Source organism: Amycolatopsis sp. CA-128772, assembly GCF_002904295.1.
Classification (GTDB): domain Bacteria; phylum Actinomycetota; class Actinomycetes; order Mycobacteriales; family Pseudonocardiaceae; genus Amycolatopsis.
On record NZ_PPHG01000027.1, the window covers coordinates 1 to 54,207 of the forward strand.

General features: G+C 67.7%; 66 protein-coding genes and 1 pseudogene (1 of these 67 only partly in view). 34 read left to right on the forward strand and 33 right to left on the reverse strand.

Going from position 1 to position 54,207, the window contains the following annotated elements:
* The first annotated feature begins 108 nt into the window (after positions 1-108).
* From C2L59_RS12245 to C2L59_RS12265, 5 genes are all read left to right on the forward strand, one after another.
* Positions 109-1,287, forward strand: a complete 1,179-nt coding sequence (locus C2L59_RS12245; protein ID WP_233223440.1) for a site-specific integrase — start codon at positions 109-111, stop codon at positions 1,285-1,287.
* Entirely contained in the window at positions 1,284-3,776 is a 2,493-nt protein-coding gene (locus C2L59_RS48040) for a site-specific integrase (RefSeq protein ID WP_199199038.1), read from the forward strand. The genes C2L59_RS12245 and C2L59_RS48040 overlap by 4 nt, the downstream gene beginning before the upstream one ends.
* Complete coding sequence (locus C2L59_RS12255) at positions 3,773-4,291, forward strand: DUF6262 family protein (protein WP_103349652.1); 519 nt, start codon at positions 3,773-3,775, stop codon at positions 4,289-4,291. Before C2L59_RS48040 ends, C2L59_RS12255 begins: the two co-directional genes overlap by 4 nt.
* A 1,553-nt stretch (positions 4,292-5,844) precedes the next feature.
* Positions 5,845-6,060, forward strand: a complete 216-nt coding sequence (locus C2L59_RS12260) for a hypothetical protein (RefSeq protein ID WP_146060324.1) — start codon at positions 5,845-5,847, stop codon at positions 6,058-6,060.
* 70 nt (positions 6,061-6,130) lie between these two features.
* Complete coding sequence (locus C2L59_RS12265) at positions 6,131-6,607, forward strand: helix-turn-helix domain-containing protein (RefSeq protein ID WP_103349654.1); 477 nt, start codon at positions 6,131-6,133, stop codon at positions 6,605-6,607.
* 57 nt (positions 6,608-6,664) lie between these two features.
* Here the strand turns inward: C2L59_RS12265 and C2L59_RS12270 are convergent, their stop codons facing one another.
* Both C2L59_RS12270 and C2L59_RS12275 read right to left on the reverse strand, forming a co-directional pair.
* Positions 6,665-7,549: a DNA-processing protein DprA gene (locus C2L59_RS12270; RefSeq protein WP_103349655.1), complete on the reverse strand. Its 885-nt coding sequence runs from the start codon at positions 7,547-7,549 to the stop codon at positions 6,665-6,667.
* 46 nt (positions 7,550-7,595) lie between these two features.
* The gene (locus C2L59_RS12275) at positions 7,596-7,991 is read right to left on the reverse strand and encodes a hypothetical protein (protein WP_146060325.1); all 396 of its coding nucleotides are present in this window, start codon (positions 7,989-7,991) and stop codon (positions 7,596-7,598) included.
* Between the two features lie 639 nt (positions 7,992-8,630).
* On the opposite strand from C2L59_RS12275, the gene C2L59_RS12280 reads away from it, so the two are divergent.
* Positions 8,631-8,885, forward strand: a complete 255-nt coding sequence (locus tag C2L59_RS12280) for a hypothetical protein (protein ID WP_103349657.1) — start codon at positions 8,631-8,633, stop codon at positions 8,883-8,885.
* Positions 8,886-8,933: 48 nt separating this feature from the next.
* Positions 8,934-9,134 (forward strand): hypothetical protein, encoded by a 201-nt coding sequence (locus C2L59_RS12285; protein WP_103349658.1) that lies wholly within the window; start codon positions 8,934-8,936, stop codon positions 9,132-9,134.
* Positions 9,135-9,288: 154 nt separating this feature from the next.
* Here the strand turns inward: C2L59_RS12285 and C2L59_RS50305 are convergent, their stop codons facing one another.
* From C2L59_RS50305 to C2L59_RS47000, 12 genes are all read right to left on the reverse strand, one after another.
* The gene (locus C2L59_RS50305) at positions 9,289-9,606 is read right to left on the reverse strand and encodes a helix-turn-helix domain-containing protein (RefSeq protein WP_370444732.1); all 318 of its coding nucleotides are present in this window, start codon (positions 9,604-9,606) and stop codon (positions 9,289-9,291) included.
* The gene (locus tag C2L59_RS12290) at positions 9,533-9,808 is read right to left on the reverse strand and encodes a hypothetical protein (RefSeq protein ID WP_146060326.1); all 276 of its coding nucleotides are present in this window, start codon (positions 9,806-9,808) and stop codon (positions 9,533-9,535) included. Before C2L59_RS12290 ends, C2L59_RS50305 begins: the two co-directional genes overlap by 74 nt.
* Before the next feature lie 460 nt (positions 9,809-10,268).
* The gene (locus tag C2L59_RS46995) at positions 10,269-10,700 is read right to left on the reverse strand and encodes a hypothetical protein (RefSeq protein WP_146060327.1); all 432 of its coding nucleotides are present in this window, start codon (positions 10,698-10,700) and stop codon (positions 10,269-10,271) included.
* On the reverse strand, positions 10,672-11,253 hold the full coding sequence (locus C2L59_RS12295; RefSeq protein ID WP_158263048.1) for a helix-turn-helix transcriptional regulator: 582 nt from the start codon (positions 11,251-11,253) through the stop codon (positions 10,672-10,674). Before C2L59_RS12295 ends, C2L59_RS46995 begins: the two co-directional genes overlap by 29 nt.
* 4 nt (positions 11,254-11,257) lie before the next feature.
* Positions 11,258-12,031, reverse strand: a complete 774-nt coding sequence (locus C2L59_RS12300) for a Scr1 family TA system antitoxin-like transcriptional regulator (RefSeq protein ID WP_103349661.1) — start codon at positions 12,029-12,031, stop codon at positions 11,258-11,260.
* Between the two features lie 53 nt (positions 12,032-12,084).
* Complete coding sequence (locus C2L59_RS12305) at positions 12,085-13,011, reverse strand: SAM-dependent methyltransferase (protein ID WP_103349662.1); 927 nt, start codon at positions 13,009-13,011, stop codon at positions 12,085-12,087.
* 118 nt (positions 13,012-13,129) lie between these two features.
* A complete protein-coding gene (locus C2L59_RS12310) occupies positions 13,130-14,131 on the reverse strand; it encodes a trypsin-like serine protease (protein ID WP_158263049.1) in 1,002 nt (333 codons plus the stop codon).
* Positions 14,132-14,420: 289 nt separating this feature from the next.
* On the reverse strand, positions 14,421-15,434 hold the full coding sequence (locus C2L59_RS12315) for an SAM-dependent methyltransferase (protein ID WP_103349664.1): 1,014 nt from the start codon (positions 15,432-15,434) through the stop codon (positions 14,421-14,423).
* Positions 15,431-15,895 (reverse strand): hypothetical protein, encoded by a 465-nt coding sequence (locus C2L59_RS12320; RefSeq protein WP_103349665.1) that lies wholly within the window; start codon positions 15,893-15,895, stop codon positions 15,431-15,433. Before C2L59_RS12320 ends, C2L59_RS12315 begins: the two co-directional genes overlap by 4 nt.
* A 631-nt stretch (positions 15,896-16,526) precedes the next feature.
* Positions 16,527-17,021 carry a hypothetical protein gene (locus tag C2L59_RS12325; protein WP_103349666.1) on the reverse strand — a complete coding sequence of 165 codons (495 nt, stop codon included), beginning with the start codon at positions 17,019-17,021 and terminating at the stop codon, positions 16,527-16,529.
* A 739-nt stretch (positions 17,022-17,760) separates the two neighbouring features.
* Positions 17,761-18,117 (reverse strand): hypothetical protein, encoded by a 357-nt coding sequence (locus C2L59_RS12330; protein WP_103349667.1) that lies wholly within the window; start codon positions 18,115-18,117, stop codon positions 17,761-17,763.
* Positions 18,114-18,302 (reverse strand): hypothetical protein, encoded by a 189-nt coding sequence (locus C2L59_RS47000; RefSeq protein WP_146060328.1) that lies wholly within the window; start codon positions 18,300-18,302, stop codon positions 18,114-18,116. The genes C2L59_RS12330 and C2L59_RS47000 overlap by 4 nt, the downstream gene beginning before the upstream one ends.
* 119 nt (positions 18,303-18,421) lie before the next feature.
* Between C2L59_RS47000 and C2L59_RS12335 the strand changes: the two genes are divergently transcribed.
* The 4 genes from C2L59_RS12335 to C2L59_RS12350 all read left to right on the forward strand — a co-directional run bounded on the left by C2L59_RS12335 (position 18,422) and on the right by C2L59_RS12350 (position 22,990).
* A complete protein-coding gene (locus C2L59_RS12335) occupies positions 18,422-18,904 on the forward strand; it encodes a hypothetical protein (RefSeq protein WP_103349668.1) in 483 nt (160 codons plus the stop codon).
* A gap of 27 nt (positions 18,905-18,931) precedes the next feature.
* On the forward strand, positions 18,932-20,221 hold the full coding sequence (locus C2L59_RS12340) for a hypothetical protein (protein ID WP_103349669.1): 1,290 nt from the start codon (positions 18,932-18,934) through the stop codon (positions 20,219-20,221).
* Positions 20,222-20,302: 81 nt separating this feature from the next.
* Positions 20,303-21,244, forward strand: a complete 942-nt coding sequence (locus C2L59_RS12345; RefSeq protein ID WP_199199039.1) for a transcriptional regulator — start codon at positions 20,303-20,305, stop codon at positions 21,242-21,244.
* Between the two features lie 276 nt (positions 21,245-21,520).
* Positions 21,521-22,990: a helix-turn-helix transcriptional regulator gene (locus C2L59_RS12350; RefSeq protein ID WP_233223441.1), complete on the forward strand. Its 1,470-nt coding sequence runs from the start codon at positions 21,521-21,523 to the stop codon at positions 22,988-22,990.
* Positions 22,991-22,994: 4 nt separating this feature from the next.
* On the opposite strand, the gene C2L59_RS12355 is transcribed toward C2L59_RS12350, so the two are convergent.
* Both C2L59_RS12355 and cutA read right to left on the reverse strand, forming a co-directional pair.
* Positions 22,995-23,552, reverse strand: a complete 558-nt coding sequence (locus tag C2L59_RS12355) for an NUDIX hydrolase (RefSeq protein WP_103349898.1) — start codon at positions 23,550-23,552, stop codon at positions 22,995-22,997.
* 90 nt (positions 23,553-23,642) lie between these two features.
* Positions 23,643-23,951: a divalent-cation tolerance protein CutA gene (gene cutA / locus C2L59_RS12360; protein WP_370444733.1), complete on the reverse strand. Its 309-nt coding sequence runs from the start codon at positions 23,949-23,951 to the stop codon at positions 23,643-23,645.
* 323 nt (positions 23,952-24,274) lie between these two features.
* Between cutA and C2L59_RS12365 the strand changes: the two genes are divergently transcribed.
* A complete protein-coding gene (locus C2L59_RS12365; RefSeq protein ID WP_233223442.1) occupies positions 24,275-25,426 on the forward strand; it encodes a glycosyltransferase in 1,152 nt (383 codons plus the stop codon).
* A 36-nt stretch (positions 25,427-25,462) separates the two neighbouring features.
* Here C2L59_RS12365 and C2L59_RS12370 read toward each other — a convergent pair whose 3' ends face one another.
* From C2L59_RS12370 to C2L59_RS12385, 4 genes are read right to left on the reverse strand one after another with little or no spacing between them, the layout of a single operon-like run.
* Positions 25,463-26,107, reverse strand: coding sequence for a formyltransferase family protein (locus C2L59_RS12370; protein WP_103349672.1), 645 nt, complete (start codon positions 26,105-26,107; stop codon positions 25,463-25,465).
* Positions 26,107-27,294: a DegT/DnrJ/EryC1/StrS aminotransferase family protein gene (locus C2L59_RS12375; protein ID WP_199199040.1), complete on the reverse strand. Its 1,188-nt coding sequence runs from the start codon at positions 27,292-27,294 to the stop codon at positions 26,107-26,109. Before C2L59_RS12375 ends, C2L59_RS12370 begins: the two co-directional genes overlap by 1 nt.
* On the reverse strand, positions 27,291-28,277 hold the full coding sequence (locus tag C2L59_RS12380; protein WP_103349673.1) for a dTDP-glucose 4,6-dehydratase: 987 nt from the start codon (positions 28,275-28,277) through the stop codon (positions 27,291-27,293). Before C2L59_RS12380 ends, C2L59_RS12375 begins: the two co-directional genes overlap by 4 nt.
* 44 nt (positions 28,278-28,321) lie before the next feature.
* Positions 28,322-28,915 (reverse strand): dTDP-4-dehydrorhamnose 3,5-epimerase family protein, encoded by a 594-nt coding sequence (locus C2L59_RS12385; protein ID WP_199199041.1) that lies wholly within the window; start codon positions 28,913-28,915, stop codon positions 28,322-28,324.
* A gap of 181 nt (positions 28,916-29,096) precedes the next feature.
* On the opposite strand from C2L59_RS12385, the gene C2L59_RS12390 reads away from it, so the two are divergent.
* The 4 genes and pseudogenes from C2L59_RS12390 to C2L59_RS12405 all read left to right on the forward strand — a co-directional run.
* Positions 29,097-30,440, forward strand: a complete 1,344-nt coding sequence (locus tag C2L59_RS12390) for a helix-turn-helix transcriptional regulator (RefSeq protein WP_103349674.1) — start codon at positions 29,097-29,099, stop codon at positions 30,438-30,440.
* A gap of 177 nt (positions 30,441-30,617) precedes the next feature.
* Positions 30,618-30,803 carry a hypothetical protein gene (locus C2L59_RS12395; protein WP_103349675.1) on the forward strand — a complete coding sequence of 62 codons (186 nt, stop codon included), beginning with the start codon at positions 30,618-30,620 and terminating at the stop codon, positions 30,801-30,803.
* Between the two features lie 5 nt (positions 30,804-30,808).
* The gene (locus C2L59_RS47005; protein ID WP_146060329.1) at positions 30,809-32,254 is read left to right on the forward strand and encodes a P-loop NTPase fold protein; all 1,446 of its coding nucleotides are present in this window, start codon (positions 30,809-30,811) and stop codon (positions 32,252-32,254) included.
* Between the two features lie 22 nt (positions 32,255-32,276).
* Positions 32,277-32,495, forward strand: a pseudogene (locus C2L59_RS12405) (transposase); the annotation flags it as partial.
* Between the two features lie 199 nt (positions 32,496-32,694).
* Here C2L59_RS12405 and C2L59_RS12410 read toward each other — a convergent pair.
* Together C2L59_RS12410 and C2L59_RS12415 are read right to left on the reverse strand one after the other, a co-directional pair.
* Positions 32,695-33,066, reverse strand: coding sequence for a DUF397 domain-containing protein (locus tag C2L59_RS12410; protein ID WP_103349678.1), 372 nt, complete (start codon positions 33,064-33,066; stop codon positions 32,695-32,697).
* Complete coding sequence (locus C2L59_RS12415; protein WP_103349679.1) at positions 33,063-33,929, reverse strand: helix-turn-helix transcriptional regulator; 867 nt, start codon at positions 33,927-33,929, stop codon at positions 33,063-33,065. The genes C2L59_RS12410 and C2L59_RS12415 overlap by 4 nt, the downstream gene beginning before the upstream one ends.
* 202 nt (positions 33,930-34,131) lie before the next feature.
* Between C2L59_RS12415 and C2L59_RS12420 the strand changes: the two genes are divergently transcribed.
* The 8 genes from C2L59_RS12420 (at position 34,132) to C2L59_RS12445 (ending at position 37,855) form a co-directional block, all read left to right on the forward strand.
* Positions 34,132-34,575: a hypothetical protein gene (locus C2L59_RS12420; protein WP_146060331.1), complete on the forward strand. Its 444-nt coding sequence runs from the start codon at positions 34,132-34,134 to the stop codon at positions 34,573-34,575.
* Positions 34,575-34,883, forward strand: a complete 309-nt coding sequence (locus tag C2L59_RS12425) for a hypothetical protein (RefSeq protein WP_103349681.1) — start codon at positions 34,575-34,577, stop codon at positions 34,881-34,883. Before C2L59_RS12420 ends, C2L59_RS12425 begins: the two co-directional genes overlap by 1 nt.
* A 67-nt stretch (positions 34,884-34,950) precedes the next feature.
* A complete protein-coding gene (locus C2L59_RS12430; protein ID WP_103349682.1) occupies positions 34,951-35,355 on the forward strand; it encodes a hypothetical protein in 405 nt (134 codons plus the stop codon).
* Positions 35,352-35,915 carry a DUF6624 domain-containing protein gene (locus C2L59_RS12435; protein ID WP_103349683.1) on the forward strand — a complete coding sequence of 188 codons (564 nt, stop codon included), beginning with the start codon at positions 35,352-35,354 and terminating at the stop codon, positions 35,913-35,915. The genes C2L59_RS12430 and C2L59_RS12435 overlap by 4 nt, the downstream gene beginning before the upstream one ends.
* Positions 35,912-36,208 carry a hypothetical protein gene (locus tag C2L59_RS47010; protein ID WP_146060332.1) on the forward strand — a complete coding sequence of 99 codons (297 nt, stop codon included), beginning with the start codon at positions 35,912-35,914 and terminating at the stop codon, positions 36,206-36,208. The genes C2L59_RS12435 and C2L59_RS47010 overlap by 4 nt, the downstream gene beginning before the upstream one ends.
* A complete protein-coding gene (locus C2L59_RS47015) occupies positions 36,201-36,530 on the forward strand; it encodes a hypothetical protein (protein ID WP_146060333.1) in 330 nt (109 codons plus the stop codon). The genes C2L59_RS47010 and C2L59_RS47015 overlap by 8 nt, the downstream gene beginning before the upstream one ends.
* 195 nt (positions 36,531-36,725) lie before the next feature.
* The gene (locus C2L59_RS12440) at positions 36,726-37,460 is read left to right on the forward strand and encodes a DddA-like double-stranded DNA deaminase toxin (protein WP_103349684.1); all 735 of its coding nucleotides are present in this window, start codon (positions 36,726-36,728) and stop codon (positions 37,458-37,460) included.
* Positions 37,448-37,855: an Imm1 family immunity protein gene (locus C2L59_RS12445; protein ID WP_103349685.1), complete on the forward strand. Its 408-nt coding sequence runs from the start codon at positions 37,448-37,450 to the stop codon at positions 37,853-37,855. Before C2L59_RS12440 ends, C2L59_RS12445 begins: the two co-directional genes overlap by 13 nt.
* 112 nt (positions 37,856-37,967) lie before the next feature.
* Here C2L59_RS12445 and C2L59_RS12450 read toward each other — a convergent pair whose 3' ends face one another.
* The 4 genes from C2L59_RS12450 to C2L59_RS12465 are packed head-to-tail and all read right to left on the reverse strand — an operon-like array spanning position 37,968 to position 40,892.
* A complete protein-coding gene (locus C2L59_RS12450) occupies positions 37,968-38,960 on the reverse strand; it encodes an ABC transporter substrate-binding protein (protein WP_103349686.1) in 993 nt (330 codons plus the stop codon).
* 44 nt (positions 38,961-39,004) lie between these two features.
* Positions 39,005-39,343: a hypothetical protein gene (locus C2L59_RS12455; RefSeq protein ID WP_103349687.1), complete on the reverse strand. Its 339-nt coding sequence runs from the start codon at positions 39,341-39,343 to the stop codon at positions 39,005-39,007.
* Complete coding sequence (locus C2L59_RS12460; RefSeq protein ID WP_103349688.1) at positions 39,343-40,527, reverse strand: MFS transporter; 1,185 nt, start codon at positions 40,525-40,527, stop codon at positions 39,343-39,345. The genes C2L59_RS12455 and C2L59_RS12460 overlap by 1 nt, the downstream gene beginning before the upstream one ends.
* A complete protein-coding gene (locus tag C2L59_RS12465; protein ID WP_146060334.1) occupies positions 40,524-40,892 on the reverse strand; it encodes a hypothetical protein in 369 nt (122 codons plus the stop codon). Before C2L59_RS12465 ends, C2L59_RS12460 begins: the two co-directional genes overlap by 4 nt.
* An 89-nt stretch (positions 40,893-40,981) precedes the next feature.
* Between C2L59_RS12465 and C2L59_RS12470 the strand changes: the two genes are divergently transcribed.
* From C2L59_RS12470 to C2L59_RS12490, 4 genes are all read left to right on the forward strand, one after another.
* Positions 40,982-41,242, forward strand: a complete 261-nt coding sequence (locus tag C2L59_RS12470; protein WP_103349690.1) for a helix-turn-helix domain-containing protein — start codon at positions 40,982-40,984, stop codon at positions 41,240-41,242.
* An 86-nt stretch (positions 41,243-41,328) separates the two neighbouring features.
* On the forward strand, positions 41,329-41,553 hold the full coding sequence (locus tag C2L59_RS12475) for a hypothetical protein (RefSeq protein WP_103349691.1): 225 nt from the start codon (positions 41,329-41,331) through the stop codon (positions 41,551-41,553).
* A 396-nt stretch (positions 41,554-41,949) separates the two neighbouring features.
* Positions 41,950-42,135 carry a hypothetical protein gene (locus C2L59_RS47410; protein WP_158263050.1) on the forward strand — a complete coding sequence of 62 codons (186 nt, stop codon included), beginning with the start codon at positions 41,950-41,952 and terminating at the stop codon, positions 42,133-42,135.
* 679 nt (positions 42,136-42,814) lie between these two features.
* Complete coding sequence (locus C2L59_RS12490) at positions 42,815-43,312, forward strand: Uma2 family endonuclease (RefSeq protein ID WP_233223443.1); 498 nt, start codon at positions 42,815-42,817, stop codon at positions 43,310-43,312.
* 107 nt (positions 43,313-43,419) lie between these two features.
* Here C2L59_RS12490 and C2L59_RS12495 read toward each other — a convergent pair whose 3' ends face one another.
* Entirely contained in the window at positions 43,420-44,658 is a 1,239-nt protein-coding gene (locus C2L59_RS12495) for a GGDEF domain-containing protein (RefSeq protein WP_233223444.1), read from the reverse strand.
* 208 nt (positions 44,659-44,866) lie between these two features.
* Between C2L59_RS12495 and C2L59_RS47415 the strand changes: the two genes are divergently transcribed.
* Positions 44,867-45,016 carry a hypothetical protein gene (locus C2L59_RS47415; RefSeq protein ID WP_158263051.1) on the forward strand — a complete coding sequence of 50 codons (150 nt, stop codon included), beginning with the start codon at positions 44,867-44,869 and terminating at the stop codon, positions 45,014-45,016.
* A 37-nt stretch (positions 45,017-45,053) separates the two neighbouring features.
* On the opposite strand, the gene C2L59_RS12500 is transcribed toward C2L59_RS47415, so the two are convergent.
* Positions 45,054-46,280 carry an MFS transporter gene (locus C2L59_RS12500; protein WP_103349694.1) on the reverse strand — a complete coding sequence of 409 codons (1,227 nt, stop codon included), beginning with the start codon at positions 46,278-46,280 and terminating at the stop codon, positions 45,054-45,056.
* 84 nt (positions 46,281-46,364) lie between these two features.
* A complete protein-coding gene (locus tag C2L59_RS12505; protein ID WP_146060335.1) occupies positions 46,365-47,258 on the reverse strand; it encodes an SAM-dependent methyltransferase in 894 nt (297 codons plus the stop codon).
* Between the two features lie 234 nt (positions 47,259-47,492).
* On the opposite strand from C2L59_RS12505, the gene C2L59_RS47420 reads away from it, so the two are divergent.
* From C2L59_RS47420 to C2L59_RS12515, 3 genes are all read left to right on the forward strand, one after another.
* Positions 47,493-47,771: a hypothetical protein gene (locus C2L59_RS47420; RefSeq protein ID WP_158263052.1), complete on the forward strand. Its 279-nt coding sequence runs from the start codon at positions 47,493-47,495 to the stop codon at positions 47,769-47,771.
* Between the two features lie 62 nt (positions 47,772-47,833).
* Complete coding sequence (locus tag C2L59_RS47425; protein ID WP_158263053.1) at positions 47,834-48,334, forward strand: RNA polymerase sigma factor; 501 nt, start codon at positions 47,834-47,836, stop codon at positions 48,332-48,334.
* Positions 48,334-50,652 (forward strand): EAL domain-containing protein, encoded by a 2,319-nt coding sequence (locus C2L59_RS12515; RefSeq protein WP_158263054.1) that lies wholly within the window; start codon positions 48,334-48,336, stop codon positions 50,650-50,652. The genes C2L59_RS47425 and C2L59_RS12515 overlap by 1 nt, the downstream gene beginning before the upstream one ends.
* Before the next feature lie 134 nt (positions 50,653-50,786).
* Here the strand turns inward: C2L59_RS12515 and C2L59_RS12520 are convergent, their stop codons facing one another.
* A complete protein-coding gene (locus C2L59_RS12520) occupies positions 50,787-51,032 on the reverse strand; it encodes a hypothetical protein (RefSeq protein WP_233223445.1) in 246 nt (81 codons plus the stop codon).
* A 356-nt stretch (positions 51,033-51,388) separates the two neighbouring features.
* On the opposite strand from C2L59_RS12520, the gene C2L59_RS12525 reads away from it, so the two are divergent.
* Together C2L59_RS12525 and C2L59_RS12530 are read left to right on the forward strand one after the other, a co-directional pair.
* A complete protein-coding gene (locus tag C2L59_RS12525; RefSeq protein ID WP_146060336.1) occupies positions 51,389-52,051 on the forward strand; it encodes a hypothetical protein in 663 nt (220 codons plus the stop codon).
* Positions 52,052-52,179: 128 nt separating this feature from the next.
* Positions 52,180-52,650: a hypothetical protein gene (locus tag C2L59_RS12530; RefSeq protein WP_103349700.1), complete on the forward strand. Its 471-nt coding sequence runs from the start codon at positions 52,180-52,182 to the stop codon at positions 52,648-52,650.
* 11 nt (positions 52,651-52,661) lie between these two features.
* Here the strand turns inward: C2L59_RS12530 and C2L59_RS12535 are convergent, their stop codons facing one another.
* The 3 genes from C2L59_RS12535 to C2L59_RS12545 all read right to left on the reverse strand — a co-directional run.
* Complete coding sequence (locus C2L59_RS12535; protein WP_103349701.1) at positions 52,662-53,384, reverse strand: SOS response-associated peptidase; 723 nt, start codon at positions 53,382-53,384, stop codon at positions 52,662-52,664.
* A 6-nt stretch (positions 53,385-53,390) separates the two neighbouring features.
* Complete coding sequence (locus C2L59_RS12540; protein WP_199199042.1) at positions 53,391-53,612, reverse strand: DUF2188 domain-containing protein; 222 nt, start codon at positions 53,610-53,612, stop codon at positions 53,391-53,393.
* Positions 53,613-53,744: 132 nt separating this feature from the next.
* Positions 53,745-54,207: the 3' portion of a hypothetical protein gene (locus C2L59_RS12545; RefSeq protein ID WP_103349702.1), read on the reverse strand. 29 nt of this gene lie beyond the right edge of the window; the window shows 463 of its 492 coding nt (coding positions 30-492); its start codon lies off the right edge, out of view — the gene reads right to left on this strand; its stop codon occupies positions 53,745-53,747.

A 54,207-nucleotide genomic window follows, 5' to 3' on the forward strand; every position in this document is an offset into this window, starting at 1 on the left:
GCGGCGTTCTCTCGGGGTATAGAAGGTGTGGTGTGTCGTTGCACTGGCCTGTATCTGGGTGGGTGCTGCGATGGTTCTCTGGGGGTGTAGCTCTGTGGCTTCTTGTTGTTGATCAAGAAGGAGCAGAGATACAACGTGCGAACATTCAAGGTGCAGTTGCCGTCGGGCGGTCGGTACTGGACGGTGCTGGACAGTGAGCTGGACGTGGTGCCGGCGGCCGATCGGTATCTGCGCGAGCTGCGGTTCGGCCGAGATCGAGCCGAGTCGACGGTGAAGTCCTACGCCGGCGGCGTGGTGTTGTTCCTGCGGTGGTGCCTACGCACCGGCCGGGACTGGACGACCGCGGCCACCGAGATGGGCCTGTTCATGACCTGGCTGAAATACACCCCGGCCGAGGACCAGGATGTCGTGTGTGGGCCGGGAGCGACGCCGGTGCGTGGGCCGAAGCGGATCAACAGGGTGCTGGTGGCGACGCGAGGGTTCCTGACATTCGCCGTCGCTCAGGGAGAGGCCCCGCAGTGGGTGCTCGGCGTGCTCTACGAGCTGGCCGATGACCGGGACCTGCCCGAGGTCGCACGGGGCGAGGACGCCCGGCTGGCTCACCGGCTGCGCGCCCGGCATCAGCTTCACGAGCCGGAGACTGCGGTGGACCGGGCCAGCGACGAGGAGGTCGTCGCACTGTTTATAGCGTGTCGCTCGGCTCGCGACCGGCTGATCGTGCTGCTGCTGGCCAGGGCAGGTCTGCGCCGGGGCGAGGTCACCGGACTGCGGCGCAGTGACCTGCACCTGCTCCCGGACAGCAGGTCCCTGGGCTGTGAGGTCCAGGGCGCTCACCTACATATCGTGCGGCGGGAGAACAGCAACGGCGCCTGGGCGAAGTCCCGTTACACGCGCTGGGTGCCGGTGGATTTCCTGGTCGTGCGATCGATCGATCAGTATCTGCTCGAACGGCAGGACTGCCCAGCCGCGGCAGAGAGTGACTTTCTGCTGGTCAACCTGTTCCAGCAGCCGTTGGGCAGTCCGGTGACGCCGGATGCGCTCAATGAGCTGTTCGAGATCCTCTGCGCTCGAGCCGGAATCACACGCAGTATCACGCCGCACAAGTGCCGCCACGCGTTCGCCAGTAATCTCGCGGACTCCGGCGCGGCGCTGGACGAAATCCAGAAGCTGTTAGGCCACGTCAGCCCATCCTCGTCCCAGATCTACTTACATCCGTCGAAGGACCGGCTACGCGCCGCAGTCGAGCGCGTCCCCACCCCGCGGACACTGATCGAGGGCGTCCGATGACGGCGACCCTGGCCCTTGCCGCGCCGGGCGCGGACCAGCCGGACGACATCACCGCCGGCCTCTGGGCGGCCACCACCACGGAGTTCCTGGACCTGCTGAGCTGGTCTAGCGACCGGCAGACGGTGACGTTCCCGCAGGCACATCCGCTGCTGGGCTGGAACGAGTGCGCGGTGCTCGGCTGTGATCAGCGGTCGAGCCGGGTCGACGGCTTCTGCTCAGCCTGCAACATCCGTTGGAAGCAGCACGGCCGTCCACCGCTCGAGCGGTTCACCGCGGTCGCTCGCGTCCGAACCCGGCACAACACGATCGAGCTCTGCGCAGTTCCCGAGTGCCAGCGCCCCTGGTCGACCCGCGGTTACGCGCTCTGCAGCACTCACCGCTACCAGCGGGTTTACGTGCTCGACCTGCCGCTGGAGCAGTTCGTCGTTCACCCGGACGTGGTCGGGCTGCCTTCGTTCGGGCCGTGCGACGTCGTTGCCTGCACCCGCGACCGGGTCGGCAAGGGCAACTACTGCCACACCCACTCATTGCGCTGGCGCACCTTCCGACGCCGCAAGGACCTGGCCGAGATCGACGAGCAGCACTGGCGCCGCACCCAGCCGGCCGCGGCGATCGGATGCGAGGTCAGCCTGCGCGGGCTGCCGCCCCGCGTCGTCGCCGAGGTCCTCTACGGCCTGCAGCAACGCACGGCGGAGGGAGTGAAGTCCGAGCACAGCGAGTTCCGGCCGCTCTGCGACCACATCCGCAGCAAGGAACTCAGCTCGGTGGACGAGGTCGATCCTGCTGACCTCTCGCCCGGTTCCCGCGCACTGGGCAACGCGTTCGTGGTCGCGAGCCGACGGCTGCGCCTGAACCCCGAGACCGAACGGCACAAGGACGTCTGGGATGCGACCGTGTTCGGCGCCCGGGGCACCCTACGCTTCACCGGCATCTCCCAGCCCTGGCTGCGGGAAGCCGCGAAAGCCTGGGCGCACGAAGATCTGCCACGCCGACGCGGCGGAGGCGCAGCGAACACCTGCCAGAACAGGATCAACTGCCTCGCTTTGCTGTCTGACAGCCTGCGCCTGCAGCGGGAGGACCGCGGTGAGATTCCCGCCGCGCTGGCACGGGTGGACATCACCAACTTCCTCAACCGGCTGGCCCACCTGCAGGCCGAGGACGACATCAGCGCCTACCAGCGGCTCAACGCCATCCGGAACCTCCGCAAGATGATCGGCGAGATGCGCGCATTGAGCCTGACCAGGCCCGGACGCCCGCTACACGGCCTGCCCGACGACTTCACCATCACCGCCGAGGACATTCCCGACGAGCCCGAGGACTCCGAAGCCGGCAAAGACCTTCCCGTCGAGGTCATGCGGCACCTGTGTTCGCACCTGCAGCGGCTGGAAACCGCGAGCTGCCCGGAGATCCGCATCGCGGTCGAGCTGCTGATCGACACCGGCCGCCGCCCGGACGAGATCTGCCAGCTCAAGCTGGAATGCCTCGAACGCGACGGCGACGGGAAACCGGTCCTGATCTACGACAACATCAAGGCCAACCGGAAGGACCGGCGGCTGCCGATCCCCGGAGCCACCGCGGCGGTCATCGAGAAGCAGCAGCAACGCGTCCGCGACCGCTTTCCTGACGAACCAGCCGGCAAGCTCAAACTTCTGCCCGCTCCGACGAGGAACCCCCACGGCACGAAGTGCATCACCGACAGCTGGGTCTCGGGCCGCCACCGCGAGTGGGTCACCGCGTTCCCCGAGGTCGAGGTCCCGGCCGCGGTCGAGATCGACGGCAAGGTGGTGACGAAGATGCTGCCCTTCGACAAGAAGCGGATCATTCTCTACGCCTACCGGCACACCTACGCGCAACGGCACGCTGACGCCGGAGTCGCCGTCGACGTCCTGCGCGAGTTGATGGATCACCGGGTGCTCGAAACGACGCAGTCGTATTACCGCGTCGGCGAGGAACGCCGGCGGGAGGCCGTCGAGCGGGTCACGACCATGCAGTTCGACCGGCACGGCAACCGCATCTGGCGTGAGGCGAAAGCCCTGCTCGACTCCGAACACGCCCGCCGCGCGGTCGGCGAGGTCGCCGTCCCCTACGGCGCCTGCAGCGAGCCCAGCAACGTCGCCGCCGGCGGACACGACTGCCCGATCCGGTTCCGCTGCGTCGGCTGCGGTCACTTCAGCACCGACGTGTCCTACCTGCCTGACATGCAGACCTACCTCGGCGACCTGCTCCGCAACCGCGAGCGGCTGCTGGCCACCGTCGACGCGGACGAGTGGGCCAAGGCCGAAGCGATGCCCTCGGACGAGGAGATCAAGCGGGTCCGTCGGCTGATCAGCCGAGTCAAGGCCGACCTCGATGACCTCACCGCCGAGGAACGAGCCCAGATCGAGGAGTCCGTTGCCGTCGTCCGCAAGACCCGCAACCGGGTCGTCGGCCTCGGGATCCCGCGCATCCGCCAGCCGCTGCCCGACGTCCGCCAAGAAAGGACAGCATGACCAACCCGATGATCGAGGGGCGGCGCGCGGACTCGGCTCGCCGTCGGCAACGCGTGATCAAGGCGATCAACGCGGCCAGCACCGGCGGCGGCGAGATCAGCGTGTCGGCGATCGCGCGCGCCGCCGGCGTTGACCGGACCTTCCCTTACCGGCATCCGGATCTGCTGGCACTGATACACACCGCCCAAACAGACCCGCCCGCCGGGCGCGGCGGGCCGATGGTCAGTCGGGCATCATTGCAGGCCGACCTCGCCAACGCCCAGGAACGACTGTCTCGGCAGGCTGCCCACGTCAGACAGCTGGAACGCAAGCTCTCCGAGGTCCTCGGGGAGCAGGCTTGGCGCGAATCCGGACTCGGAGATCCCGCGGACATCGACCAGCTCCAACATCGGATCACGCAGTTGGAGCAACAGGTCGTCACCCTGCGAGACCAGGCCGAGGAACGCGATCAAGAACTCGAGGCTGCGCGGACCGCCAACCGGGAGCTCATCGCCAACCTCAACAAACGAGGCTGATCGCAGGCACGATCGCCCTTGCGGGTCGAACCGCGAGGGCGATCGTCCCGCACGTCACGATTGCCTTCAGGCAACGAGCTTATCTACTCTAATTGACCTGAATGACCAACTTCAGAACCAATCGCGAAGGCCAACTAAGCGTCGACAATCGCGCCACTATTGAAGCCCGGCCAAAACTATGCACACGCAGGAGTAACTTCAGTCAACTCGACCGTCGAAGTGACGCAGACGCTATCCGACAAGGCGGTGTTAGTCCACCGCAAGTCGTTCCACTGCGTTGCATCACGTTCCAATCTGTTCCATCTTGTTTCCCGTGTTGCCGAGAACTTGTCCCCGGCTCGCCCTGCCGCCATATAGTCATGGAGCGAGCCCGGACCTAGGGGACAACCTCAACGGGCAGACAGGCAAAGAAAGCTCACCGGCAGACAGGCAAGGGAAGAAGCACCAAGTGGAGACCTAGCTGACTGACTTGATAACCAGATCGATGGCAGAGGAGGGTTCGACATGCTGACAATCGCACACAAGTGCCGCCACCTGGCGCTCCTACTGCTGGACACGGTGCACCCCTCTCCTCTCCTGCTGTCACTCAGGCCAGCAGATTACCTGCACCGCCCGCTCAGGCCAACGACTCGGCGAACAGAAACCGCCTCGACGGACACGCCGCCAGGCATGCTGCTCGGCGGGCCACCAGGAGGCGTTTGCGCAGCTAGAGGCCATCCGGACACGCCACGCTCACGACGCGGCACCGTCCCGCCGGCACGCCAATGGCGCACTGGCTGGCTCAATACGCACCACATGCACGACGGCATCGGGCGACGCTCCCAGTCGCGCCCAGCCCCTCTCTCCGTCAGGGCGCGAGCCTGCAGCATTTTCGCTGTTCAGAAGCCTGTCCGCTGCCCCTAGGATCTCCTGAGCCTTCCTCAGCCCGCCGGATCCCTTGATCTAAGCCTCCGCGCGAGTAGTGTTAAGCATGCGCTCACGCGCGCTGCCCGCAGTCCCGCCAAGCTGCGCGCTTCAACCTCATAGTCTCCCGAGCTCGTCTCTCTGTTGGTCCAGGTGGCGGCATCGGGATTAAGAAGGCCCTCCGACTGCAATCGGGGGGCCTTCGCCATGTCTCCTCTACGTCTTCGCATACAAATGATGCATTACCTCGAGCATGATCGCTCACTTCGACACGCTTCAACAGGCCACACTCAGGCCGCGCTTAGGTTCCTCTAAGCTTTGCGCTTAAGCAAGATCAATTGTCGCTCTTCTGTCAACTTTGCAGACAGCCGTGAGTTACTCTCCAACCATTTGCGTTTGCAACTGAAATCGATTACCTATGACACCACCCGCGCGGACGGCCACGGTTCCGTCTCGACTGCACCGAGGGCGTTACAGGTCGACGCGGAGTATTTGACGGCGACCCCATCGTGCTGGAATGATGCCCTTGAGATCTCCCGCCTTGCAGGGCACTTGATCTCGCCCCCGAAAGGATCATGGGGGCTTCTTCACCCATCTGGCGAACCGACCGCCACCTGGACCACCGAGAAACGAGCAGGAGGGAGGTTCTCATGCTCACCAGATTTCTTTCTGCTTCGCTGGTTTTGATGTTCGTCCTCGCGTTCATCTGGGAAGGGTTGTCCTTCGGCTTCGGCCTGGAGGTCACCCTGGCCGCCGGTTTCACCGCCGGTCTCCTGGCCGCCGAAGTCGTCCGCCGGATCATCGGCGGCGACAAGGGCGGCGGTCCGTCGATCGACGACGGCCCGCAGCACCCGGTCCTGAGCTGAACCAAACGGTGATCGGGGTGGCGCCCTCCGGGCGCCCCCCGGTCCCGCCTCTTCACCGAGGAGCGACATCATGTTTACCAAGCAGCCCGCCTTGCACGAGTCCATCATGGACGAGCTCATCAGCTTCGCGACCGATCTGCGGTGGGTCCGTCGCCTCGCGGGCGACCCCTCCTACCGCGAACTCACGCGCACGATCCCGTGGTCGCCCGCGTCGATCACCCGGAACCTGAGCGGAACCAAGCTTCCCACGTGGAAGTTCGTCGAGCAGTTCCTCCAGGCCTGCGAAGTGGACGACGACGACATCGAGGCAGACTGGAAGCCCCGGTGGGTCACGATCGCAGGCATGATCACCCCGATCGACAGCAAGACGGCGCCGAATCACGCCGCAACTGCGGCGCGGCAGATCGCCGGGCCCGTTCCCGCCGGGGCCGCCTGCGAGATCTGCGGAGCCTGGGTCGTCGACCACGCGAAGCACGACGACTGGCACGAAAGCCTCCTGGCTGAGCGGAAGCCGACGCGGTCTTTCGTTCGACGCCTCGCAGGCTAGACACCACACTGAAGATCAACAGGGCCCCTGCCGGCGCGACCAGGCAGGGGCCCTGTCTTACGTTCCCGGCGGGCTGACCGTCGCCGCCGCCGTCTCCACCTCTCGTCCGCTGCGCTGAAGATCCAGACGGCAGGTCGCCTTGCGCAACACGTGTTGCACTCGGTAGTTTTGCCGCCCAAGGTCTTTGAGCTGCGAAAACTCCCGCTGCACCGCGACGCACTGCCGAAGATCCCCGAGAGAAGCGGCGATGAGCCGGTTGCGGACGAGGAACCGGTGCCGGGCCGGCGGAGTCCCGGGCGGGTATTCGCTGACGACCGCACCGCCGGAGCGGACGATCCGGTCCAGCAGACGGACGTGCCCCGCCGGGTAGCCGACATCGACAGCGCAGCCCAGCACCGCGACGGTCACGCCGTCGGCCGCGAGCGCGCCTCGGTGCGCAGCGCCGTCGATGCCGTAAGCGGCGCCGGAGAATACCGGCACTCGCCGGGAGGCCAGCCCGTAGGCGAACTCGGCGGCATGGTGTTCGCCGTACTCGGTGGCGGCCCGGGAGCCCACTATCGCGATCGAGGGAGCGGCCGCCAGCTCGTCCAGCCGTACGTCGCCCTCAACCCACAGACCCACAGGGGGCCCGCCATCAGTGTCGCCGTTGGGGACCAGAGTGCTGAGCCCGGCGAAGGCGACGGCTGGCCACTCGTCATCCTCGGGGACCACGAACCGGCCACCGAGACTGGCTACGGTCTGCAGACTGGTCTCGGCGAGCTGCCAGCGCACGTGGCGACGCGACTCGGCGAGGACATCGGCCGGTGCGGAGCAGTCAGCGATGCGGTGGGCGGCATCGACGGGCCCGACGTCGGCGATGTAGCGCGCGAGGACCGGGGTGGTGGGTTCGGTGGCGTGCTGCAGGAACGCGCGGGCGCGCCGCGCGTCGGTGGAAATGGACATGAGCACTCCTTCAAGCGATGTGCGGGGGCTGGTGGTTGCGGTCGGGTCAGGTCGCGGCGGGGAATTCGCGCACGCGGATCTCGTGGCATCGGCGTTCGACGACGGTGCCGACCGGCCACACAGCCGCCAGCCGCAGCAGCTCCGTTGCGCCGTTGCCGACCTCGGCGCGCAGCTCGGGAGTATCCGCGAATCCCATGGCCACGAAGGCGGCGTGGAAGCGGGCGACGAATTCGACTGCGGTCATGTCGGATTCGACGATCTCGGCGGTCGTGGTGGTCTGGTGGCTGGTGATGCCGACGAAGCTGCGCGCGCAGCCGCAGTACGGGTGGTCGGGATCCTCGTGCGACAGGCTGGCCAGGTCGACGATCTCGGTCTCCGTAATGCTGTTGGAGTCGTTGTCCCGTTCGCCTTGGGTGCGGTGGGTGGAGACGAAGTACTTCAACACGGAATCCTCCTCAGTGGACACGCGCGGCGTGGGCGGTGGACGCGGCCTTCGCCCGCGGGCCCCGCGGGCCCGGGGCAAGCCGGCCGCAGGGCGACGGTGGCGTCCCTCGTGGACGGTGGACTTGCCCCGGGCCGCGGGTCTGCTGCACTGAGCTGTAGCCACGCCCAGTCGGCGCTGGCATGGGGAGGAGGTCGTCGGGAGCTGCGTTTCGCGCACGCTCTGACACCCAAAGTTATTACCAGAAAATCCGCCACAGTTGTGGCGAATTACTCGTTTGCGGGGCACTCTGGTTTCAGAAGGTGATCCACGGTGGTCCACAGGGAGCGGCCACAGTGGACCCTTCTGGGGATCCGGTCCGCTTCACCCCCCCCAGAGGTAGAAGGGTTCCCGGCTCGGGAGAGGGCACTGGGGAGGGCGCCTCTCCCGAGCCAAAATTTCGTGCCCGACGTCGCCCGGCCGGCTCTACCAGCGGCCACGCCTCAGGCTGAGGTGACCGGACGGCGTGGATCGGCAGTCGAGTTTCATTGCGCACGTTGATGAGCCGTTGCCCGCACGCTCGAATGAGCCTTCTGTTCAGGCGGCCGTGAGCGCGCCCTGTAAGACGGGAGCCTTTCCATGACCGCGAGTCTCTTGTGCGTGAAGCGGATCGCGGCGTCGCTGCTGACATTCGGAGCGGTCGCGAGTGCGACGATGGCGGCTGCGGCGCCGATCCAGGCAGCGGCACTCTGGCCCGCGGTCGGCGTGGTGTCCGAGCGACCGGACGTCGGCGCGGCCGGCGAGGGTGAGGCCAACGCGGACACGCCGGCGGTCGCGCCGGACGGAACCCTCACCTGGCCGACGCCCACTTCGTCGCACGTTCGGCCGATGTCGGCTGCGACGGCTCAGGGCTGAATCGCGGTCATCGCGCCCGCGGACGGCGCGCGAATCCGGTCGCGGCCGGTGGACGGTCCGGTGCTGGGCGCGATCGGCTACGGCGCCGGGTTCTGGGTCTGGTGCACGGGCGGGGCCTCCGACGGACACGCGTGGGGATGGTCCTACCGCGGCGGCACCTACGGCTGGGTCCGCGGCGACCTGTCGGAGGTCGAGCAGCACACCGGTCCAGGCGGAGGCGGCACCCCGCAGGTTCCGCGGTGCCCGTGACGTCACACACGCTCTGATATCCGCCGGGTGTCGTGCGTGGGCGGGTCGGTCCGGCCGGTGTCCAACCCTGGCCGGTCCGACGTCCCGCCCTCACTCGATCTGGCGAACCGGCGTGCTGTGGCACATCGATCTCGCCACCACGGACAGTTCGAGCTCACCGGTTACCGAGTCTGTGGATCCAATCGCGGACGACGTGCTCGGGCACGCCGAGCCGCGCGGCGATCTGGGGCCACCGCACATAGCGAGCCCGTAGCTCCATCACCTCCCACACCCGATACGGAGTGCGTTCGCCCCGTGGTAGCAGCAGTGGGCAGTTCCGGGCGGTAGGCGGCCAGGGCAGCCAGTCCGGGTCCGGCACGCCGTCGGCTGCGGATCGTCGGTGCACTGCGGTGATGTGCTCACCGATCGTCGGCCAGCTTCCGCCCCTTGTTGTCGACTTCGGCTGGTGCTGGCGCGTGTTCGGGCTTGACATCTTCTTTCCTGGGTTCCTTCCTGAGCCGGCGTATCCTGGACACGAACAACGCGCCGCCCCCGCCGACATCAGCGATCACCGCTACCCACGTGGCGACGGTGCCGGAGACCGGGTGCCAGCGGGTGAAAACCATGGCGATGATCGGAATGACCAGCGCTGCGACGCACGGCACTCCGATGGCGTCGCCGAGGACGCGACCCAAAGAGGGGAGCTGCGGGGATGGCATTCAACGCTCGGGCGGCAGGATGTCGAAGAACGCTGTGAGCAGAGCGGGATCGCACCCGAGAAAGTCCCGGATCTGATGCCACAGGTGCTCAGCGCGTACCCAGTCGTGATGCTCGTGCCGGGCGGATGTCATCGTCGTCGCGTTGGGAGAGGTGTTCCTCGGTGTAGGCGTCCAAGGATTCTCGGCCGCCCCCGGCGTCGCGGGCAAGCAGGAAAATCGCCCAATCCTAGTCAAGCTCTTCGTGGCTGGGTAGGTCGTGGAGCCACGTCATCGACCGCTGCTGGCCGGCGCCGTCCTGGCGTTGCATCCGCAATACCCATTCGCGGCGGGTGTGCCCGCGACGCTCGAACGTCCCGAGGAGGCCATGAGAGGCAACGGATGCGGTAGTTCTGGGCGAAGTCCAGACCGAGTATCTCGTGGGCGTTGTCATGGCGGCTCATCGGTTGATCTCCGGAGGTGTCGGTGCACCGCAACACAAACGGCGGTCGTTCAATCCAGGCCGGGGTACCGGGGCGTGATCGCCGGCGCCGATGAGATCGGATGCGGCGTCCGTCGCGCATTGGCTGCGGCCCCACCGGCGGTACAGAAGAATCAAGCCGGTCAGAGCGGCCCGCACTCCGGAGGATTCGTCGTGGGTTCGCCCGAGTCTGAGTATCCGGAACCAGCCGGATTCGGCCAGTGCCCTGTCGCCGTCGTGTTCGGCGCACTCGGCCGCCCGTGTCAGGAGTTCGATGACCGCTGCGGGGTTGCGGGTATCGATCGCGGCCTGCTCGCCCAGCGCGGCAAGGGCTGTGCGCCACGCCGGGCCGGTCAGGAAGGCAGGAGCCGGCTGCGGTGAGCTACCGGGGTACGGGGTTCCGGCGCGCATCGCGCCCTCTCTGAAAGTCCCGCATGGCCACGACCGCGGCCACCGCGCCGTCGATTCCCATAGTGTCGGCGACCGCAGCGACCTGCTCGAGTGACCGCATCGGCTCCCGCCCCTGCCAAACGCGTTCCAGCAGGGACAACGGCACACCAGCCCGCTCAGCCAGTGCTTCCACGCTCATGCCGGCGCTCAGGCAGGTGTCCCGTAGCCAGTGACCGAATCCGTGCTGTGACGGCGCCGGGATGTCGTCCACACCAAGCACTGCGTCCGTCTGGTTCCCCAGGTCCCCCTGCAACCGGGCGAGATCCATTCTCAGGAGACGGACGTGTCTGCTTACCGCCTCCGTCTGCAGCGTGAAGCACCAGCCCGTCCAGTCGTCCTCTGCGGCGTGACCCAGCTCGGCCAGCCGTTCACCAGCAAGCCGGAACATCTCCGCGTTGTACCGGTGAAACTCGATCCACCGCACCCGATCAGCGCCCGGACCCGAGTTCCGGATATTCATGTCGCTCTGCGCGGCCGACAACGTCTCGGGCACCACCGTGATCTCCGTCGTCATGACCTCACGCCCTGTCGACACGGTCGATCGCTTCCCGCTCCAGCGCTTTGAACGTCGACCGGTAGCTCTGTACCAGGCGTCGTTCATTGACGAAGATGACGTTGTCGTGGTGGCGCAACGCGACAGTGAAGGTTTTGCCGGCCGTCTCATAGACCGTGAAAGGCTCGATCCTTCTTGCCCTGTCGGTGCTCTCTGGAACGTGCATGATCCTCAGCTGAGGAAAAACCGACATCGTGTTGATGGCGTGAAGCTGTGACTCGGGTGCTGACGCCAACGCTGCTGCGCTCAACAGCACGGTCCGCAGTCGAGGCTGATTTCGGGCCAGCTGCCGGGCTTGTCGGACGAGAAGTTCTACGTCAACATCGTTAGGCGCTGTCTGGTCACGCTGCAGAATCGCACGAACGTACTCCCCGGTTTGCATCGGTTCTGGGACGGTGTGTGGTGCCCATTCCCAGGCACGGACGGCGATCTCATCAAACTTTCCCTGCAGGCTGGGGGTGTCTGGACTGAGGATTTCGATAAACGTCGGGAAGTCGAGCTGGTGCCAGAGCCGCATGATGCATTGATGTTCGGCCGGGCTGACGCGGAGGAATCCCAGCAGGCGCGCCACCTCGCCGATCCCCGGCGCCCGCTTGCCGGTTTCCCAGCACGACAAAGTTTGAGCCGAGACGCCCAGCTTGTCGGCGAACTTGCGCAGGCCCAGTCCTCGAACTGTTCTGGCGGTCCGCAGAGAGTCGCTCAAGGCCAGTAGTGCCGGAAGTGACTTACGTTCGGTCATGCAGGTTCTCGTTCCAGGTGGAGGACGGGACGATCGCAACGTCGACACCACACTCAGGGAGCCTCGATCGAGGTCACCGGCCTTGCCTCCGTCCGCCGACGGCGATGGCCCGCTGGGCTGCCTGAGCGGAGCGCCACGCCGGAGCTGCGCGGGCCACGTTGGCTGAGCAGTGCGGTGCGCATGACGGGGCCAGCCGCATTCCGGTCCAGCGCAGCCGGCATGACGAAGTCTGTCGTGACGTCCGCGACGTCGCCGAGCAGCTGATCGGCGGCGAGCCGGTTCTCGACGGCGAGCGGGATGCCGGCTTCGGCGAAGCGGGCGGGGAGTGAGGACACACCGGTGTCGTCTTGATCGTCGGTCCCGTACGTGATGAGCGCGGTGGTCGCCGCGCGGCTGCCAGACGGTGCGCTCTCGAGCAGCGCCAGGATGGCGGCGAGGCGGATCCCGGCTGGCCGGAACAGCCCGGTGGCGAGGATGCCGACTGGCGCGCCGGCGGTGAGCAAGCGTGCGACCACGGGTGTTGCTGCGAGGTCGTGGTGGCGGTCGGCGGGCAGGCAGAGGACGTGGGCGCGGCCGGCGGCGGCGCCGTGGTCGATGCGGTCGTGCAGGTGCTGGGTGACAGGATCGTGTTCGATCACCACGATCCGCGCGCCGGCGTCGTGCAGGTCGGTCAACGTGGACGAGTGAGCCCAGATGGGCAGGCCGCCGGTGCCGAGGACGAGGAAGTCACGTAGCCCGTGGTCGAGCATGGCCGCTGCGGCGCTGCGGTCCCAGGTGGCGGCCGCGATCGCCAGTCGGGGCAGCTGCGGGTGGTCGGCGAGGAGATGGTCGGCGAAGAGGCGGTCGACGGTGGTGTTGAGGTGGCCGTCGAGCAGGTAGTCGGCGACCGCGTCCCGGCGAGGGCTTTCGACGTCGATGTGGACGCGTTCGCCGTCGTGCGCGCGCGGGTGAGCGGGTGTGGCTGCGGTGCGTGGTGGCATGTCGAGGTGCTTTCCAGGCTGGACGGGTGTTCCCGCGGTGGTGGGCGGCCCCGTCGGGCCCGGGGTGGCCACGGCATCGGATCGGCCGCGGCCACCCCGGGGACAGGTGCCGCGTGGGTCAGCCGACGGGCGTGGCCGACGTGGTGTGGGTGGTGGCGCCGGGGGCGCCGGGCAGCAGCGTGCGGATTTGCTGGGTGATCCACCACTGGTAGGCGTGGAGGTCGGTGTAGATGGCCGCGCTGCCGCAGAACTCGGCGATGGTGCGGGAAGCCGCGCCGAGCAGGTACCAGTCGCCGCCGTGGCGCTGCAGGAGCCCGGAGCCGGAGTCGCCGTTGCAGACGCCGCCACCGGTCGGCGGGACACCGGCGCACAGCTCACCGGCGCCGATACCGCCGAGGGCGCACCTGCCCGCGCGCAGGAGCGGGACGTCGAGCTGGCTGAGCTGGGCCGGTGCGGGGCCGGTCCAAGCGGCCGGGTCGGTGGTGATGCCCCAGCCGATGATTCGGGCGGGCTGCCACGGCCACGCGGGGGCGATGCGGGCAGGGCGGACGCCGTCGATGTGGCCGTGGACCCGGATGAGGGAGACGTCCCAGATCTTGCCTTCATTGTCCGGCAGACCCCATGCCCAGCGCGGCGGCACCACGATCTTGGCGCCGGTGCGGACGACACCGCCCTGCAGCCGGTTGGGCGACCCGAACCGCGCGTGATAGATCGCGGGATCGCTGCGGTCGATGGTCGGGTTGCGCAGGTCGGTGCGGAAGCGGGCGAAGATCTTCTTCGCCGCGGGGCTCATCCGCGCTTGCTCTTCGGGACTGGGGGTGTTGCTGAGGCAGTGGCTGGCCGTGGCAGCCACCGCGGCCGGTCTACCGGTTTCGTCGTAGCCTTGCGCGAGGAGGGTGAGTCCGCAGGAGTGCCAGTCGGGATCGTCGTGGTCGAGCAGCTGCAGGGATCCGGCGCCGGCGTAGGCAACCGGGGCGGGGTCGCCGCCGACGATCCGCGGCGACGCCGTGGCGGTGGACGGTGAGGGCGGGAGTGTGCCGGTGTCGGCGGTCGCGGCGGAGATGCCGAACAGCATCGGCAGCAAGGCGAGCGCTGTTGCGGCCGTTGTTCTGAGACGCACGAGGTGAATGTCCCTTCTCGACAACGAATTCGGCGCAGCTAGGGCGCCTGGTGTGGTGTGGGTGCCTGGCCGTGCTTGGGGGGCCGTGAGCACGGCCAGGCACCGGTGTTCACCCGCGATCGGAGAAGGCCGGTTGCTTGACCTGTGATCGCGGGCAGGTGACCGGCCATCCCGGTAGCCGGTCGGATCCGGGTAACCGGTGTCCTCGCGCGGGTATCCCGTTTCGTGCGAGGACACCGGCCCCGCTTCCCCGACCGTCCGCGACATCGGGGCACGGGCGGTCAGGAAGTCAGGGGCGTGCCGGCCGCCACGGGGGTTCCGGCAGGCCGTGGTCCGGTCCAGGTTTCTGGGTGAGGACCGCGGCGGTGAAATTCCCGCACACCGGCGTGTTGGTGGGCGGCCCGTCGGGAAACCAGGCGAACGCGGGGCCGATCCCAGGCGGTAGCAGGGTGGTGCCGCGGATCATCGCTTCGATCTGGGCTTCGGTGGCGAGACTTCCGGTACCGGGGCCACGGCTCTGCAGCGCAGCTTCGAACTCGAGTGCCTGGAGGGCGAGGTCGGGATGCTTAGGCTGCAGCAGGTGCGTCATGGCCAGGAACGCAGTGGCGGGCAGCCGGGCGAGATGATCCTGCACGACCTGGGCAGCCTCGGCGCGGGTGCCGCCGTGGAAGGACATCACCCCGCCCAGCAGCAGCGCCACGTGATCGTAGTCAGGTAAGACCAGGCCCGGGGTTTCCTCGGCGGTGTTGTAGAGCGTGTCCCACATCGCGTGGGGATCCCAGGGGTCGGCGTCGACGACGTGGACGCCGTTGTTCGCGTCGGCGAGCGTGCGCAGATGCGCGAGGACCACGGGGTCGTGTTCGACGTAGATCACGCTCGCACGAGCGGTGGTCTGCTCGGGGTTGCGGTTGGTCGCCTCGGTGCGGCGGACGATCGAGTGCAGGTCGTGTTCCTCAGCGATGTTGGGCAGTCCCGCGCCGGCAACCACGATGGTGCTGACGCCCTGCCGGGCAACGAGGTAGGCGGCTGTGCGATCAAGGAACGAACGTTCGGACCGGAACACGAACCCCGCGCCGGGCACCTGCGCTTCGAGCCGAAGCGCAGCGTCACGTTCGTTGTGGTGGGCGAATTTGACGCAGGGGACATCGCGGTTGTCGCTGTTTCGTCCTTGCCGGAAGGCATCGAGAAGAAAGGCGAGGTTGATGCGGTCAGGATTCGTGCCGGCCGGTCTTTGCCACCACGGCTTACCTGCTGTCGTGGTTTGGTGGCTCAGGGTGATTTGTGTCGATTCTGTTGGCCTCATGGGTGTACCGGCGCCTCGGTGGACAGCAGGATGGTCAGGTGTGCGATGCTCAGGCGGCTGCGATCCGCAAAGCTTGCGAGGTCGTCCGGGTTTAGCGCACGAAACGACGGTTCTCCGGTGTAAAGCCGTTGTTGTGCCCAGCGGGCCGCGGGACGGAGCGCGTCGATCTGGGTGGCGGCGAGCGCGGTGAAATCCACGGCGAGTTCGGGATTCCAGCCGATGCGACGCTCAGCTCGTGCCAGGAGCTCCGAGGGCCGGATCAGGTAGAGCCGGCTCGCGTCGCCGAGCTGGCGCAGAGACATCGAGCGAGTGGCTTTCTCCCACGTGATGAGGGTTCGCGCCTTCACCTGGTTGTTGCACCATGCGGCGAGCGCAGCGCGAGACCAGCCGCGGTCTTCCCGCTGCTGCTGTAGTTCCGTATCCACGGCGTGGGCGAGCCCGCCGGTGTCGGTGGTGGTCATCGGGTTCTTCCAAGGCTTCCTGGAGCGGGTGGATGGTCTGTGGGAAGTCGGGGTCGCGAGTCGGCTAATGCCGTATCCGGGCCGTCGGCGTGCGCGAGTCGAGGAAGTCGTGCAGCGGCCGCGCGCGCACGATGGTCCACCAATAGGCCTCGGGCCTCGCGCCGTCGGTTACTGGCATGGTGGATCCGCGCTAGCCGGAGAGTCGGTCACATCGCCTGGCGGGTCGGTACCCGCGACGTCATTAAGGCATCGAGGTCTCGCACAGGTCACAGGGGCTGAGGTGCCGCGGAAGCGGGGCCGACGGGACCGAGCGGCATCCACGGTGTCGCGCCGGGAGTCCGCTGACGCGCACGCGGGTGCGAGCACGCCGGTGGACTCGAACGTGGCACCGTCGACGCGATGGATCCGCGGATGGTTGGTGGACGGCGACCGCAGAACGGTAGCGGTCGGCCGACTGGCTGAGGGCGCCGTCATGCGGCGGCCCGGCGTTTCCATCGGCGGTCACCCTTCGCGGCAGGTTGGTGTCGCGGTCGGTTCGTCGTGCACGGCGTGGCTGGCTTCTTGTGACTGACAGGTGGATTCCCACCTGGGCCGGTGCCCTTGTGATCGGTGTGCACCTTGCTGCGTTCGGTCATGCGGGTCCGCCGTCCGACCGTCCGCCGTTGTCCTTGTTGCCGATGGCGCCGTCGTGTTCGTCGCCGAGCGGGTTGATCTCGGCGATGATCGACGGGGATAAAGCCGCCGCAAGTCGGTACAGCCGCCCCGTGACCTGCGCGCAATCGTCGGCGAACGCATCGATTTCCATCGCCACCGAGTCAGCTCCCGCTAAGCCGCCCGCAACTTGCTCGGCGAGGCCGAGGGTGGTCCGCAGTTCCTGGGCAACTTCCGCTGCGACCTGCCGTGGGTCGTCGGCCGGCTGCTCGCGACGAGCGTAGGCGTGGATAAGGACCTGTGCTGCGACCCCGATCAGGTCGTAGCCGAGCTTCCTGTAGGACGTCCAGTCGTGACGGTCACGCTCGGCATAGGCGAGGCGTAACAACGCATCGGTGTAGGCGTCGGTGATCAGGCCGAGGAGCTTGATCGGCGGTGTGCCGGGGTGATCCAGCAATCGTTCGGAGTCGGTCATCAGTGTGTTCCTGTGACGTGGTCAGCTAGACGGTGAGGCGAGCAGTTGTTGCATGCGAGACCGATGACGGCCGGGCGGGAGCCCGCCGGCGCGCGTACGTCTGCGGTGTCGATGGTGACGAGGTCGACGCGGCGGATTCTCGGACACAGCACGGTGTTGTAGTTGCGGTGTTGTGCATCATTGATCACGTTCCAGGTTCGGGGATGAACACGTTGGATGCGCCTCGACCGCCCAGGCGTTGGAAGCCCGCGTTCGGTCGAGGCGCGCAGACCGGACGGGAGGGAGGGGTACGCACACCGCCTGTCCGGGCTGGGATTTCGGACGGGTTAGGTTCGAGGTACGGGATCGTCGGGGCCCACTGGTGGATCGGCGTTCTCGTCCGTCGCTAAGCGGTGAGAAAGTTCGCGCAGTGCATCCGTAAGGCTGTGGTACATGGGGGCGAGGTGAGTCGGTGCGATCAGGCCGGGGTCGCCCCAGCCCACGAGAAACGCAGTCAACCTCGCTTGCGCGTACTTCAACGCCCGTCCTTCCTCCGATGACACAGGAACTCGCCGCAATACGCGGCCGACGGCCGTGGTGACCTCCTGAAGCTGGGTGCGCCCGTGTTCTTCGGACTGGGGAACGCGCCAGCGGATGTCTGGCAGGGAGACCAGCGCCTGCCGGGCGTGGACGATGGTGAGCTGTCGTTGCGCGCGTCGCCACGCCCATGGCCACGGCCACGGCCACGGCCACGGCCACTTCACGGTGTCCACAACCGCGGAGCCGAGCCAAGCACGATACGGGGCGCGCGCGGGTCACTCGGCGCAGGCAGCTCGACGAGCTGGCACAGGATGTCGAAGGCATCGCCGTCGCGTTCCCAGACTTCCCCGCCGGCGTGGTCCACGCGGATGGCGGCGGCATCCTTTTCGCTCTTGACACGAAGAGCGTCGACAAAGCCGTCCTCCTCCCACGTGAACGAGCCCGTGAACCGCTCGAGACGGCCGTTGGCGTCGAACACGGGAAGGAAGTCCCAGCGGCGTCGCAGCAAGGTCGTGAACGGCTCGCTGGCCGGCTCGTCCCAGAGGAACGCGAACGGACTCGTGACGGGCGTAGTCATCGACGATCACGTCCCGAGTCGCCGATCTGTGCACCGTGCGGAGGAACGTTTCGCCTGCCGTCGACGTCTGGCTGCCGCCGGCTGGTGGCCCATTGCTGGGCCAGGCCAATAGCGAAAGCGATAGCGAACAGGACGGTGAAAGTGATCGGCAACAGCGTTGCCAGCGATTCGAAGTCCACTGTCATCGTGCGCTCCTCACATCCGCGGACACTCCGTCGCTGCGGCGCTGTCGAGAGGTAGTCTCCGCCGTAGCCAGTCCGTTTATAAGATCGCCACCGAGCGCGATAACGGCAGATGACATTCGATGACATCCGATGAGGTGCAGACGTTCATGACCCGACAAGTAACAATCACCGGTACTCGCTCGGCCCCTGCCGAGACGGAGCTTTCCGGCCGGTTTGGCGACTACCTTCGGCCGTTCGCCGACCCGGATTCGCACTTCTACCTGGGAGGCGCCGTCGGCATCGACACCGCGGCTCTGGATTGGCTGGCTGACAACAGCCACGCATCGTTGACCGTCGTGGTGCCCTGCACGGTGGCTGACCAGCCGGCCGCGGCGGTGGCGTCTATCCGTAGGCACAGGGACGCGGGCCGGCTCGTCGAGGTTGTGGAGCTGGGTGCAGACCGCCTGGGCACCGCGGCCTACTACTCCCGCAACCGCTGGATGGTGGATCGCAGCGGTTTCGTGATCGGTTTCCCCCGAGGCACCGACCCGACCAGCGGTACTTGGTACACGGTGAAGTACGCAGCCGAACAGGGCAAACCCCGGCTGGTTGTGCCCGTATGACGTTGTCCGGATGGTGTACTGGTCACCGTGACGATGACTGATCGGGAGTCCGGGGCGCTGCTGCTCCGCCAGCTGCGCGAAGGACGCGGCTGGTCGTGGGCTGACCTCGCACGAGCGCTGCGGGACACTGCGCGCCAGCTCGCGATCGCCACGCTGATGGACAGGCAGGTCGCCAGCATCCAACGCGCGGTCGCCCGGTGGGAGAGCGTTTCTAGCCAGACCATTCCGAGCGACCGCTACCAGTTCCTCCTGGTACATCTCTACGCGCGCACCCTGGCGGGTGACCTCGCGATCGGACGGGGGTCCGATTTCGCCACCCTGCTGGACGCCCTTCGTCTCTTCGGGACCTCGCCGCAGCGAGTGCAGCACCTGATCGCTCTTGTCGCACAGGGTGACGAAGGCGTCCTGAGTATTCCTTCGCAGCTCGACCATGAGGAGATTGGTCGGCTGCACGATTCGGTCACCGCGATCAACGGACAGATCGGCGCCGTCCCGTTCGTCCGCCTTCAACTCCAGCTCGCGCCCGTTGTCGAGGCTTGCCGACGGCTCCTGACCCAGGATGAGGGCCATCCGCGGGAAGAGCTGGCGTTGCTCGCAGCAGCCGCGTACTCGCTGGCCGGTCGGTTGGCCTTCGAGACCCGTGACGATGCGGCAGCCGAGGCGTTGTACACAGAAGCGACCGAGGTGGCCAAGCATCTCGCGGACCGCAGCCACCGCGCCGCGATCCAGACGAGCCACACGATGGTGACCTTGCATGCGACCGACGACCTCGATGCTGCCCGGATGATCGCCCGTGCCGCGACGGTCGACGCTCACCGAGGCTCCAGCTACGCGATTCGCGCTCGTGCCCATGCCGTCTACGCGGAAATCTGCGCTCGGGCAGGCCAGGCCACCGAAGCGGCTGTCGCCCTCGAACGGGCCTGGAAAACCGCAGAGCAGCTGACCATCGACGATCCCCACGGCGGGTTCAACGCTGACCGATTGAACGGTTTCGACGGCTTGTGCGCCCTCCACGCCGGCGACGCGGACCGCGCACACGACAGGCTCGACCGGGCGGTCAGCACCTTGCAGTCGTCGCGAGACGCCGTACAACGTGGCATCATCAGCACCGACTTGGCCCTCGTACGCCTGCGCCTCGGGGACCCAGCGGCCTGCGCAGATCTGCTGCACGAGGCCATCGACATCACCGCCGCGACGGGCGGTCGAGTCGCTGCTCGGCGAATCCGACTGGCTCGACGGGAGCTCCGACCGTGGCGAACCGAAGAATTCTTGGCCGAGCTCGACGACCATATCCATGACACCCTGATTGGCCGCTGACTGAGGCCGCTGCGATTGACGTAATGGAAATATGAAGATCCGGCGGTTGGGGACAGGGAACGCACTGTCAAACCGGAACATGTGGCCGCTTACCTGCGTGCGCTGAACGTCACCGTGGACGCGTTGTACGGGCCGTCGCTGGACCCGCTGCGGTTGGCGTACGAATGGTTGGTGTCCGACACGCCGGTGACGGTGCACGGCGCAGTCGGTCGGCGCGTCGGCGTGAGCCTCGCCGAGGAACTGGAGCGTCGGGTCATCGAGCTTCGTCACCTGGACGACACCGTCGGCGGAGGTGAACTGCAGCCGCTGGTCGACCGCGAGCTGGCGGAGACTGCTGACGTCGCGAGTGACGGGAGCTACACCGAGCAGGTCGGTCGGCGGCTGCGCGTGGTGGTTGGCGAGCTCGCGCAGCTGGCCGGCCGGGTCGCTAGTGACGCCGGAGCGTACGTGCGAGCCGAACGCACGTATCTCGATGGTGTTTCCGCAGCTCGCGAGGCCGGCGACTATGCGCTGGTCGGGCAGCTGGTCTCGTCGCTGGCGTACCAGATGGCCAACGTGGGCGACCCGGCCGACGCCCGGCTGCTCGCCAGCAGTGCCGTGACCGGCGCTCGGCGAGCCTCGCCAGTGGTCCGCACGCTCCTGCTTGAACGGCTGGCTTGGGCCAGCGCACGAGCTCGCGACCGCGACGCCAGCCTGCGGGCGCTGGATGAGGTGGATATCGCCTATGACCAGCGGACAGTCGACCTTCCGGAACCCGAATGGGTGTATTGGGTGTCGCGGGGCGAGATCAACGTCATGGCGGGCCGGTGCCTGGTCGAGCTGGGCGATCCGATTGTCGCGGCGCCGCTGCTGTCGGCTGCGATCGACCGCTACGACCACGCGCACGCCCGCGAGGTCGCGCTGTATCGGACGTGGCTGGCCGAGTCGATCTCGCGTGCACGCGAGATCGATGCGGCCCGTGCGGCGTTCGCGGAGACTCGCGATATCGCATCCGAAGTGACGTCCGCTCGGCTCGCGCGTTGAATCGGCGAGATCGAGCAGCTTGTCCAGTGACAGTGGCTCAGATCGTGCTATCCGATCGTCGAGGCGGCCGTTACCGGCCCTCCTGTCACCGTGCGTTACATCGGGCATGCCTTGAGCATGTCCCTGTTGCGCCCGGGCGAAAACGACATCGGTGTATCAGATAGAACGCTCAGAGCAGCTTAACGTCAGATTCCATACATCAGACGTATGGAATCTGACAAGACCCGTGTCGGGTCCCATACAATGCGGTGAACGCCGAGCGAGGGAGGTACACAGGTGCGGAAGGCGGAGCGCACGTGCGCCGGATGCGGTTCGCGCCTCGCCCGCCATCGCGTGAGCAACCACTGTGGCGCATGCACCCGACTGCTGATCTCGACCAACGCACGACAGCAGACGGCAGCGTTCTGGGAGTCCGACAGCATCAGGGCTGCAATCGATGCGCGCCACTTCGGCCAGCTCTTTGCGGCCTACCGCCGCGAATTAACTCCGCGCGTGTCGCAGGCTACGCTCGGCCGGTGGCTTGGCATGACACAAGCACAAGTTAGCCGCCTTGAAGCTCCTGGCGCGCCCCCGCCGAGTAACCTGCGCAATCTCGAGCGCTGGGCGAAAGCTCTTCATGTTCCACCGGCGCTGCTGTGGTTCGAGGTTTCTTATACGCTCGACGAATCAGTCGAGCCCGCACTCGCGGTTACTCTCGAAGACGTGCAAAGGCGACAGTTCTTCAAGACCGCAGGCGTAGGCGCTACGGCGATCGGCGCTTCGCTGCTCGGAGCCAGTCCACCGGCGGCAGCCAGCCCGCTAAAACTCCGAAGCTCCGACGTCGAGATCGTGCGCGACATGACCGCGACGTTTCGGCGCCTTGACAACCGATTCGGCGGCGGGCACAGCCGAGCCACAACCACGATCACCGCCTACCTGACCTCGACTGTCACACCGATGCTAAACGACGCAAGCAGACGTCGATCACCACGTGACGAACTGTTCGCCGCTGCCGCGGAGCTGCACCAGGTGGCCGGCTGGATCGCCTACGATGTCGGCAAGCCGGCAGACGGACAACGGCATCTGCGCGACGCCCTCAAGCTCGCGCAGGACGTCGGTGACGAGGCGCTCGAAGCCGAGATGCTCGCTGCGATGAGCCACCACGCTGCATTCGCCGCGATGGACCAGCACAAGGCGTTCGGCGTGTCCCGTGATGTCGCCCTTGACATGGCGCTCGCCGCCCGGCGGCGGGCGAAGCGATCCGGCCTGGTCGCCCTCCAGGCAGAAGCCGCGGTCCTCGAAGCTCACGGACATGCGCTGCAACGAAACACATCGGCGTGCTTCGCCGCGCTTAGCGAGGCCGAACGCGCCTTCGAGCGATTCTTGCCGGGTTCGGGACCAGCGTGGCTCACCTATTTCGACAGCGCGTACCTGTCGGCGAAGTTCGCGCATACGTTCCGAGACCTCGGTCGGCCAGTCGAGGCAGAGCAGTTCGCGCGTCGATCACTAGGAATGAGTGAGGGGTACGACCGAGGCAGGTTGTTCAACACCGCGTTGCTTGCTTCGACGCTCGCGGATCAAGGGCGTGTCGACGAAGCATGCGCGGAGGCAACGAAGGCAGTAAGGATGAGCGAGGACGTCCGGTCTATTCGCGGCAGCGCCTACCTTGCCGATGTCGGCCGACGCCTCGCCCGGCACAAGGACGACCGCCGCGTGCGCTGGCTCTACAGCCGAATGAAATCTGCGGGCGTGCCCACGCCGGTGTAGCCGATCAACGGTAGAACGCGAGGATGTGAAGTAGCGCGACCTGCGACGCGGCACCGACGATCTCACCTTTCATGATGCGGTCTCTGACCGTGTCGAGTCGAATCCACGCCACCCGCGCCGCCTCGTTGATGTCCTCGGGTTCACCGATGTACTCGGACCGTCGAGCCACGTACAACAGGTTCTCGGCGTCAGCACTTCCCACAAGTGGCTGCAACGAGCCGAGCGGCTCGACATCGAGCGGTCGCCATCCGGTCTCTTCTTCGACCTCTCGCGCCGCGGTCACGGCGGGGTCTTCTTCCGGGTCGACGTAACCCCCTGGCAACTCCCACACCCACCGGTCGATGATGAACCGGTGTCGCCAGAGCATCAGGACCCGGTCCTGATCGTCGAGAACGGCCATCATCGCGGCCTTGCGGATGCGGAACACCCACTGCTCGAAGGTCACTCCGTCAGGTAGCTCGACTGAGGCGATGCTGACGCGGTCACGGCGTGTGTCGTCTACCAGGCGTTCGCCGTGGATCTTCCAGCGCGTCGATTCTCGCTTGTCAGGTTCTGTCGCCACGAAATAGATGCTACGGAAGGTGGTGGCTCGCCAGTTGACGCGGTACCGGTCGACGCCCGCGGTCGGCGAGCTGCTGACCCGGCTAGGCACCTATGCCTCGGCGCTCGTCGATTCCTCGAGCCACCGCAGGTAGTCGGCGGAGCCGCGCACGAACTCGACGGCGGTCACCTCCGGCTTGTCCCACGGGTGCTGCGCGACGATGTGCGCTTCCAGCTCAGCGTAGCGGGCATCGGTGGTCTTGAACGTCACGTTCCACTCTTCACCCTCGCCCTGCTCGCCGAGATGCCAGAAGAAGGACGCCACGGGACCGGTGATCTGCGCGGTGGCCGCCAGGTGCGCGGCCAGCGCCGATGTAGCGATTTTTGCGGCAGAGGCTCGGTCTGGGGTCGTCGTGGTCACGAGAAGGTGAGCATTCATACAGGGAGCTTATGACCGCATCGAAGCGACGAAAGGCTGACGCGACGTCGCCTCTGAGCGGCCATCCAAGAGCCTCGCTACTTCTGGTACAGGTAGTCCTGCGATATCGGTGGGCCCCGAGACGACCGTCTTCGTCAGGTGATAGGTGGCTGTCCTGTTTCTGGTCGCACCTGGCTGCAAGTCCCTCCAAGAGGCGTGGCAGAGTTTATGCACAATTCGTGCGCCGCGTTCAGATCGTGGCTCAATGTGGTGGGAGGGCGATCGTCTTGAACGCCGATCGTAGTGAAGTGGTTGATGATCGACCGGTGCGGCTGCTGGTGACGGGTGGCGGAACGGGCGGTCACACTTATCCGGCGTTGACGGCTATTCGTACTCTGCAGTCGCGTTTGGCGAAGGATCTGCGGCCGGAGGTTCTGTGGGTCGGAACTGGTGAGGGTCTTGAGGCGCGCACGGCTGAACGTGAGGGCATCTCGTTTGTGGCGGTTGCCGCCGGCAAGGTCCGGCGGGCGCGAAATCCGCTGAAGATGTTGTCGTGGGCGAACGTGAAGGACATGGCGAGGGTCCCGTTTGGAGTGTTTCAGGCGGTGCGTGCGGTGAGAACGTTCAGGCCGGACGTGGTGCTCGCGACGGGTGGCTACGTGGCAGTGCCGGTGAGCTTGGCGGCGTGGGTCTGCCGGCGGCCGCTGGTGGTGCATGAGCAGACGGTGCGGCTGGGGTTGGCGAATCGTCTGCTGGCCAGGGTGGCGACGGCGATGGCTGTGTCGTCGGCGTCGACGCTGCCGCTGCTGCCGGAGCGGGCTCGTAAACGTGCGGTCGTCACTGGCAACCCAGTGCGGCCGGAGGTTCTGGCTGGCCACGCGGAGAAGGCCTTCGAAGCGCTGGCGCTGGACGCGTTCGATCGAGATGTTCCGACGGTGTACGTGACTGGCGGCGCACAGGGCGCAGCGCAGATCAACCAGCTTGTCGGCGACATTCTGCCGTGGTTACTGGAACGGGCCAACGTGATCCACCAGGGCGGCCCGTCGGCGGTGACGGGAATGCAGGCGACTGCCGAGGCGTTGCCGGCGGCCCTGGCCGGTCGATATCTGCCCGTCGGGTTCGTCGGTCCGGAATTGCCGGACGTATTCGCCCTGGCAGACGTGGTGATCTCGCGCAGCGGCGCTGGCACGATCGCCGAACTGACCGCGCTGGGGCTGCCGTCGGTACTGATTCCGCTGGCCTCCTCGGCAGGCGGCGAGCAGACCCACAACGCGCGGGACCTCGCGGAGTCGGGCGCGGCGAGCGCCCTGCTGGGCGAGGTCACGGCGACGGCGCTACGAGACGCGCTCGAGCCGCTTCTGGCCGACCCTGCGCGTCGACAGAAGATGGCCACGAAGGCGCGAGAGCGTGGGCGGCCGGACGCCGCGGATCGGCTCGTCGACCTCGTTCTCGACCGTGCCGGGTTTGGCGGCCATTGACCTGAGCCGGTTCAACGCCACTGAACGCTCGAGGTGTCACCTGGTGCGGACGGACTGGGCGCGGGTCCAGTCAGCACGGTCGCCGAGTCGATGGTTATCGCGGCTGTAGTGCGTTACCGCCTGAGCTGGGTCTTGCGGTCGCGGGGTGATCGCTTGAAGACGCGGAAGGGTGTCGGTGATGAGCTGGCGGCCGTGGGCGATGGCGCGCCACCAGACGTCGCGGACCTCGTCGACGTCCGGCCAGACGGAGAACAGTGCTTCAGCCAGGATCGGGCCGGTGTCGACGCCGTCGTCGATGATGTGCAAGGTGATGCCGGCGAGATCATCGCCGTTGCGGAGTGCCCAGTTAACCGGTCGGACGCCGCGGTACTGCGGGAGGCGCCCGGGGTGGCAGTTGATGATCTGTGGGGTCACGTCGATCAGATCGCTGCCGATGATCTTGTCGTAGAGGACGCTGAAGACGAGTTCGCACCGGCCGGGTTCCAGGCCGCGCCAGTCGCCGGATTCGATGACGCGGACCTCGGGCCATCGGGTGGCGACGGCGTCGGTGAGGCTGATGTCCCAGCTTGGCTCTGGTGTGGTCGGAACGACCGTGTCGAGCGAAAGGTCCGGTAGGCCGGCAATCACTTCGCAGGCGTGGACGGCGAGGCGGCCTTTCCCGAGTACGGCGGCGCGTCGCATCAGCGTCCTTTCTGTGGTGCGGCGCCGACGGCGTCGCGGTGGCCCAACGCGTGGTGTTCGGCGGCAACCACGGCGGCGAGCTTCGCGGCAACATGGTCGATGTCGGCGTCGGTGAGGTCGGGGTGGAAAGGCAGGCTCAGGATCTCGGCGGCGACGGCTTCGGTGGCGGGGAGCGTGTAGGACCGGCGGTCGAACGCCGGCTGTAGATGGTTTGGCGGGTAGTGCACCCCGGCCTGAATACGGGCGGCGTGCAGGCGGGCGTGCACGGCGTCGCGAACCCTCGCGGGGATGCGGACGACGCAGTTGAACGGCACGGTGTTGGCTACGTCAAGGTCGATCATGACGACGTCCGGGACGCCGGTGAGGGTGGTTGCGTAGCGGCGCCAGAGGTGCTTACGACGGCCCGCGACCTTGTCGAAGTTGGCGAGCTGGACGCGGCCGATGGCGGCGTGCAACGTCGAGAGGTGATACCGGAACCCTAAGGTGCTGACCTGGTAGGAGACGGTGCGTACTCGCTCTTCCCGCGTGGCGGTCACGCCCAGCGATCGGGCCCGGCGTAGGGCGTCGGCTTCGGCCGGGTTGCGGGGGACGATGGCGCCGCCGTCGCCGCAGGTGAGGGCTTTGATGGCATCGAAGCTGAAGCAGGTCAGGTCTCCGGTGGCGCCGACGAAGTGGTCGCCGTTGACGGAGCCGAAGGCTTGGGCGGCGTCCTCGACGACTGCGATGTCGCGGTCGGCGAGCTGGTCGCGGACGGGAGTGAGGTCGATGGCGCGGCCGCCGTAGAGCACCGGCATGACAGCGCGGATCGCCGAGGTGAGCGCGGCTTGGATGTGCTCGGCGGTCACGCACAGCGTGCGGGGATCGACCTCGACGAACCGGGGGCGGGCGCCGGTGGCGAGGATTGCCTGGATGCAGGCGCAGAAGGTCAGCGACGGCACGATGACCTCGTCGCCTGGGGCGACGCCGGCGGCCAGCAGCGCCAGGTGCAGCGCCGCGGTGCCGGTCGAGACCGCGACGACATCGTCGACGCCGAGGTAGTCGGCGAGTTCGAGTTCGAAGGCGTCGGTCTCCGGTCCGTGCCCGTACTGGCCGGACTGCAGGACTCGGCCGATCGCAGCCAGCTCTGGGCCGTGCAGGAACGGGCGGGCGTTGGCGGCAGGTCCGCTCGGGCTGGTCACGATGCTCACGCGGGTACTCCGTCCGGTTCGGCGACTGCAGTGCTCGGCGCGAGCCAGTCCGGGTGCCGGCGGTACCAGGCGACCGTTTCGGCCAATCCCGCTTCCAGGTCGCGGGTGGGTGTGAAGCCGAGGGCGGCGATCTTGTCCCAGGTCATGCTGTAGCGGACGTCGTTGGCGGGGCGGTCCGGGACGTCGGTGATGGCGTCGGCGCCGCGGCCGGTGACCTCGAGCAGGAGCTTGGTCAGCTCGAGGGTGGTCAGGTCGGTGCCACCGCCGATGTTGTAGGTCTCGCCCGGCACGCCGGTGCGCAGGACATGCTCGATGGCCCGGCAGTTGTCCTCGACGTGCAGCCAGTTGCGGACGTGCCGTCCGCGGCCGTGGACGGTCACCTGCTGGCCGGACAGCAGCAGCCCGAAGAAACGTGGGATCAGCTTCTCGGGGTGCTGGCGCGGTCCGTAGTTGTTCGAGCTGCGGGTGATGCACACGGGTACACCACAGGAGACGAAGTAGGAGCTGGCGAGCAGGTCGCTGCAGGCTTTGCTGGCCGCATACGGCACCGTGGGCCGCAGCGGCGCGGTCTCGGCGGCGGCCCCGGTCGGCAGGGGACCGTAGACCTCGTCGGTGGACACGTGGACCACCTTCGCCACGCCGGCGCGCATCGCCACGTCCAGCAGCGCCTGGGTGCCCATGACGTTCGTGCGAACCGACTGTCCGACGTCGATCAGCGAGCGGTCGACGTGGGATTCGGCGGCTAGATGCACTACCCAGTCGTGGCCGGGAAGGACGGCGGAGACGGTGTCGTGGTCGCGGATGTCGCCGTGGATGAACCGCACCTTGCCCGAGGATTCGGCGTCGGCGAGGTTGCGGCGGTCGCCAGCGTAGGTCAGCGCGTCGAGGACGGTGACCTGCGCGATGTCGTCGCAACTGATGAGCCGGTCGACCAGGTGCGAGCCGATGAATCCGGCGCCGCCGGTGACGAAGACGGTGTGCATCGTGATCCTTTCGGTTGAGTCGGACGGCGAGAAGCGTGCGGATGTCAGCCGCGGTGCAGGGCGGACCAGGCGGCGTAGCTGGGCAGAGTGCGAGCCTGGCGGCCTTCGAAGAGTCCTGGCGCGGCCGCATCGCGCCCTGCTCGCTGCAGCGTGATGCCAGGTGGCCAGGCGATCGCGAGGTCAGAGTCGAGAGCGTTGACGGTGCGTTCGTCGGTGTCCTGATGTGGCCGGGACAGCAGGTACAACAGCGTTGCGGTGTCGGAGAGGGCCAGGAAGGCGTGCCCGAGCCCGGGCGCGAGGTAGAGCGCTGTTCGGTTCTCGTAGTCGAGGCGCTCGGCGTGCCAACGGCCGAAGGTCGCGGAGCCGACTCGCACGTCGACGACGACGTCGAGCACCGCGCCTGCGGTGCAGGTTACGTATTTCGCAGGCCCGGCTTCCGTTGTCACGCGGATGCCGCGGAGCACGCCGTGGTGTGAGACCGAACAGGTCGCCTGCTGCACCGCCAGATCGATGCCGGTGGTCGCCGCGAATTGCCCACCGTGGAACGGCTCGTGCAGGCATCCGCGGTCGTCGACGAAGGCCGTGGGCGTGACTTTCCACGCTCCGGAGATCGGTAGCGGCTCGATGCGTGATTCCATCCTGTTCCCTCCCGGAATCGGCGCGTCATCGCGACAACTCGAAGCTAGGAATTTAGGGACAGGTGAGGGGAATTTTGTGCCAGCTAGGCACGGCTGTGCCGAACCGGCACAGTGCCCTTGACAGGGTCACTAGACCGCTACCCTGGGTTAGTCTTCGTTTCCGGCGGTAGGAGGGCGCCTGATGTTCTTGGTCATGTCCTCGCCCTTGCTTGACGCGATCGAGCGCCGCGACTACCCCGCAGTCCTGCAGCTCGCCCGGGAGCGAGCCGGATGGAGCCAGACCGAGCTCGCCCGGCGGCTGGGGTTTCACCCGAGCGTGATCTCGAAGATGGAGGCGCGTCGTCGCCGGATGGAGAACGTGGTGACGCTGCGGCGGCTGGCCGAGGTGCTGCAGTTGCCAGCGTCGGCGTTCGGGGTCGAAGGGGCCGAGGGCGTGGCGACCGGGCGCATCGACCCGGCCCCTTCTAGGGTGGGTAGCAAGCCCGCCCCGGAGGAGGACGACGTGCGTCGACGCAGCTTCTTGAAGGCCGGTGGCGTGGCCATCGGCGCCGCCGTCGCTGGCGCCCCGGCCGCGGAGGCCGCCGCGTCTCCTGCGCCCGGGGCTCTACCGGATCCGGCCGTCGTGCTCACCACCCGATTGTCCGACGTCCTGCTTGGCAGCCGAGCGTCCATCGGTCCGGCGCTGCCGACCGTTGGGCTGACCCGCGCACTCGCAGCGGCGCGCGCATCGTTCGGCAAGTCCGACTTTCTGGCGTTGGCCGACCAGATGCCGGCGTTGGTCCGAGCCGCGGAGGCCGCTCAGGACGCCGGAGCAACAGCTCAGGCTTACACGCTGGTCACCCGCGCGCTGGTCAAGCTCCGCCCTGCGGGGCTGGAGTGGATCAGCGCCGACCGCGCCGTGCGGGCTGCCGAAGCAGCAGGTCAACCGCTCATCCTCGCCGAAGCCGAGCGCATGCTCTCCGGTGTGTGCCGCCGCGCCGGCGACCGCGACCGGGCGGGCACCCTCGTCGTGCAGGCAGCCGACCGACTGGCGCTCGACGGCCGAGACCCGCGCCATCTCCTGCTGCACGCCAGCCTGCTGTGCACCGGCGGATACTCCGCTGCCCGAGCCGGCGACGGCGCCCGAGCTCGCGACTTGCTGACAGAGGCCGCCGCGACGGCGAGCCGGCTCGACGGCGCCGGGGCTGCACGAGCCCGGGCGAACCTGCTGAGCCACCGCGTCTCGGTGGAACAACTGCTCGGCGAGCCGGCGGCTGCGCTGCAGCACGCTCGCACGGCCCGCGGGGTGCAGTTCCCTGACCTCGAACGGGAGGGGCGCTACTTGGTCGACTTGGCCGCGGTCCAGCTGCAGCTGGGGCAACCGGGCCCGGCATACAGCACGTTGCTGGCCGCCGAACGCCGCGCACCCGGCGAAGTGCACACCCGCGCGGCCGTCCGCACCATCGTCGGCGCGCTGCTGGACCAGAAGCGCGCAGCCGTGCCGGGAATTCGCGATCTCGCCGCCCGGGTTCACGTACCTGCCTGATCAGGCCCAGCTTTCGGCGGCTCTCAGGAAGACTTGCCGTGCCTTACGCCAGCTTCGTTGACGTCTTGATCATCTTAATAACCTGGCGAGCAGGTCCTGCTCGCCCAGCGTGCGAACACCGGCTACGCGGACGGCCAGTGAAACCTGCCCTCGGGCAAGCTCGAAGACGGCAAGGACATGGTCGCCGCCATCATCCGGGAAGCCCGCGAAGAGATCGACGTTGAGGTTGACCGTGATGACCTGGACATGGTCGCCTCAGCCCACTACCTCAACCCTGAAGGGCAGGCCAGGGTCGGGTTCTTCTTCCGCGCTCGTCGATGGCGCGGAGAACCACTGCTGAGATCCGATCTTCTGTGGCATTAGATAAGGTGAGTCGGTTTATCGAGGACCACGATTCGTCGGCGATCGGACTCGCAGGCTTCCGTGGGGCGGGCAAGTCGACGATCATGCGTTCGATTGCGGAAAAGCAGCAGCTTCCCAACACGTCGACTCTGGTACCGGCTCCGGTCTCGCACGACCCAGCTGACTTCTGTCGACACATCTTGCAGAAGGTCGCCGAGAAGATTGTCGAGCAGGAGCCGATTCGGCGCGGCGCGCTGGTTAACCGCGTATTGCTCACACGCTTCTACGGTTTTGTCGTTGCTGGCATACTCGGTGGCATCTCGCTTCTGGCCGATGCTCTCAGTGCTGCTTGGCCGAAATTTGGCACCGCCAGCATCATTGGGCTGACGGTGTTGGGGTATGCGGCCGCAGGGTTCTTTTACACGGCGCTAGTGCGACCGCGCAGGCGCTTGTATCGCTATCAGTCAGCGGTGGTGGTCAAGGCATCTATGATTCTTGACGAGCTCAACTACGAGATCGAAGATGGTACTGTAGCTAAGAACGTTGTGAAGCTGGCTACTTCTGGTGAACTCAGCGATGAGAGCTCGACGAAGCGCAAGCATCGAGCGATGACAAGGGTCGACTCGGCGTCCTGCCTCCGCGACTTGTTGACGGAATATTGCAGGCAGCCTGGGCGACCTCGATTTGTTGTGTGTGTGGACGAGTTGGACAAATTGCCCACGGCAGAAGCACTTGTTGTGACGATCAACAATCTCAAGGACCTGTTTCATATCGACGGAGTGCATTTTGTTGTGAGTGTCTCAATCGACGCTCTCAGGTCTTTTGAACAGCGTGGCTTGCCCGATCGTGATGCCTTTGACTCGTCCTTTGACACAGTGATCGATGTTGGGTGGTTGACGGTGAAGGAATCGGAGGACGTCGTCACGTCCAGAGCAAACGGCTTCCATCCTCACCTGGCATACTATTGCCATGCTTGGTCGGGCGGTCTGCCTCGGGATCTGCTGCGCGCGGCACGCCGGTGTGTGGAAATTCAAAGAGCAGCCAAGGAGCCTCTTCGCTCAGCGGAGTTGATCACCGAACTCATTCAGGCCGACCTTCTCCAGTTAATTGAGGGATTGCTCGGTTCCACGTCTCAACCCGAGGCGGAAATGCCTTTATGGAATTTGCGTGGCGCCCTTCTGGAGAGCGCGCACAAGGGCACGATTACGGAGCAAGTTGATGCGATGCGCAAGCTGCGCATGCATGAATCCCATGTGATCAACGGCGCGATTACTCGTTACTGTGCTGGGCTGTACATTCGGCAGATGGCACTTATGCTTCACCCAGTCGGGGCACCGGCTCCGCAATGGGCGGAGGCGCAGGTCGAGCAGTGGTTCGAACTTCTCGCCAGTGTGACCGCATCGACGGCTTCCGACATGCGAATACAGGAGCTCAGGTTGGATGCCTGCGCCCGTAAGCTCCCGTTGAGTTGATCATGTGTGCATGCGGCGGGCGAGGCACCTGGTCCAAGCCTGTGGCATCACCCCAGTCATCGCTCGCCGCGGTGTCAAGCACGGCTCCGGCCTAGGCGAAATCCGCTGGCCTGTGGAACGCACCTTCGCTTGGTTCAAAAACTTCCGCCGACTGCGCATCCGAACCGAACGACGAGCCGATGTCCATCAGGTCATCCTCAGCCTGGTCTGTTCCCTGACTGCCTCCGCAAACTTATTCTGAACTGACCCCCAAGACTGCGCCGGTGGGCTTGGTCATTCGCTCGGACAGCCGAGCCTGCCGGTCCGTCGAAATGCGGCTGGTCAGGATGTGCTGATTGGATCCCGAGCGCCTCGGCAGCGGACCGGAGACTATTCAGGCGCTGACGCGTGACCGCGCCGGCCTGCCGCCTCGTTGCGTCGTCCGGCTTTCGCCTCCGGGGTCACGCTGCTGCTGGGGCGGCGAACTCGCCGTCGGCCGCTCCTGCGGTGAAGGCGGCCCATTCGTCAACCGTGTAGGTGAGTGTGGTGGTGCCGTCGAGGCTGTGCAGGCGCGCGCCGCCAGCGGAGGAGTGTTCGATGCGCAGGGCGTGGTTGCTGCCGGGAACTGCTGCACCGGTGACTTCGGCGATGAAGCCGGGCCAGGCGGCGATGTCGACGCTGAGGACGGGGCCGGCGCCGTGGTCTTTGGTGTCGCGGACCTGCACGGTGGTGCCGGTGAAGCGGACTTCGACGCAGCCGCTTTGGGAGGGGCTGAAGCTGGATTTGAACCAGTCGGTGTGAGGGTGGGCCTGGTGACGGGCGGAGGTGGTCACGCGGCGGCCTCCATCTCGTGACGGATGTTCTTGATGAGGGTAAGGGACTTCTCGGCGTCGAGGGCGACGGTGTCGAAGACGTTCTCGAAGCTGGCCTTGAACTCGCGGATGACCTGGGCCTTGTCGATGAGGCTGCCGGTGATCGCGGTTTCCTGCCAGATGAGGTCGGGCAGCAGGTTGCCGGCGAAGCTGAGCAGGGTCAGCGGTCCGCCGGTCAGGGCGTGGGCGCCGGCGGTGTAGTCGACGACCCGTGCCCGGACGGAGCTGTTGGGGCGGGTGACGACGTCGATGATGCGGTCGAGCTGGCGGGCCATTGCGGCGGGGCCGCCGACCTGCTGGCGCAAGGTGTACTCGGTGAAGAGCACGTCCATCGACAGGCCCTCGTCCAGGAGGGGCTGGCGGGCGAGGCGGGTTTCGACACGCGGGCCGACGTCGACGGGCTTGATGTACGGGCTGCCGGCGCGGATGGTGGCGCGGGCGTAGTCGCTGGTCTGCAGCAAGCCGGAGACGTAGATCGGTGCCCACTCGTAGACGGTGCTGGCGCCGGCTTCGAGACCGAGGAAGCGCAGGAATTCTTCGCTGTAGAGCTCGGCGTAGTCGTGCCACCAGTTTCGCTGCTCGGCCTCGGTATGCAGGCGTTTGAGCAGGTCGTGGTCGGCTTCGTCGAGTTCGTAGAAGTCGATAAGGCGCAGCAGGTTGCTCTCGGTGAGTCGGCGTTTGCCGGCTTCGATGGCTGAGAGGTTGCTGGCTTGGATGCCGGTCTGCTTGGCGACGGTCGCGTTCGTGAGGCCGAGGGCGGAGCGGGCGCGGCGCAGCCGGAGGCCGAGTTCCCATGCTCGCAGGGTGCTCGAGGCTAGGGCCACGGGTGTTCCTTCCTGGGCGCGCGGTCGTCACGAGACATGCTGCAGAGAGTACCGGCCCTGTCGATAAGTACACCTGGTCGGTCGATATGTCCCAGATAATTATCTTGATAATCTTCGAGTGTCCGGCGACATTTCAGAGGACGGTCTGTCGTCCTAGGCAAGACGCACCAGCCCGGGCACGCGCGGAAGGTGGGCTACGAGCATGCGCAGGACGCAAAGGCGTTACGGACTGCTGGCCATGCTGGTCAGAGCCGGGTGGAAGCCGCGGCGACGGGCGTGGGCCGTGCCCTGCCGCGACCGCGAGGGCCGCTGGGTCCATGCCGAGGTCCTGATCGCCGAACGAGGACCGGCGCTGGCGATCGGCTCCACCGTCGCCGTGCTCAACCCGATGGACGCCGGCCGGTTGCGTGCTGCGTTGCGGGAGGCGATCGAGCTCTACTCCCGTCTCGATGGCGCCGCTCGGGAGAGCGCACCGACACCTCGCCGTCATCCTGGCCCCCTGCCGACTCCGCACCGCGAAGTCCCGGCCGGGCGGCACGCGGCGGATGCGGCAACGGCGGGCCCGGTGCTGCTGAACGAGGACAACGACGGGCCCACCGGGCGCCACGCCCGCCCGGGGAACCTCCCTGACTCGGAGGCGGCCTGATGCCCGAGGCGTGCGTCTCCATTACTGACCCCGGCCTCGGGGAGCGCTCGACCGTCGTCGCAGGCGCAGACCCCGTGGCGCTGTGCGAGCAGGTACTGGAGGGACTGCGCGCGTGGGACACGGCGGCGCCGTGTCGCGCGCTGCCGCGCTTCCCCGATTGGTTCACTCCGACGACTCCGAGTGACCCACCGTCGGCCGACGGCGACACGACCACGCCGGGGCCGCAGACGGAAAGCGCTGCCGTGCAGCGCTACTCCGCCCTTGACGTCGACATGCGGAAGGACGACGCCGATGCCTGTCCCCTGTGACGTAACCGCATCAGCAACTGGCAATACAGCCTGGCACCGGTGCGAGTACTACCGGGCCGAATGCGGATTGCCCGCCCAGCTCGTCGACGGTGACCGGATCGTCCTGCAACTCGGCGGGGTGTTCGGCGCGGTCACCATGCCCGCCGGGCTGGACCGCAAGGTGGTGGCGAGCCTGCGGATCCGGGCGATGCCGGCGCCGGCTTTGGCCCATCCCGGCGGGCAGCGATGGACCCTGCTAAGCGGCCCAGGCGCCGTGACGCTGGATGAGCTGGCCGCGCTGGTGCCGCTGGGCGTCAGCGTGGTCGGTGAGACCGCGGTGGTGGTGCTGCCCTCTCCGGAGACCGAAGCGCTGAACCTGTGGCACTGGGTCCAGCAGCCCACTCAGGCAGACCTTCCGTCGCAAGCTGCCCTGCTGGCCACCACACGAGCGATGGCCGTTCCCGCGTCGCGGACTCGATCGGCACAGCCGTGAGCCCGGCACAGCCACCCCGTGCCGCGCTGGCGGCGCTGCGCAACGAGCTGATCGCACGCGCGGCCGCGGACCAGCACGCCCGGGCCCAGCTCGACCCGGCGGGTCCCACTCCGCGGCAGTGGGCTGCCGTGCAGCGCGTTGACGAGGACAACCTGCGCTGGCTCGCACCGATCGTGGCTGTCTCCGGCTGGCCCGGCGTGAGTGCCGTCGGGACCGACGGTGCCCACGCCGCCTGGATCCTGGCCCAGCACGCGCCCGCCCGGTATCGCGCCTGCTGGCTGCCGAAGCTGCGCGACGCCGTCGCCCACGGTGAGGCAAGCCCGCGTGATTTGGCCTACCTCGCCGACCGGGTCGCCACCGACGAGAAGGGGGGCCAGCGCTACGGCACCCAGTGGCTGAACATCGGCGGGGTCAACCGCCTCTACCCGCTGCACCGGCCGGCCGAGGTCAATCTCGCCCGGGCGGATGTCGGGCTCGACCCGGTTCCCGACGCTCACCTCGACACCGCCTACGACAGCTTCGAGGAGATCGCTGCCGCAGCCCAAGGAGCTCCATCATGACGACCTCCCTGCAATGGGGTGTCAGCCCCTATCACCGCGACCGAGCCCACACCGCGCTGCCGGGAACCGACGTCTCGGTCTGCACCCGGCACCTTCGCCAGGGACAGCTCATCCTCGAGTCCCTCACGACGCACCGCCCCGCAGGACTGCGGATCTGCCCGGAATGCGCCGTCGACACCCTGGCGATGCTCTGCCCCACTCTGTCACCGCACCCCCGTACCCCAGCCCACGCGATCGTCACCACACCCACGCGCAGGAACCAGTCGCCCGGGGAGAAGGACGATCGTGGATGAGGTGCTGAACGCGACGTTGCGGACGGCGGTGCTCACCCGTCTCGACTACCTCGACTCCCTCGCCCGCGACGCCGACGGGCCATCCAAGGCCGTCCTTGCCGACACGGTGATCGCCCGGCTGACTGCCGCGTGGCGAGAGCTGCTGGCAGCGCACGAACCCGACCACCGCGGCTGGTGCCGCGCGTGCGCAACGCGATGGACGCTGCGCCGCGCGGAGTGCTCGGTTTGGCGAACCGCGCACCGCTACCTGGTAGCCGACTCGGCACGGCAATCCGTCACCAGAGGCAGATCAGCAGGCCGTCATCAACTCCGATCTGCCTGACCGCCCCATTGCGACATTCCCTCCAGCCTTCCTCGCACCTCAGGTTCAGGTGACGCTCCTGCGGGTCCCGGTCCCGGTCCAATGTCCCCGTCCCAGAACTGGCCTGCCCTGATTGGCCCCTGTCCCGCTGTCTCTGGCCCGCCCGTCGAGGTACGGTCTTGATCACGGGGAGCAAGGGGCGGGTGCTGGGCGGCGGTGTCGGTTGAAAAGACAGTCGCGGGCGTCAATCAGGCCGTAGACAAGATCACAGCGGTCACGACGCGCCTGCAAGAGGCCGGGACAGCAGCCGAGGAAGCCAGTCAAGCCCTGGCGCAGGCAACCCAGGGAAGCAGCGAGCACGAGGTCACTCAGGCCCTGGGGTTGCTGGCCGAGGCGGTCAGGGGCACGACCGACCTGAGCAACGCCGTGACGAAGGCGTCCGGCGACCTGTCCGCCTACGCCAAATCCCTCGGCGGGGGGACGGCCGACGATCAGGGGCCAGGTCGCATGTCGGGTCAGGTTTCGGCGACCCCTCCGGCCGCCAAGACGGACGATCCGGTCGAGGTGCTGCGGAGGCAGCTGCCGCCGCCAGTCACCCGCCGGGGGCAGAAGACGCACGGCGTATGGACAGCCCCGGGCAAAGGTGCCGCTGCGCTGGCCAGCGGTAAGGGCAGCTATGCCGACCGCGTCAACGAGGTTCTGCAGGAGGCGGGATGTCCGAGGCTTCCGGTGACCGCCAGCCGCGACGTCGAGCTGCAGATCGCAGCCGAGATGCGCGACACCGGCATCACGGACGCGACCGTGGCGATCAACAACCAGCCGTGCACCGGCCCGACGAGCTGTGATGGACTGCTGAGCGTGGTGCTGCCGCCGGGCAGCACACTGACGGTGTACGGGACTGACGGCTTCAAGAAGGTCTACAAGGGAGGCGCCACACCGTGGTGGAGATAGAAGCCTGGTACGACCCCGGCCAGGCCGAGCCACTGTCGCTGCGCGAGCCATCCGCGGTGGATGAACTGCTGGATCGGATGGTCGCCGAGTCGACCGAGGCCGAGCTCGGCGTGATCGCCGAAGTCGCTCGCCGCGGCGACGACCGGTGGGCGATTTTGCAGATCGGCGTGCGCTCCTCGGCGTGCGGCTTCGTCGGCTACGCAGGGCCGGACGGAAGCGTTATCAGCGCCAGCGGGGCGACGTCGCCGGTACTGGTGGCCTACGACTATCAGAACCACGAACGGGAAATCCCGAGTACCGCCGAAGTGCCCCTGGCAGCAGTTCGCAAGGCACTGCACGAGTTCGTGGCCTCGGATGGCGCGAGGCCGGCCGGAGTGACATGGCAGAACCTGTGACCGGACCGACTCGGCGCGATAGTCATGCCGACGAGGACAGCACCCGGTCGGCCCGAAAACTGGCCACCACGAAATTCCGCGTATCCGGCACGGCAAACCGTGGCGGCGCTGATCAGCTGGTGGGCTGGCGGACGATCATGCGGCTGGCGTCGATTGCGGACGGGATGATGCCGAGCTGGAGCAGCGTGTCCGGGACCCGCTGGAGACGGCGGGCGTCGAGTTTCGCGCCGTAGCCGGGGAGCTCCCTCAGTTTCGCGGTGATTTCGCTGACCTTGGCGTACTTGACGACGAGGCGTTCGACGAGGCCGCGGTCGTTGCGCGCGTCGTGGGTGCCTTTGGCAATCGCCCGCTGGAACGCCGCGATGGTCTTGGGGTTGGCCTGGGCCCACTGGGTGGTGGTGGCGTAGCCGGTGAGCGGGAAATTCTGGGTGCTGCCGGTGCCGCCGACGTCGACGATCGGGATGGCGCCGACGGTGTGGGCGGACTCGGTGACGAACGGCTCCGGCATGTACGCGGCGTCGACCCGGCCCTGCTGCAGCGCGTCGGCCATGTTCGGCAGCGGCACCGGCACCCACTCGACCTTGGACCTGTCGAGGCCGCGGTCGCGCATCACCGACTGCGTCAGGACGTCCGAGGCGGCGTTCCTGCTGGTGATCCCGATCTTCTTGCCGGGAAGATCTTCGACGTGCTTCACCGGTGACGTCGGGACGGTGACGATCTTGTTGCTCTTCGGCGTGGCCGTGGTGGCGTCGGCGACCAGCCGGAAGTCGGCGACGCCTTCGCTCTGGGCCTTGAACAGCAGCGTCCAGGTGGTCAGGGCGATGTTGGCTTCGCCGGCGATGACCTTCGTCATCGTCTTGTTGCCGGACTGCGCGACGTCGATCTTGACGTTGAGGCATTCGGCGGCGAAGTAGCCGGCGTCCTGGGCGGCCCAGAGCGGGGCGAGGTCGACCGTGCTGATGATCGACACCGTGAGCCCGGAGGTCTCGAGCGGGCTGCCCGCGACGTCGGCGGGCTTGTCCCCGCCGAGCGCGCTGCAGCTGGAGGGCAGGGCCAGCGCGGCCACGAGGGCCGCGGTGAGGGGGGTGCGTGTCGCGTTCCGCACGCGTGCGCTCCTTCGTGGGTGGTGGGAAGGGGGACGAACGAGGTTCAGGAGGGGCTGCGCAACAGGCTGCGGAAGCCCTCGTGGAAGGCGTCGTCGGTGACGACGAGCAGGCGGGTGCGGGTGTGGACGAGCCAGTCCCCGGCGCCGAGCGTCAGGTCGGGCTCGGGCTGTCGGGGCTGGCGGATGGTCGCGGTCTCGCCGTGGACGGCGATCGTGGTTCCGGCGCTGAGCACCGCTTGAGCGGTGAGCTGCTCGACCCAGCCGCGGATGACGTCGTCCAACAGCTCCGGACCGGCGTTGCGGACGACCTCGACCACCTGCCCGGCTTTGAGATCGTGGGTGTCGTCCGCGCGGACGACCCGGTAGAGATCGATTGCGGGCATCAGCGGACCTCCGGTGAGGTCGGGGCGGCGCGGACGTCGCCGATGGTGGTGCCGGTGAGGGCCTGGCCGACGAGGGCGATGACGAGTGCGAACAGGGGCCAGGTCCAGGTGCCGGTGGCGGTTTCGAGCAGGCCGATGCCGAGGGCCAGGATGCCGGCGAGGGTGTAGCCGAGGCCCTGGACGATCGACGACAGCGCGGCGGTGGTGTCGGGGTCGCCTGCGGTGCGGTGGCCCAGGTCGACCAGGGCGAGCGCGAGGGCGCCGAGGCCGATGCCGAGCAGTCCGGTCCAGAGCCAGGTGATGGTGGCGGGGCTGATCAGCAGGCCGGTGACGCCGGCGATGCTGGATCCTGCGAGCGTGACAGCGAGCGGAGTGTGCGGGACGCGCCGGGCGAGGTAGGGGATCGCAAGGGAGACCGGGACGCCCAGCACCATGACCGCGGCGAAGTGGTGCCCGGCGTCGGCTTGGGTGAGGCCGGCGGTGTGCAGGATCGCCGGCAATCGGCCCATCAACAGGAACGTGACCGCCGAGAGTAGTCCGAAGTGGACGGTCAGGGTGGCGATGGTGCCGCGCGGGGTCAGCGCCCTCGGGCTGACGCGCACCGCCGGGGCCGTCCCGACCGGGGCGGCCAGGTGGCGGCTTGTGCCCTGCCAGACGAGGAGACCGATCGCGGCGAGCAGTGCCCAGCAGCCGAGCCCGAGCTGCCACGCCACCCCGGTCGGCGTGAGCAGTGCGCCGACCGCGGATCCGGCGCCGAGGCAGGCGGTGTAGCAGGCCGTGGAGCCGGGTGTCGCGGTGCGGACGATGACCGGCAGCAGTGTCCCGAGGATCGCGATCGCGAGACATGCTGCGGTGGTGCCGGCGACGATGGCGACGTCGCCTGGCAACGTGCGGGCGATCAGGGAGACGGCGAGGACGCCGAGGGAGCTGGACACGACGGCGCGGATCCCGAACCGGGCCCGCAGTCGCCAGGCTGTCGCACCGCCGACCGCGAAGCACCAGGTCGGCAAGGCGACCAGCGTGGCGGCCACGGTCGGCGACAGACCGGCCGCGGTCTCGAGGTGGGTGAGCAGTGCTCCCATGCTGGTGACGGCGGGCCGCAGGTTGAGCGCGAGCACAGCGACCGTGAGGGCGACGGTGACCGGGCTGACGATTGCGGCGCGGGAGACGTGGGCGGTGGTCATGCCACACCGCCGGAGCCGGCCGCCAGGATGCCGGCCAGCCGCGTGCGAGTCGGGCACGGGACGGGCCGGGCGCACTCGCGGCACCAGTCACCCATCGGCGAGTGCGTGTTCCACTCGGCGGACAACGCGTCGATGAGGGTTCGCAGGGCGCGGGGACCTTCGACAAGGAGGTCGACGAGGTCGCGTCCGTCGAGGACTGCGACAACGCGACCGTCACCCATGAGACGGACACCGGGCCGGAACTCGACGCCGGTGTGCGTGGATTCCGTGGCCACGGCCAGCGGGCCGCGGTGCTCGGCCCGGACGCTGAGGTCGCGCCAGTGACTCAGCAACGCGGATGCGGTTGCGGGTGGTGAAGGCGTCACCTGATCGAATGTAGGTTATCTTCGACATTTTGTGCAAGATATTCGACAAACTCGGGGATGATCGTCTAGCCCGGTAAGGTCTTCGGGCGATGAACCAGCGCGACGACGGCCCGCCCGATCACAAGCTAGAGCAGCACCTCGCGGCGACGGGCCTACGTCTGCGTGCCGCCCGCCGACGGGCAGATCTGACCCAGATCGAGCTCGCCGCGCTCAGCGGCGTGGATCGAGGCAACATCAGCAGGGCGGAACACGGCGGCAACATCTCCCTGGAAACCCTGTGGCGCCTCGCCATCGCGCTGAACCTGCACGCCGCTGATTTACTGGATGACCGCCTGCCCGGCAACCGCTAGCTCGGCTGGTCGCCGACGGGGTGCAGCGTGGTCGGCTGGTCCGTCAGCCGGCCCGGCGCAGCCTCGGGCAACGGGCTCGTCCTGCGGTGGGCGAGTCCGCGAACAGAGCGACGGCGTTCGCCGCGGATTCCCGCCACGCGCACCTGCGCGTCAACGCCGTGACCCCCGGCTACATCGCCACGGACCTCGACGGGCATTGCGGACCCCGCACCGCCGAGCAGGGCGCGAAAGTAGTCCTCGACCTCGTTGCCCGCGGCGCGGCCGTGCCGACCGGCGCCTTCCTCGACCAGGACGGACCGGTGCTGTGGTGAACCACCGCGTGCTGAGTCGGCCATCCCGATCGACTACCGCGAAGCCGACCCGGTCGAGGTCGCGCTGGAGCACACCGGCGGCACGGGCGTCAACGCCGTACTCGACCTCGTCGGCGGCGGGAAGAATTTCGTCACGAGCTGCACGGCGCCCCGAGCGTTCGGCTGGATCACCACAGTTGCGCCCCCGAAGGGCGAACCGAGCCCGTTGTGTCGGCGCAACCATCAGCTGCACGGGATCATGCTCACCTGGGAGCGCCGTCGCCTGGAGAAGTCTACGGATGGCGCCAGGGCCGTCACCCGATCAGGCAAGAGGCACGTCAGCTCCGCTGATCCAGGTCTCGGGCCAGCGTGGTCCTGCGCGCCGGCCCTCGGCTTGCCCCACCTTCGCTCCCGGCCATGTGGGCCACGATCCGGGCGACCGAGGTGTCCAGCGACGAGGAGCTGGTGATGATCTGCTCGTCAGGCATGCCCAGCCGCCCGCTGGTGGCGTACCAGCCGCGCATGTCCTCGGGAGTGAACTCGCTGGCCTGCGGGCGCGTGGTGTGGCGGCGCACGGTTTCGGCGAACGGTACGTCGAAGTAGAAGAAGGTAGTGCGGCCGCGTGGTCGGCGGCCAGCTGTTGCAGCATTGGCCCGTACCGGGCGGCGCTGAGGATGCCCTCGAGGACAACGTGGTAGCCGGCGTCGAGGCTGAACCGGCAGACCGTCGCAATCAGCGCGATGTTCAGCCTGCCGGGCACGTCGTGCTCGCGTAGGACGACCCTGCGTAGGAGGTCCTGCTGGACCAAGGCGACGCCGCGGCCGAGCCGGGCGCGGACGGCCGTGGCGACCGTGCTCTTGCCGGCACCGGACAAGCCTCGAAGCACGACCAGCCGGGTTTGCGGTGAGCCCGTCGGTCCGCTCGGCGGCTGCCGTGGCGTAACTGGGGGCGGCTCCGCGGCGCCGTAACCTCCGATTGGCTCGGCGCCAAAGGGCGCGGCATGGGATTGACCGCTGTCCGTAACCATAAACGTCACAGATACCGGATAAGTCCTGCGACGCTGAGAGCAACCGTCGCACCAGGCTGTCGCCAATGAACCCTATGCGCGTGGCTTACCGTGGATCGTGGCTGTCGCTGCTCGAGACAGTACGATCCGATGACAGCAAGTGACGGCGGCGGCCTGCAGAGGGGTGGCGTGTGGTGCAGACGGTGTTCCCGGAGTGGCTGCAGCTCTCGCCCGAGGGGCGTCACGGCGGCGGACTACGAGGCGCTGCCGGAGGAGGTGTGTCGGCGGGTCGAGATCGTCGACGGTGCCGTCGTTGTCCTGCCCGCGCCGTTACGGTCGCATCAGCGGCTGGCCCGGCGTCTCGCCGACGTGCTCGAGGCGAACTGCGGGCCGGAGCTGGCGGTCGTGACCGGTGCGGATCTGCGGGTCCAGGAGGCTCCGTTGGTGAACCGGCGCCCGGACATCGTCGTCTACGACGCGCGCGTGCCGGATGAGCAGGTGCTGCGGCCGGTGGACTGCCGGCTCGTGGTCGAGGTTATGTCGTCGAGTTCGGTGACCGCGGATCGGCTGAGCAAGCCTGCCGAGTACGCCGCGGCCGGCATCGAACACTACTGGCGAATCGAAGACCGTGGCGGCTCGGCGTCGTGTCGCGTCGTCCGCCATGTGCTGAACCCTGGCACGCAGAACTACCTCCGCCACGACGTCGATGAGGAGTTGCTGACCGTGACATCGCCGTTCGCCGTCACTGTCGATCTGTGCGCGCTGGCCAGCTGACCTGACCGCGGGCACCCCGATAGGTCGGGCTATCCCTTCAAGCACGAGGCGCCGTAGTGAGCCGGACCCGGGGTTCACCGTGGATCAGCGGTACCACTTGCGCCTGGTCATGGAGCGGCCGTCGTCGAGGCTGGGTCCGTGGCGGGGTCGTCGACGGTGGCGAGCCCGGAGCCTTCTGCGGGAACGACGCGGTTGCGCCCGGTCTTTTTCGCGTGCAGCAGTGCGCGGTCGGCGGCGAGGAGGAGTTCGTCGGCGGTGTTGCCGGTTTGGGGGAAGGAGGCGACGCCCATGGAGGTGGTTACTCCCCGCAGGGTGTGGTGTTTGCCGTCGCTGGTGGCGGTCAGGGTGATCGGTGTGCCGGCGAGCCGGGAACGGATGCGTTCAGCGACATCGAGTAGCTGTTGTTGCCCGAGGTTGGGCAGCATGACCGCCAGTTCATCGCCGCCCCAGCGGGCCACCAGGTCCCAGGAGCGAACCTCGGCCTGCACGAGGTCGGCGATGACCTGGATGGCCTGGTCCCCGGCCGGGTGGCCGTAAATGTCGTTGATCTCCTTGAACCGGTCCAGGTCCAGGAACAGCACACCGACTGAGGTGCCGGCCAGCTTGGCGCGGCGCAGCGCGGCAGCCAAGGCGTCGGACCAGTAGACGGCGGCGGCCAACCCGGTTTTCTGGTCGGTGCGGGCTTGGCGCATGTACTGGGGCAGCAGCAGGTCGCGATGCACGCACAGCACGGCCAGCATGGGGGCGGGCAGCACCCACGGGGAGTGCACCAGCACCACCGCCATGGTCACCCCGAGACCGAGCGCGGCCGCGACGACCAGCTGGTCGGCGGGGTGCCCGAGGGCGGCTTTGGCGCTGATGCGCTCGTCGGAGGACAGCAGGATCGCCAGCACGACGAGGGCGTAGTTGGTCAGCCACCAGGCCGCGGCCGCGGCGATCACCATCAGCAGCGACCAGGCGCTGGTCGGCAGGCGCGGCGCGGTGATGAGGCCGCCGGCGTGCAAGACGGCTTCGGCAGTGGCGGAGGCGATCACGAAGGTGCTGGCGGAGTAGACCTTGCGGACGGCGACCGCCGGGCCGTAGACCCGCAGCCAGCAGTACAGGTAGGAGATGACGGTCAGGGCGATGACCAGGGGCAACGGCACCAGCAGCACCGCGGCGAAGACCCACAGCGACTTCAGGTTGGTGTAGGGCGAGTGTTTGGGTGCCTGCTCGCGGCGTCGCTCGATGGTGCGCGCGGCTTCCAGGTGCACGATCGATGCGACCGTGAGGACGGCGAACCAGATCAGCTCCCGTCGGCTGATCGTGGGGCCGGCCGTGGACAGGGCGGTGATCGCGACGGCCACGGCGTTCACCGTGAGCACGACGTGGATCGCTGGTCGCGGCAGGGACCACAACCGCCACCGGCTGGGTATCCACCCGCTACATGCAGCCTTCATGCTGTATCCGTCCCTCCCCGGTCGTACACAACTGTCCACGGTAACCGCCGTGTCACCGACTGTCGATAGTCGCTGCAGGTCAGGCGGCTGGGGAAACACCGACAGGAGGAACACGATGAGCAACGCACGCGGCAACGAATGGACCCGGCTCCCCGGCAACGAGTGGACCCGTTTTCTCGGCAACGAGTGGAGCGCGGCCGCGCACGGCAACGAGTGGTCCCGCCACGGCAACGAGTGGCAGCGCGGCAACGAATGGGGCCGCTGACCCCCGGTCGACACACGGATGCGGGGGTTCCGGCCGGCTACTCGGCGGGCGCGGCGCGGCGCGCGCGGTTCCACGCGGCGCCCGCCAGCCCGGCGGCCACCACGCCGAGCCCGCCGGCGCCGGCCAGCGCCGTGGATGGGGCCACGACGGTCGCGGCCAGCCCGGCCAGGGCGATCCCGAGACCCTGGCTGGTCATCAGCACGGTCGCGGCCAGCCCGTAGGCCTGGGCGCGGTGCTGGTCGGGCACGGTGAGGGTGAACTCGGCTGAAGCCGGCAAGTGGTACGCGCTGGCCGCTCCGGATAGCAGCCACAGCACGACCGTGACCATCAGCCCCGGCCGGGACAGACACAGGACCAGTGGCACGCACGCCGCCATCGCCAGCGGTCCCAGCAGCTGCGACCGCAGCTGCGGCCGGAGCCGGCTGATCAGCGCCATCCCGAGCACCGCTCCGGCCGGGCTCGCCGCCAGCAGCACCCCAACCGCGTCGGCTGACCCGCCGATCTGGGCCGCGTACGGCGCGGCCAGGCCCTCCACCGTCACGTAGAACCCGGCGACCGCGGCCAGCGCGACCAGCGCCCGCAGCCGCGGTGTGCGCGCCACCAGCCGTGACCCGTCCACCAGGTCCCGTCGCCAGCGGACCAGCCCGCCGGCCCCGACCGTCGCGCCGGTCTCCGCGGGGTTGGGTGCGGGTCGCTCGTGCACCCCGAGACGAATCACCGCGGCCGAGACGAGGAAGCTCCCGGCGTCGGCCAGCAACGCCGTCGCCGGACCCGCGCCCGCCACCAGGGTGCCGCCGGTGGCGAACCCCAGCACCTGCGCCAGCTGCACGATCGTGTCGAGCACACCCTTGCCCAGCACGTACTGCTCGCCCGGCAGCGCCGCGGCCGCAGTCGCCGCCCGCGCGGCGTTGCCCGGCGCCCCCGCCGCCTGCACCAGCACCAGCAGGCCCGCCACGACCGGCAGCGCCAGCCCGGGAATCGCCATCAACGCGACCAGCGCGGCGCGCAGCAGGTCGGCGATGATCATGACCCGCCGGCGTGGCCATCGATCCGCCAGCCCCGACAGCAACGGCCCGGCCAGCACCGAGGGCAGGTAGGTCAGCGCGTACGTCGCGGCGGTCCATCCGGCCGACCCGGTCCGATCGAACACCAGCAGTGACAGCGCCACACGCGCGAACTGATCGCCGGCAACCGAGACGATCATGCTGGAGAAAAGTGCACGGAACTCGCCGATCTGGAATACCTGCCGGTAAGTCACGGACATGCGCTCATTGTGGTCAGCTTGTCCAGCTTGGGAGCGGCGGCCGGTCTAACTGAACTACAGGCAGTACGGGCAAGTCGGGCGAGCTCAGGCGGTGAGCTGGGCGAGTCCGGCGATGACGAGATCGTGCTCCGGGCCGCTGGGAGCGGCGTCGTCGGGATTCCAGCGATTGGCGACCGTGATCCCGGGTGCGATGAGGTGCAGGCCACCGAGCCAGTCGGTGATGGTGCGGCGGTCGCGCGCGACGAGCGGGCTGGCGCTGTCTTGATAGGTGTCAATGCAGGCGCGGACTTGGTCGCGCAGATCGGCGGGGGCGGTTTCGTCGGTGAGGTGGGATAGAGCGAGGTAGCTGCCGGCGGGAAGGCGGTCGCGGTAGGCAGCCAGAATTCCGGCCGGATCGTCCCGGTCGGGAACGAAGTGCAGGACGGCGATCATGAGCAGCGCGATCGGCTGGTCGAAGTCCAGCAGTTGCCGGGTGGCGGGGGCGGAGAGGATGTTGTCGGGGTGGCGCAGGTCGGCGTCGATGACGGTGGTGTCGGAGTCGTCGTGCAGCAGGAGGCGGCTTTGGGTGACGGCCACGGGGTCGTTATCGACGTAGACGACTTTGACATCGGGGTCGAGGGCGCGGGCGACTTGGTGAACGTTGCCGACGGTGGGAATGCCGGAGCCGATGTCGATGAACTGCCGTACGCCGCGGTCGACGAGGTGGGCGACGACGCGGCGCAGGAAGTTGCGGTTGTCCACGGCCATGGTCTTGGCCGGCGGCAGGATCTCGAGGATGCGCTCGGCGAACGCGCGGTCGATGGGAGTGTTGGTGGAGCCGCCGAGAAACCAGTCGTAGGCGCGGGCGACACTGGGTTTCTCCGGGTCGACGGGACGCTCATCGGGCTGGGCGTTCTCGTTCGACACATTTCTCCCCTCGCCGACAAAACAGGCTAGCAACGGCAAGATGCAGAAAGCATCCACCATGCAGGCGGTCACAAGATCACTTCTGTTTTGCCGCTGGAATGGCGGAGTGGTGCACTGGGAAGAGTGAGAAGAAGCAACTCACGGCCTGACTGACTGTGACGAGATCACTCGAACGGGTTGGTTTCGAATCGATTGGGTGGCCCGATGTCAAATTCTGCCGCTTTTGCCGAGTAACTGGTGACGGCGTCGCTTTCCCCCGGGCGCGCCATTCCCGTCCCCGCAGAATCATGGAAGGACTACCCCGAGATGTCCGCGAACTGGCCGCCGCTGTTGGTGGCGGCGACGTCGGCCGCGCTGGTGTGGCGGCGCTGCCGGCCCAGCGTCGCCCGAGCCGCCCGGTGTACCGCCGCGGCCCTGCTGTCGTGGTGGGTGACTGCCGTGCAGGCCCGCGCCGCCGCCCGGCTGCTGCGCGAGCTGAGCATTCCGGAAACAGCAGCGGTGCAAGCGGTGGGTATGCGGTGCGGCGCACCGGGTCTGGTGCTGGCCGTCGTGCTTGGCCCGCCGCCGGCGCAGGGCGCCGAGTGACCGACTCGGCTCACCCGCCGGCCCGCAGGCCTTGGACCGAGCAGGACTACATGGAGTGCTCGATGATCGTCACCGAGAAACGCGCCGGACTCACCCGCTACGTCCGCAAGATCGCTCCGGCGGTGGACCACGACAACGTCGTCGGCGAGTCCCTGCTCGCGCTGTATCAGAAGTGGGACCAAATCACCGACGACAAGCTCAGCTGGCTGTACCGGGTCGCGCGCAATAAGGCCGTGGACGCTCTGCGCGACCGCAACCACGGTCACGCCGAGATCGACGAGAACGCCGCCGGCACCGACAAGGCCGCACCACTCGGGGCGTGGACTCCGCCCAGCCCGGGGGAACGGCTGCTGTTCGTGGAGGCCATCGGCGCACTGCCCCGGCATCTGGGGCTTCCGCTGACGTTGCTGGGCAAGGGCTGGAGAGTGGAGGAGATCGGCGAGTACATGGGCTTGAGCGTCGAGACCACGCGCGCCTACCTGGCGCGAGCGAAGAAGTTCTTCAGCCATCACTTGCGCGCTGACGATCCCGGTACTGCGACCCGATCCGAAGGGACCACATGATGACCCCCTCGGCACCCCAGCCGCCCGGCCCGCGACCATCACGCACAGCGGGCGATCGCGGCGACCGCAACCCCGCCGCGGCGGTGGAGGCCGCGCTCGATGTCCAGCTGACGCGGATCGCGGCGTGGCCGGTGCCAGCTGACGCGCACATCAGCGATCCGCAGGTCGCCGCTGCCGTCGACGCCGCCGCTGCGGCCACTGCCGACGCGGTCCTATCCGGGCTCGACCTGACCGCCGACGACGCGATCGAGTTCGGACGCCGCTGGTACCGCGCCTTGGCAGCGAGCAGCTACCTGCAGTTCCCCCGCAAGTCCGCGGAGCAGCTGTTCGGCCGCTGGACCGCTGCGCTGTTGGCCGCGCTCGGTGCACCCATCCCCGACCCCAGCCGCCGCCTCGGCGCGGACGCGACGTTGCCGACGCCTGCCCAGGTCGGCTACGAACTAGCGTATGCGCACAAGCTGACCGCCGACAGTCTCGGCACCTGCGTGTCGCTGCTGTCGGATCTGGCCACCGAATACACCCCGCGCGCTCACCGCGCGGTCAAGGCCCGGGTGGTGGGGGAGTTCGGCAGCGGCTTCGCCGAAGGCCTGCAAGAACGCATCCGCGACGAACAGACCGCCTTGACCGCTGCCTTCCTCCACCTCAGCCCCGCCGCCGCCCGGGACGACGGGCTGCCAGTACGGAGGTTCCGTGCCGCGGTGGCCGATACCGTTACCGCTGTGCTGGCCCTGGACCCGCAGGGGCGGATCGTGGAGGCCAACAGCACCGCCCAGACCCTGCTCGGCCGCACCCTGGCGCAGTTGCGGGGACGCACGCTGCCGCAGCTGGCTTCGTGCGCCGAGGACGCCGAACAGATTCGCCGGGCCGTGCAGACACTCCGTCGCACCGGCCCGGATCTGTCCGAGGCTGCCCAGGTCCACACCGAATTCCGGATTCGCACCGACGCCTACCCGAGCACTCGCTGGGTCACCGCCATCCTCGGTCACGTCAGCGGTGGCCAGCGCGGCTTCAACGTCCTGCTCGAAGACGTCACCTTCTGGCGCGGCCTCGAGCACGGCATTGACATCGAGCCCACCACCGGGCTGCTCACCGAAGCCGCCTTTACCGCCCAAACCCGTCGCATCCTGGCCGATACCCCCGAGCGCGCCGCCTTGCTGACGATCCGCCTGTCCGGGCTGACCCACCTCGATCATGTCCTTCCCCAGGACCTGCGGGCCCGGCTCTTGGGCCAGCTGCATGCCCGCATTCGCGGCGCCCACGACCCCGCCCGACATCGTCAGCTCACCGGCCGCAGCGGCGATGACGTTCTCGTCCTGCTGTACGACCTTACCGATTGGTCCACCGTGATTCACCTGGTCAAACAACTCTCCGACTGGCTGCGCGACCCTGTCCACATCGACGCTCACCAGATCCAGCTGCGCCCCCGGATCGGCATCGCCGAAGCGCGGCCCGCCGACACCCTCGACGACCTGCTGCGCCGCACCCGCCGCGCCCTGCACGACAGCGCCGACGTCCGCGCCCCCTGGATTCACGCCGACCCCCACACCCCGCCATCGGGCGAGGACGACCATCACCGCGTCGAGCTGCTCGCCGAACTGACCAGCGCGCTCGACACCGGCGCCCTGCAACTGGACTATCATCCCATCCGCACCCCGGCCGGAGCGCTCGCCGCCGTCCGTCCCCACCCGTACTGGATCAGCCCCACCGGAGCCCGCCGCGACCTGGACACCATCACCGACCTGGCCGACCACACCGGTCTGCTCGCCGCCGCCCTCCCGCACATCCTCACCACCGCCGCCCAGCACGCCGCCAGCTGGCCGGTCGGCCCTGTCCCCGGGCCGGCGATCCTGCTCAGCCTGCCGGGCAGCACCGTCCACGACGACGTCCTGCTGGACACCCTCACCGCACGGGCGGCCGACAGCGGCCTCGCTCCCGGACGGCTGCAGCTGGCCATCCCCGCTCACGCCCTCACCGGCGAACCCACGGTGCTGCGGCGGCTGCGAGAGCTCCCGGCCGGCCACCACGGCATCCACCTGGCGCTCACCGACGTACTGGACGACCACGTCCCGATCCAGGCGTTCACCACCGTGCCGTGGACAACGATCAGCCTCAACGCCGCCACGGTCACCGCCCTCACCAGCACACCGGCCGGCGCCACGCCACTGGTTGCCGCGCTGGCCACCATCCACGCCTTCGGCGCCAGCACGCTGACCGACGACACCCCGCAACACACCCGCGGTTTCGATCTCTACCAAGAACCAACCGCGGTCTCCGCGGCAAGAATTCACACCTGCATCGGCGAGCGGGACAGGCCGTAGTGCGTAGGCGCTGCGGCAGATTCAGAGCCGAGGTTCCGTCGGAGCCCCAGAGGGAAAGAGCGCCGTACCCATTGCGGTCGCCCGAAGCATGACACGCCGAAGGCAGGGCGCTGGGCAGTCACCGGAAACCTCGGTTACGTCGACGATGTGTCAGTCGAGGAGTGACTCCAGCTAACGGCGGCGTGCCAGGCAGTGAGCAGTGCCTCGTCGTCTGCGTATGTCGGTGCCGGCCCGAGCGGGATCCACGTCTGCTCGACCACAGCGCCGTCGTCGATGCACTGGATGGTGATCCCGGCGTAGGGAAGCTCCTCGCAGGTGTGGTCGGCGACGATCGAGACGCTGCGAACGTCGTGGCGTAAACGCACTTGCCTGGCGGCCACCAACCACCTCCCTGAGCTTCAACATCAATATCGCGGGACGTTCGTGGCGTGTCACACCTTAAGCCCGCATCACCCCAATAGGGTGAACCCGGTCGAAGTGATGAAACGACGGACCGGCTGCAGGACACCCGGCGCACGTTCTGCTGGTGACGTCGCCCTGGCCGCGCCGGCGCGCGCGGTCCCGGTCGGATGTCACCGTCGGTGTTCCCCGCGCGGAACCGCCTCATGGCTGCGGTCAACCCCGGCTCGCTTCCCGCCGGCAAGTTCGCCACCTATCGGCTGGGGCAACGCGCTCAGAACAAGAATTGACTCAATGTGGCGCGCAATGTGACACATTCCGATGATAGAAGTTCACTATGTCCACCTCGATAGTCCAGACCGCACTCGTCAGCGCCGGAACCGCGGCAATGGTGACCCTGCTCGTCGAGTATGCAGCTAAACCTCGCCTCGAAGCCAGGAAGGACCGCGTGGTCGAACGCATGCGGCTTCGCCGACAGCTTGAAGCGCGGCTTCTCTCCGTTCCCTACGACCTCATGTACCTCTACGGGTTGGAGTCGGCCACTATGGCCTGGTTCATGGGCGCACAGAACCTCGAAGACATGAGCGAGGAGTGCGGCCAGCTCTACGTCGAGTTCGGAAAGTTCAGTGAGGGACTGCCGAAGCGACAGCGAGACGTGGTCGGGGGATACCTTCTGCAGCTCTCGTCAACGCTGATCGCGTTACAGTTCCACGTCTTCATGTACAAGCAGACCGGCATCATCGGTCAACTGATTCAGGATCACGAGGTCACGAAGGTCGGCACCGCCGATCATATTCACATGATGGTTGACACTGTCTATGAATGCCTTGCCGGTGCCTATAGTGCGCTTGTGCTCTCGCCGGGGCGGCCGGTCCGGTACATGCGGCGAATACGTAAATTTGCCCAGCATCAGAAAAAAATGGCCGCCAGGTTCACGAACAACTTCGGCGCGGCCGACGCCGAGTCGGCAACCGCCGCAGACACACCGGTCAGCGGCTAAAGACAGGTCCCGACGGTAGTCAGTTGCTGCCGCGCGTAGCACTCGATCAGGTGATGTTCCCGGGTTTGGTGAATGCGCGAACCGCAGGTGGGGACACTCGGCTGGAAGGAAGCAAGGGGCGTGGTCGTGTGGGCGTGTGGCTGGAACCGACTCCGGAGATGGGCACCTGGTCGGTGGAGGTGTTCACGGGTAGTGCGTGCTTTCGCAATGCTGCGCCCGCCGACTGCGTCGATGGCAGCGGCGTCGAGGTCCCCACACCGGGCCCTCTCCTGAACGCCGAGCTGCCGCCACTGGATTGCGGTGGGCGTCCTGCAGCGTTCGAGGTTCCGATCCGGGAACTGCGCCCGGTCATCGCGGCCGTGGACCAAGTGCTGGCCGAGCCGCTGTACTTCGACCACGTTCAGCACGGTGACCTCGACCTCGGGTGCTGGAATGAAGCGGTCTCGGAGGGCAGTTGGCTCCGCGTGCCCGGGCCGGTCCTGGAGTCGGTAGTCCGCGTCGGCTACCGCTCGATCGAGGTGCTTTACAGCCACGTCGCCGAGCTGCGGTATCACCTGGTGGACTTCCTCAATCGCAGCTGCTCGGACGACTTCATGTAACAGCGTGCCGGCTATCGCTCGGCGGGAGGCTGCACCGGTTCGATGAGTTCGGGTCCGCTGTTGCGGGGATTGTTGACCTGAGTGCTGACCGGGTATGGCTGCAGCCTCGGTTCGGGGACCTGATCGAGCAGGTCGCGGACGTCGCCGGGGTCGGTCAGGTGAGGGTCGAGCCACTGGTCGCGCAGCTCGGGCGGGATGAGCACCGGGAAGCCGTCGTGGACGTGGCCGGCGGCGTCGTGGGCAGTCGTGGTGAGGATTGTGTAGGTCCACAGCCATCGGTCGGGGTGGTCGTCGGGCAGATCGTGGTCCGGCCGCAGTTCGTAGAGGCCGGCGAAGGCGAGGATGTCGTCGTCGGCGTGCAGGAAGTGCGGGACTTTCCCGTCGTCGCGGCGTTCCCACTCGTAGTAGCCGTCGGCGGGTACGAGGCAGCGGCGCCGGGAGGCGGCGGCTTTGAACGCGGGTTTCTTGGTGACTGTTTCGCTGCGGGCGTTGATCAGCCTGCCGAGCTTGACCTGTTTCGCCCACGACGGCACCAGTCCCCAGGTCACGGTGCGCAGCAGCCGCAGCGGTTCGCCGTCGGGGTCGGTTCGGGGGCTGCGTTCGAGCACGACCCGGGCCTGCTGGGTGGGGGCGATGTTCCACGAAGGCGGGAGTTCGTCACCGTCGATCTCGTCGACGCCGAAGGCCGCGGCGATGTCCTTGTCGCTGGTGGTGGAGGCGTAGCGGCCGCACACAGTAGGTCAGCCGGGGATGTTACGGGGGTCGTTGCCGTAGCTGTTGCGCTCGCCGATCTTGCCGTCCATGTTGCGGATGAAGTGTTCGACCTTGCGTTCCTTGGCCAGCTCCCGTCCCTGCTGGACTGCGGCGGTCTTGTCGTTGTGGCTGCCGAGCACGTCGGTGGTGCCTTCGACCTTGTTGTGCCACTGGCCGTTCTGGTGGTACGTCTCGACGTCGCCCTTCACCGGCAGGTCCCTTCCTGTGCTTGGTCGTTGTGCGGGAGGAGTACCCGGGGGCGGCTGGGTAGACACGTCGGCCCTGCTCAGGCCGCCACGACCCTGAGATCCGAGACGCCGCGGTAGGTATATGGGTGCCGATCAGCGGGCGGACGTCTGCTGACGATGAATGCATGGTGGTGCCGCTCGGGGGAAAGGTATGCGGGCGCGGAAGGACGTGCCGGGACCGCTGCTTGGCAGCGGCGCAGTCCAGGTGTAGCCGGGGGCGCGGACGAGGGCCGCGGCGACGAGGGCTCGACCGTATCCGAGACGGCGGTGGCCGGCGGTCACGTGGACGTAATCGAGCGTGGCGGCCTGGCAGGCGGTGCAGCAGGTGAGGGTCGCCGTGCCGACCGGCGCGCTGTCGAGGCGAAGCTCGATCCGGCTGGTCATGCTGGTGGTCGGTGGATGTGCGACGAGGACCAGCCCTTGCTCGGGGGCGGCGTGGGGCGAGTGCTGGGCGGTGACGTCGAGGTGGGCCCATTCTGCGAGGCGGCGTTCGTGGGGGTCGCGGGCTTCGAGCTGGCGGCAGTCTTCACAAAGTTGTGCATCGCTGGTCGTGACC

What these genes read in the sequence shown, in the direction of transcription:
- C2L59_RS48040 (WP_199199038.1), top strand. Translation starts at nt 1,284, where the DNA reads ATGACGGCGACCCTGGCCCTTGCCGCGCCGGGCGCGGACCAGCCGGAC.
- C2L59_RS12255 (WP_103349652.1), top strand. Translation starts at nt 3,773, where the DNA reads ATGACCAACCCGATGATCGAGGGGCGGCGCGCGGACTCGGCTCGCCGT.
- C2L59_RS12260 (WP_146060324.1), top strand. Translation starts at nt 5,845, where the DNA reads ATGCTCACCAGATTTCTTTCTGCTTCGCTGGTTTTGATGTTCGTCCTC.
- C2L59_RS12265 (WP_103349654.1), top strand. Translation starts at nt 6,131, where the DNA reads ATGTTTACCAAGCAGCCCGCCTTGCACGAGTCCATCATGGACGAGCTC.
- C2L59_RS12270 (WP_103349655.1), bottom strand. Translation starts at nt 7,549, where the DNA reads ATGTCCATTTCCACCGACGCGCGGCGCGCCCGCGCGTTCCTGCAGCAC.
- C2L59_RS50305 (WP_370444732.1), bottom strand. Translation starts at nt 9,606, where the DNA reads ATGTCAAGCCCGAACACGCGCCAGCACCAGCCGAAGTCGACAACAAGG.
- C2L59_RS46995 (WP_146060327.1), bottom strand. Translation starts at nt 10,700, where the DNA reads ATGCGCGCCGGAACCCCGTACCCCGGTAGCTCACCGCAGCCGGCTCCT.
- C2L59_RS12295 (WP_158263048.1), bottom strand. Translation starts at nt 11,253, where the DNA reads ATGACGACGGAGATCACGGTGGTGCCCGAGACGTTGTCGGCCGCGCAG.
- C2L59_RS12300 (WP_103349661.1), bottom strand. Translation starts at nt 12,031, where the DNA reads ATGACCGAACGTAAGTCACTTCCGGCACTACTGGCCTTGAGCGACTCT.
- C2L59_RS12305 (WP_103349662.1), bottom strand. Translation starts at nt 13,011, where the DNA reads ATGCCACCACGCACCGCAGCCACACCCGCTCACCCGCGCGCGCACGAC.
- C2L59_RS12315 (WP_103349664.1), bottom strand. Translation starts at nt 15,434, where the DNA reads ATGAGGCCAACAGAATCGACACAAATCACCCTGAGCCACCAAACCACG.
- C2L59_RS12320 (WP_103349665.1), bottom strand. Translation starts at nt 15,895, where the DNA reads ATGACCACCACCGACACCGGCGGGCTCGCCCACGCCGTGGATACGGAA.
- C2L59_RS12325 (WP_103349666.1), bottom strand. Translation starts at nt 17,021, where the DNA reads ATGACCGACTCCGAACGATTGCTGGATCACCCCGGCACACCGCCGATC.
- C2L59_RS12330 (WP_103349667.1), bottom strand. Translation starts at nt 18,117, where the DNA reads ATGACTACGCCCGTCACGAGTCCGTTCGCGTTCCTCTGGGACGAGCCG.
- C2L59_RS47000 (WP_146060328.1), bottom strand. Translation starts at nt 18,302, where the DNA reads ATGACAGTGGACTTCGAATCGCTGGCAACGCTGTTGCCGATCACTTTC.
- C2L59_RS12335 (WP_103349668.1), top strand. Translation starts at nt 18,422, where the DNA reads ATGACATCCGATGAGGTGCAGACGTTCATGACCCGACAAGTAACAATC.
- C2L59_RS12370 (WP_103349672.1), bottom strand. Translation starts at nt 26,107, where the DNA reads ATGCGACGCGCCGCCGTACTCGGGAAAGGCCGCCTCGCCGTCCACGCC.
- C2L59_RS12380 (WP_103349673.1), bottom strand. Translation starts at nt 28,277, where the DNA reads ATGCACACCGTCTTCGTCACCGGCGGCGCCGGATTCATCGGCTCGCAC.
- C2L59_RS12385 (WP_199199041.1), bottom strand. Translation starts at nt 28,915, where the DNA reads ATGGAATCACGCATCGAGCCGCTACCGATCTCCGGAGCGTGGAAAGTC.
- C2L59_RS12390 (WP_103349674.1), top strand. Translation starts at nt 29,097, where the DNA reads ATGTTCTTGGTCATGTCCTCGCCCTTGCTTGACGCGATCGAGCGCCGC.
- C2L59_RS12395 (WP_103349675.1), top strand. Translation starts at nt 30,618, where the DNA reads ATGGTCGCCGCCATCATCCGGGAAGCCCGCGAAGAGATCGACGTTGAG.
- C2L59_RS12420 (WP_146060331.1), top strand. Translation starts at nt 34,132, where the DNA reads ATGCGCAGGACGCAAAGGCGTTACGGACTGCTGGCCATGCTGGTCAGA.
- C2L59_RS12425 (WP_103349681.1), top strand. Translation starts at nt 34,575, where the DNA reads ATGCCCGAGGCGTGCGTCTCCATTACTGACCCCGGCCTCGGGGAGCGC.
- C2L59_RS47010 (WP_146060332.1), top strand. Translation starts at nt 35,912, where the DNA reads ATGACGACCTCCCTGCAATGGGGTGTCAGCCCCTATCACCGCGACCGA.
- C2L59_RS12455 (WP_103349687.1), bottom strand. Translation starts at nt 39,343, where the DNA reads ATGCCCGCAATCGATCTCTACCGGGTCGTCCGCGCGGACGACACCCAC.
- C2L59_RS12460 (WP_103349688.1), bottom strand. Translation starts at nt 40,527, where the DNA reads ATGACCACCGCCCACGTCTCCCGCGCCGCAATCGTCAGCCCGGTCACC.
- C2L59_RS12470 (WP_103349690.1), top strand. Translation starts at nt 40,982, where the DNA reads ATGAACCAGCGCGACGACGGCCCGCCCGATCACAAGCTAGAGCAGCAC.
- C2L59_RS47410 (WP_158263050.1), top strand. Translation starts at nt 41,950, where the DNA reads ATGTGGGCCACGATCCGGGCGACCGAGGTGTCCAGCGACGAGGAGCTG.
- C2L59_RS47415 (WP_158263051.1), top strand. Translation starts at nt 44,867, where the DNA reads ATGAGCAACGCACGCGGCAACGAATGGACCCGGCTCCCCGGCAACGAG.
- C2L59_RS12500 (WP_103349694.1), bottom strand. Translation starts at nt 46,280, where the DNA reads ATGTCCGTGACTTACCGGCAGGTATTCCAGATCGGCGAGTTCCGTGCA.
- C2L59_RS47420 (WP_158263052.1), top strand. Translation starts at nt 47,493, where the DNA reads ATGTCCGCGAACTGGCCGCCGCTGTTGGTGGCGGCGACGTCGGCCGCG.
- C2L59_RS47425 (WP_158263053.1), top strand. Translation starts at nt 47,834, where the DNA reads ATGATCGTCACCGAGAAACGCGCCGGACTCACCCGCTACGTCCGCAAG.
- C2L59_RS12515 (WP_158263054.1), top strand. Translation starts at nt 48,334, where the DNA reads ATGACCCCCTCGGCACCCCAGCCGCCCGGCCCGCGACCATCACGCACA.
- C2L59_RS12525 (WP_146060336.1), top strand. Translation starts at nt 51,389, where the DNA reads ATGTCCACCTCGATAGTCCAGACCGCACTCGTCAGCGCCGGAACCGCG.